Origin of the sequence: Mesorhizobium sp. M1295, from assembly GCF_040318135.1 — a bacterium.
Lineage (GTDB): Bacteria > Pseudomonadota > Alphaproteobacteria > Rhizobiales > Rhizobiaceae > Mesorhizobium.
Map to the genome: position 1 here is coordinate 1 of NZ_JAMYLU010000009.1, position 55805 is coordinate 55805.

General features: G+C 63.3%; 55 protein-coding genes and 1 pseudogene (1 of these 56 running past the window's edge). 23 read left to right on the forward strand and 33 right to left on the reverse strand.

The features are described 5' to 3' along the window. Positions 1–205 precede the first annotated feature (205 nt). A complete protein-coding gene (locus tag NKH29_RS14330) occupies positions 206–628 on the forward strand; it encodes a hypothetical protein (protein WP_352641025.1) in 423 nt (140 codons plus the stop codon). Between the two features lie 144 nt (positions 629–772). On the opposite strand, the gene NKH29_RS14335 is transcribed toward NKH29_RS14330, so the two are convergent. The 6 genes from NKH29_RS14335 to NKH29_RS14360 all read right to left on the reverse strand — a co-directional run bounded on the left by NKH29_RS14335 (position 773) and on the right by NKH29_RS14360 (position 5591). Then, complete coding sequence (locus NKH29_RS14335; RefSeq protein WP_031194468.1) at positions 773–1501, reverse strand: amino acid ABC transporter ATP-binding protein; 729 nt, start codon at positions 1499–1501, stop codon at positions 773–775. Between the two features lie 29 nt (positions 1502–1530). Continuing rightward, positions 1531–2205, reverse strand: coding sequence for an amino acid ABC transporter permease (locus NKH29_RS14340; RefSeq protein WP_023720610.1), 675 nt, complete (start codon positions 2203–2205; stop codon positions 1531–1533). Continuing rightward, positions 2202–2873 carry an amino acid ABC transporter permease gene (locus tag NKH29_RS14345; RefSeq protein ID WP_023720609.1) on the reverse strand — a complete coding sequence of 224 codons (672 nt, stop codon included), beginning with the start codon at positions 2871–2873 and terminating at the stop codon, positions 2202–2204. The genes NKH29_RS14340 and NKH29_RS14345 overlap by 4 nt, the downstream gene beginning before the upstream one ends. Before the next feature lie 155 nt (positions 2874–3028). Beyond that, complete coding sequence (locus NKH29_RS14350) at positions 3029–3817, reverse strand: ABC transporter substrate-binding protein (protein ID WP_023720608.1); 789 nt, start codon at positions 3815–3817, stop codon at positions 3029–3031. 110 nt (positions 3818–3927) lie between these two features. After that, on the reverse strand, positions 3928–5091 hold the full coding sequence (locus NKH29_RS14355) for a saccharopine dehydrogenase family protein (protein WP_352999952.1): 1164 nt from the start codon (positions 5089–5091) through the stop codon (positions 3928–3930). Beyond that, complete coding sequence (locus NKH29_RS14360) at positions 5088–5591, reverse strand: Lrp/AsnC family transcriptional regulator (protein WP_352999953.1); 504 nt, start codon at positions 5589–5591, stop codon at positions 5088–5090. Before NKH29_RS14360 ends, NKH29_RS14355 begins: the two co-directional genes overlap by 4 nt. A 385-nt stretch (positions 5592–5976) precedes the next feature. On the opposite strand from NKH29_RS14360, the gene NKH29_RS14365 reads away from it, so the two are divergent. After that, positions 5977–6831: a hypothetical protein gene (locus tag NKH29_RS14365; protein WP_352816449.1), complete on the forward strand. Its 855-nt coding sequence runs from the start codon at positions 5977–5979 to the stop codon at positions 6829–6831. Between the two features lie 162 nt (positions 6832–6993). Here the strand turns inward: NKH29_RS14365 and NKH29_RS14370 are convergent, their stop codons facing one another. Both NKH29_RS14370 and NKH29_RS14375 read right to left on the reverse strand, forming a co-directional pair. Then, entirely contained in the window at positions 6994–8040 is a 1047-nt protein-coding gene (locus NKH29_RS14370) for an acyltransferase family protein (RefSeq protein WP_352999955.1), read from the reverse strand. 207 nt (positions 8041–8247) lie between these two features. Continuing rightward, the gene (locus tag NKH29_RS14375; protein WP_352481702.1) at positions 8248–8973 is read right to left on the reverse strand and encodes a 3-keto-5-aminohexanoate cleavage protein; all 726 of its coding nucleotides are present in this window, start codon (positions 8971–8973) and stop codon (positions 8248–8250) included. 156 nt (positions 8974–9129) lie between these two features. Here NKH29_RS14375 and NKH29_RS14380 point away from each other — a divergent pair, with 156 nt between their 5' ends. Beyond that, on the forward strand, positions 9130–9873 hold the full coding sequence (locus NKH29_RS14380; protein WP_352481701.1) for a 2OG-Fe(II) oxygenase: 744 nt from the start codon (positions 9130–9132) through the stop codon (positions 9871–9873). 25 nt (positions 9874–9898) lie between these two features. Here NKH29_RS14380 and NKH29_RS14385 read toward each other — a convergent pair whose 3' ends face one another. Both NKH29_RS14385 and NKH29_RS14390 read right to left on the reverse strand, forming a co-directional pair. Continuing rightward, the gene (locus NKH29_RS14385) at positions 9899–11254 is read right to left on the reverse strand and encodes a sigma-54-dependent transcriptional regulator (protein ID WP_352999957.1); all 1356 of its coding nucleotides are present in this window, start codon (positions 11252–11254) and stop codon (positions 9899–9901) included. A 6-nt stretch (positions 11255–11260) separates the two neighbouring features. Beyond that, a complete protein-coding gene (locus NKH29_RS14390; protein WP_352999959.1) occupies positions 11261–13120 on the reverse strand; it encodes a sensor histidine kinase in 1860 nt (619 codons plus the stop codon). A 236-nt stretch (positions 13121–13356) separates the two neighbouring features. On the opposite strand from NKH29_RS14390, the gene NKH29_RS14395 reads away from it, so the two are divergent. Then, positions 13357–14688 (forward strand): dicarboxylate/amino acid:cation symporter, encoded by a 1332-nt coding sequence (locus NKH29_RS14395; protein WP_352999961.1) that lies wholly within the window; start codon positions 13357–13359, stop codon positions 14686–14688. Between the two features lie 466 nt (positions 14689–15154). Then, entirely contained in the window at positions 15155–16222 is a 1068-nt protein-coding gene (locus NKH29_RS14400; protein ID WP_352999963.1) for a glycosyltransferase family 2 protein, read from the forward strand. 106 nt (positions 16223–16328) lie between these two features. On the opposite strand, the gene NKH29_RS14405 is transcribed toward NKH29_RS14400, so the two are convergent. The 6 genes from NKH29_RS14405 to NKH29_RS14430 form a co-directional block, all read right to left on the reverse strand. Further along, a complete protein-coding gene (locus NKH29_RS14405; protein WP_352589581.1) occupies positions 16329–16616 on the reverse strand; it encodes a DUF982 domain-containing protein in 288 nt (95 codons plus the stop codon). 89 nt (positions 16617–16705) lie between these two features. Continuing rightward, positions 16706–17512, reverse strand: a complete 807-nt coding sequence (locus NKH29_RS14410; protein WP_352999964.1) for an ABC transporter permease — start codon at positions 17510–17512, stop codon at positions 16706–16708. Between the two features lie 4 nt (positions 17513–17516). Next, on the reverse strand, positions 17517–18350 hold the full coding sequence (locus NKH29_RS14415) for an ABC transporter permease (RefSeq protein WP_292659757.1): 834 nt from the start codon (positions 18348–18350) through the stop codon (positions 17517–17519). Positions 18351–18367: 17 nt separating this feature from the next. Further along, positions 18368–19483, reverse strand: coding sequence for an ABC transporter substrate-binding protein (locus tag NKH29_RS14420; protein WP_352589588.1), 1116 nt, complete (start codon positions 19481–19483; stop codon positions 18368–18370). Positions 19484–19550: 67 nt separating this feature from the next. Then, positions 19551–20645, reverse strand: coding sequence for an ABC transporter ATP-binding protein (locus tag NKH29_RS14425; protein WP_352589591.1), 1095 nt, complete (start codon positions 20643–20645; stop codon positions 19551–19553). A 124-nt stretch (positions 20646–20769) separates the two neighbouring features. Continuing rightward, positions 20770–21660 (reverse strand): LysR substrate-binding domain-containing protein, encoded by an 891-nt coding sequence (locus NKH29_RS14430; protein ID WP_023720588.1) that lies wholly within the window; start codon positions 21658–21660, stop codon positions 20770–20772. A 75-nt stretch (positions 21661–21735) separates the two neighbouring features. Between NKH29_RS14430 and NKH29_RS14435 the strand changes: the two genes are divergently transcribed. Further along, positions 21736–23328, forward strand: coding sequence for a zinc-binding metallopeptidase family protein (locus NKH29_RS14435; protein WP_353000065.1), 1593 nt, complete (start codon positions 21736–21738; stop codon positions 23326–23328). Positions 23329–23361: 33 nt separating this feature from the next. After that, positions 23362–24294 (forward strand): dimethylarginine dimethylaminohydrolase family protein, encoded by a 933-nt coding sequence (locus NKH29_RS14440; protein WP_023720586.1) that lies wholly within the window; start codon positions 23362–23364, stop codon positions 24292–24294. An 80-nt stretch (positions 24295–24374) separates the two neighbouring features. Here the strand turns inward: NKH29_RS14440 and NKH29_RS14445 are convergent, their stop codons facing one another. Then, positions 24375–25382 (reverse strand): ornithine cyclodeaminase family protein, encoded by a 1008-nt coding sequence (locus NKH29_RS14445; RefSeq protein WP_352999965.1) that lies wholly within the window; start codon positions 25380–25382, stop codon positions 24375–24377. A 158-nt stretch (positions 25383–25540) separates the two neighbouring features. Here NKH29_RS14445 and NKH29_RS14450 point away from each other — a divergent pair, with 158 nt between their 5' ends. Next, positions 25541–26002 (forward strand): Lrp/AsnC family transcriptional regulator, encoded by a 462-nt coding sequence (locus NKH29_RS14450; RefSeq protein ID WP_023720584.1) that lies wholly within the window; start codon positions 25541–25543, stop codon positions 26000–26002. A 106-nt stretch (positions 26003–26108) separates the two neighbouring features. Here NKH29_RS14450 and NKH29_RS14455 read toward each other — a convergent pair whose 3' ends face one another. Continuing rightward, positions 26109–26492 (reverse strand): YybH family protein, encoded by a 384-nt coding sequence (locus NKH29_RS14455; protein ID WP_023722391.1) that lies wholly within the window; start codon positions 26490–26492, stop codon positions 26109–26111. Between the two features lie 160 nt (positions 26493–26652). Next, positions 26653–27402 (reverse strand): SDR family NAD(P)-dependent oxidoreductase, encoded by a 750-nt coding sequence (locus NKH29_RS14460; protein WP_023722390.1) that lies wholly within the window; start codon positions 27400–27402, stop codon positions 26653–26655. A 97-nt stretch (positions 27403–27499) separates the two neighbouring features. On the opposite strand from NKH29_RS14460, the gene NKH29_RS14465 reads away from it, so the two are divergent. Beyond that, complete coding sequence (locus NKH29_RS14465; RefSeq protein WP_023722389.1) at positions 27500–28393, forward strand: LysR family transcriptional regulator; 894 nt, start codon at positions 27500–27502, stop codon at positions 28391–28393. 72 nt (positions 28394–28465) lie between these two features. Here NKH29_RS14465 and NKH29_RS14470 read toward each other — a convergent pair whose 3' ends face one another. Continuing rightward, positions 28466–28888: a VOC family protein gene (locus NKH29_RS14470; RefSeq protein WP_023722388.1), complete on the reverse strand. Its 423-nt coding sequence runs from the start codon at positions 28886–28888 to the stop codon at positions 28466–28468. Between the two features lie 217 nt (positions 28889–29105). Between NKH29_RS14470 and NKH29_RS14475 the strand changes: the two genes are divergently transcribed. Next, complete coding sequence (locus tag NKH29_RS14475; RefSeq protein ID WP_023722387.1) at positions 29106–30308, forward strand: MFS transporter; 1203 nt, start codon at positions 29106–29108, stop codon at positions 30306–30308. An 87-nt stretch (positions 30309–30395) separates the two neighbouring features. Here the strand turns inward: NKH29_RS14475 and NKH29_RS14480 are convergent, their stop codons facing one another. After that, positions 30396–31298: a sigma-70 family RNA polymerase sigma factor gene (locus NKH29_RS14480; protein ID WP_352589597.1), complete on the reverse strand. Its 903-nt coding sequence runs from the start codon at positions 31296–31298 to the stop codon at positions 30396–30398. Positions 31299–31505: 207 nt separating this feature from the next. Here NKH29_RS14480 and NKH29_RS14485 point away from each other — a divergent pair, with 207 nt between their 5' ends. Further along, positions 31506–32912 (forward strand): MFS transporter, encoded by a 1407-nt coding sequence (locus tag NKH29_RS14485; RefSeq protein WP_352481689.1) that lies wholly within the window; start codon positions 31506–31508, stop codon positions 32910–32912. Between the two features lie 56 nt (positions 32913–32968). On the opposite strand, the gene NKH29_RS14490 is transcribed toward NKH29_RS14485, so the two are convergent. After that, positions 32969–33268: a P-loop NTPase family protein gene (locus tag NKH29_RS14490; RefSeq protein WP_352999967.1), complete on the reverse strand. Its 300-nt coding sequence runs from the start codon at positions 33266–33268 to the stop codon at positions 32969–32971. 205 nt (positions 33269–33473) lie between these two features. Here NKH29_RS14490 and NKH29_RS14495 point away from each other — a divergent pair, with 205 nt between their 5' ends. From NKH29_RS14495 to NKH29_RS14520, 6 genes and pseudogenes are all read left to right on the forward strand, one after another. Further along, positions 33474–34667 (forward strand): acyltransferase family protein, encoded by a 1194-nt coding sequence (locus NKH29_RS14495; RefSeq protein WP_352481688.1) that lies wholly within the window; start codon positions 33474–33476, stop codon positions 34665–34667. A 3-nt stretch (positions 34668–34670) separates the two neighbouring features. Then, the gene (locus NKH29_RS14500; protein ID WP_352999969.1) at positions 34671–35774 is read left to right on the forward strand and encodes a glycosyltransferase family 2 protein; all 1104 of its coding nucleotides are present in this window, start codon (positions 34671–34673) and stop codon (positions 35772–35774) included. Positions 35775–35837: 63 nt separating this feature from the next. Continuing rightward, the gene (locus tag NKH29_RS14505) at positions 35838–36809 is read left to right on the forward strand and encodes a glycosyltransferase family 2 protein (RefSeq protein WP_353000067.1); all 972 of its coding nucleotides are present in this window, start codon (positions 35838–35840) and stop codon (positions 36807–36809) included. Positions 36810–36818: 9 nt separating this feature from the next. Then, on the forward strand, positions 36819–38603 hold the full coding sequence (locus NKH29_RS14510; protein ID WP_502907155.1) for an ABC transporter ATP-binding protein: 1785 nt from the start codon (positions 36819–36821) through the stop codon (positions 38601–38603). A gap of 1091 nt (positions 38604–39694) precedes the next feature. Next, positions 39695–39913 (forward strand): hypothetical protein, encoded by a 219-nt coding sequence (locus tag NKH29_RS14515; protein WP_352788161.1) that lies wholly within the window; start codon positions 39695–39697, stop codon positions 39911–39913. A gap of 112 nt (positions 39914–40025) precedes the next feature. After that, positions 40026–40181 (forward strand): annotated as a pseudogene (locus NKH29_RS14520) (SOS response-associated peptidase); the annotation flags it as partial. 326 nt (positions 40182–40507) lie between these two features. Here the strand turns inward: NKH29_RS14520 and NKH29_RS14525 are convergent. The 9 genes from NKH29_RS14525 to NKH29_RS14565 all read right to left on the reverse strand — a co-directional run bounded on the left by NKH29_RS14525 (position 40508) and on the right by NKH29_RS14565 (position 48669). Continuing rightward, positions 40508–40657 carry a hypothetical protein gene (locus NKH29_RS14525; RefSeq protein ID WP_352999971.1) on the reverse strand — a complete coding sequence of 50 codons (150 nt, stop codon included), beginning with the start codon at positions 40655–40657 and terminating at the stop codon, positions 40508–40510. Positions 40658–40660: 3 nt separating this feature from the next. After that, positions 40661–40990: a DUF2934 domain-containing protein gene (locus NKH29_RS14530; RefSeq protein WP_023722375.1), complete on the reverse strand. Its 330-nt coding sequence runs from the start codon at positions 40988–40990 to the stop codon at positions 40661–40663. 149 nt (positions 40991–41139) lie between these two features. Continuing rightward, positions 41140–41769, reverse strand: coding sequence for a BA14K family protein (locus tag NKH29_RS14535; protein ID WP_023722374.1), 630 nt, complete (start codon positions 41767–41769; stop codon positions 41140–41142). A gap of 174 nt (positions 41770–41943) precedes the next feature. Next, positions 41944–42705, reverse strand: a complete 762-nt coding sequence (locus NKH29_RS14540) for an ABC transporter ATP-binding protein (RefSeq protein ID WP_023722373.1) — start codon at positions 42703–42705, stop codon at positions 41944–41946. 32 nt (positions 42706–42737) lie between these two features. Continuing rightward, on the reverse strand, positions 42738–43736 hold the full coding sequence (locus NKH29_RS14545) for an ABC transporter substrate-binding protein (protein WP_352999973.1): 999 nt from the start codon (positions 43734–43736) through the stop codon (positions 42738–42740). A 54-nt stretch (positions 43737–43790) separates the two neighbouring features. Next, positions 43791–44639: an ABC transporter permease gene (locus NKH29_RS14550; RefSeq protein WP_352494426.1), complete on the reverse strand. Its 849-nt coding sequence runs from the start codon at positions 44637–44639 to the stop codon at positions 43791–43793. 40 nt (positions 44640–44679) lie between these two features. Further along, on the reverse strand, positions 44680–46044 hold the full coding sequence (locus NKH29_RS14555; protein ID WP_352999975.1) for an LLM class flavin-dependent oxidoreductase: 1365 nt from the start codon (positions 46042–46044) through the stop codon (positions 44680–44682). 52 nt (positions 46045–46096) lie between these two features. After that, positions 46097–46654, reverse strand: a complete 558-nt coding sequence (gene msuE / locus NKH29_RS14560) for an FMN reductase (RefSeq protein ID WP_023722369.1) — start codon at positions 46652–46654, stop codon at positions 46097–46099. A 722-nt stretch (positions 46655–47376) separates the two neighbouring features. Further along, positions 47377–48669, reverse strand: coding sequence for an Nramp family divalent metal transporter (locus NKH29_RS14565; RefSeq protein WP_352999977.1), 1293 nt, complete (start codon positions 48667–48669; stop codon positions 47377–47379). A 235-nt stretch (positions 48670–48904) separates the two neighbouring features. On the opposite strand from NKH29_RS14565, the gene NKH29_RS14570 reads away from it, so the two are divergent. Together NKH29_RS14570 and NKH29_RS14575 are read left to right on the forward strand one after the other, a co-directional pair. After that, positions 48905–49210 carry a hypothetical protein gene (locus NKH29_RS14570; RefSeq protein ID WP_023722367.1) on the forward strand — a complete coding sequence of 102 codons (306 nt, stop codon included), beginning with the start codon at positions 48905–48907 and terminating at the stop codon, positions 49208–49210. Between the two features lie 324 nt (positions 49211–49534). Then, on the forward strand, positions 49535–51790 hold the full coding sequence (locus tag NKH29_RS14575; RefSeq protein ID WP_352999979.1) for an alpha/beta fold hydrolase: 2256 nt from the start codon (positions 49535–49537) through the stop codon (positions 51788–51790). 120 nt (positions 51791–51910) lie between these two features. On the opposite strand, the gene NKH29_RS14580 is transcribed toward NKH29_RS14575, so the two are convergent. Beyond that, positions 51911–52765, reverse strand: a complete 855-nt coding sequence (locus NKH29_RS14580) for an aldo/keto reductase (protein WP_031195088.1) — start codon at positions 52763–52765, stop codon at positions 51911–51913. Positions 52766–52994: 229 nt separating this feature from the next. Between NKH29_RS14580 and NKH29_RS14585 the strand changes: the two genes are divergently transcribed. The 4 genes from NKH29_RS14585 to NKH29_RS14600 all read left to right on the forward strand — a co-directional run bounded on the left by NKH29_RS14585 (position 52995) and on the right by NKH29_RS14600 (position 55374). After that, positions 52995–53630 carry an ankyrin repeat domain-containing protein gene (locus tag NKH29_RS14585; protein WP_031195087.1) on the forward strand — a complete coding sequence of 212 codons (636 nt, stop codon included), beginning with the start codon at positions 52995–52997 and terminating at the stop codon, positions 53628–53630. A 147-nt stretch (positions 53631–53777) separates the two neighbouring features. Further along, positions 53778–54167 carry an ArsR/SmtB family transcription factor gene (locus NKH29_RS14590; RefSeq protein ID WP_352481715.1) on the forward strand — a complete coding sequence of 130 codons (390 nt, stop codon included), beginning with the start codon at positions 53778–53780 and terminating at the stop codon, positions 54165–54167. Further along, positions 54164–54697 (forward strand): SRPBCC family protein, encoded by a 534-nt coding sequence (locus NKH29_RS14595; RefSeq protein WP_352494420.1) that lies wholly within the window; start codon positions 54164–54166, stop codon positions 54695–54697. The genes NKH29_RS14590 and NKH29_RS14595 overlap by 4 nt, the downstream gene beginning before the upstream one ends. A 101-nt stretch (positions 54698–54798) precedes the next feature. Next, positions 54799–55374, forward strand: coding sequence for a dihydrofolate reductase family protein (locus NKH29_RS14600; protein WP_352999981.1), 576 nt, complete (start codon positions 54799–54801; stop codon positions 55372–55374). Between the two features lie 109 nt (positions 55375–55483). Here NKH29_RS14600 and NKH29_RS14605 read toward each other — a convergent pair whose 3' ends face one another. Continuing rightward, positions 55484–55805 carry the end of a class I SAM-dependent methyltransferase gene (locus NKH29_RS14605; RefSeq protein ID WP_352999983.1) on the reverse strand. Its footprint extends 479 nt past the window's final position, so only the last 322 of its 801 coding nucleotides appear in the window; its start codon lies beyond the right edge, outside the window — the gene reads right to left on this strand; the stop codon is at positions 55484–55486.

The window sequence follows — 55805 nt, forward strand, 5'->3', positions numbered from 1 at the left end:
TCACCACCGTGCCATGGCCGCTCGCCCTTCAGAGCAAGCGCCGTTCTCTCTCCAAAACTTTTTGCAGAACCTTCAGGACACTATCACCTCGCTAGCCGCGAGCGAGACTGAACTAACTCGGAAGGTCAGTTGACTCTTCGCCGCAACGGCCCATCCTTGATTGTTGGCCTACCTTTCCGACCAACTTTTGAACAGGGAGGAAACAATGGAAGCCGTCAATCGTAGATCCACACTTGCACTCGGTCTTACACTGGCCGCAACGCCTCTGATCGCTTGGGGGACACCAGCATCCGCCCAGACTTACGGCCCCGATGAGGGCAAGGAGGTCTCACCCGGCGTCAGAGTTGTAGCGCTTGGTGAGCGCAAGTCGGTCATACCAGCCTATGCAACGGTGAAGCTGCGCGATGTTGTCATTCAGCCCGGAGCGAAGACGGCTGACAACATGATGAAGAACGACATGCTCTGCCACATGACTGAGGGAGAACTTTCGGTCGTTCACAACAAACAAAAGTTCACAGTCAAGAAGGGCGATGTTTGGGCCTGCGCTAATGGCGCTACGACAGAAGGCACCCAGAACACGAGCAGTGCGGTCGCGATCATGCGGGTCATCGATTTGATGCCCGCATAAGGGAAGCGGCCTGGTGGAAGTGCGGCAATGGCCGCCCTAAGAGGAAGCCCGGCGCGCATCTGTCGTATTAGGGAACGTCCAGCGAAGGGCCGCTTTCCATCCATCTCGGCCATCGACGACAGCCAGCTGAGTTGAGTTTGAACTCTAATGCCGCAGGATCTTGCTCAGAAAGGCGCGGCTGCGGTCGGTCTTCGGGTTGGAGAAGAACTCGTCCGGCGTGCCGCTCTCGACGATGGCGCCTGCGTCCATGAACACGACGCGCTGGGCGACCTTGCGGGCAAAGCCCATCTCGTGCGTCACCACCATCATGGTCATGCCTTCCTCGGCCACCGCAACCATGACGTCGAGGACTTCCGAGATCATCTCGGGGTCGAGCGCCGAGGTCGGCTCGTCGAACAGCATGATCTTGGGGCGCATGCCGAGGCAGCGCGCGATCGCCACGCGCTGCTGCTGGCCGCCTGAGAGCTGCGCCGGATAGGCATCGACCTTGTCGGCGAGGCCGACCTTGGCGAGCAGCTCGCGCCCGGCCTTCTCGGCCTCAGTCCGCGGGATCTTGCGGACATGGATCGGCGCCAGGGTGACGTTCTCGAGCGCCGTCTTGTGCGGATAGAGGTTGAACGACTGGAAGACGAAGCCGATCTCGGTGCGCAGTCGCGTCATGTTGGTGGCGGGGTCGCCGAGGCGCTGGCCGTCGACCGTTAGGTCGCCGTCGCGGATCGTCTCCAGCCCGTTGATGCAGCGGATCAAGGTGCTCTTGCCCGAGCCGCTCGGGCCGCAGACGACGACCACTTCGCGCGGCTCGACGCTCAGCGTAATGTCCTTCAGCACGTTGAGCTGGCCGAACCATTTGTTGACGCCGCGAAATTCGATCATGCCGGCACCATTCTTGCTGCTGAGGTTCGTCATAGCTGCACCTCGCCATGGGCTGCGCCCATGCGCTGCTCCAGCCGTCGGGCCAGCATGATCAGGGGGTAGCAGACGATGAAATAACCGACGCCGACGAGGAAGAAGACGAGCAGGCCGTTCGGCACACGCTGCACCACCAGCCACCCGACGCGGGTGAGATCGGTGAGCCCGATGGCCGAAACGACCGAGGAATCCTTGATCAGCAGCACATATTGCCCGACCAGCGGCGGCAGCACGATGCGCATCGCTTGCGGCAGCACCACCTGGCGCATGCGCTGCCAGCGCGACAGGCCGGACGCCAGCGCCGCCTCGACCTGGCCGGTCGGCACCGAGCGGATGCCGGCGACGACGATCTCGCAGATGAAGCAGGCGGCCAGATTGGTCAGCGCGATGATGCCGGCGGTGAAGGCGTCGAGCTCGATGCCGAGTTCCGGCAGGATGAAGAAGATCAGGAAAATCTGCACCAGGAACGGAGTGCCGCGGATCAGGTCGACCCAGCCGCCGATCGCGCTGCTGATCAGCCGGTTGCCGCCTGTGCGCAGGATGCCGAGGCCGAAGCCGAGCAAGGTGCCCAGCACCAGGCTGATCAACGACAGCACCACGGTCATGCCGAGGCCGCGCAAGGCGAGGGGATAGCTGCCGGCGATGCTTTGCAGTTGCTGCCAGATCATGTCCGTGCCCCCGCCAGGCCGAGCCAGCGCCCGGAGAGTGCCGCCAGTCCCTTCAGCCCGTAATAGAGCAGCAGGTAGAAGGCGGCGATGGTGATAAAACCTTCGGCCGGCATGAAGCGGTCGGAAGCGAGCAATTGTCCGGCGCGCGTCAGTTCGGCGACCGAGATCAGCGACAACAGCGCGGAATCCTTGACCAGCACGATCGCCTGGCCGAGCAGCGGCGGGATCGTCACCTTAAACGCCTGCGGCAGGATGACGAGGCGCATGCGCTGGACATAGGTCATGCCCGAAGCGACGCCGGCCTCCACCTGGCCGCGCGGGATCGACAGGATGCCGGCGCGGATGATCTCGGCGACATAGGCGCCGCTGTTCAGCGACAGGGCCAGGATGCCGACGACGAGCTCGGGCAGGACGAAGCCGAGCCGCGGCAGGCCGAAATAGAGGAAATAAAGCTGCGCCAGCAGCGGCGTGGCGCGCACTGCATCGATATAGGCCTTGGCCGGGACGCGGAACAGCCGGCCGCGCTGCAGGTTCATCGCGGCGAGTACGATGCCGACGGCGAGCGCGCCGGCAAAGGAGAGGACAGACAGCCACACGGTCGTGACGAGGCCCTGCCCGAACAGGGGCAGATATTCGACGATGGTGCGGAAGCTGAAGTTTTCGAGCATGGTGAGGCGGTGACTGGTGACTGGTGACTGGTGAATGGCGAGTAGCGAGTAGCGAGTAGCGAGTAGCGAGTAGCGAGTAGCGAGTAGCGAGTAGCGAGTAGCGAGTAGCGAGTAGCGAGTAGCGTTCCCTACTCCCTACTCCCTATTCCCTCTACTCAGTGATCCTTCTTCCAGGCGTCGGAATTGACCCAGTAATCGAGGTTCTTCTGCAGGCGGCCGTCGAGGCTGACCTGGTCGAGGAACAGGTTCATCCAGGTCAGCAGGTCCTGCTCGTCATAGCGCGTGGCGAAGGCCAGTGGCTCCTTCGACAGCATGTCCGGCATGATGATGAAGCTGCCGGCCGGATAAGCGGTTGACTGGCCCTTGACCGCCGAGACGTCGTTGACGCCGCAATCGGCCTGGCCGTTGTTGACGGCGTCGAGCAGCAGCGGGCCGCCGCCCTTGTAGCTCTTGATGTCGGCATCGGGAAAGGCGGCCTTGGCTTCCTTCTCGCCGGTGGCGCCGAGCAGCACCGCGATCTTGGTGCCCTTGGCCTTGCAGTCCTCGGTGGACTTGAAGGCGGTCCCAGCCTTGGTGAAGACGGTGCTGCCCGTGTACATGTAAGGCTTGGTGAAGGCGACCTTCATGCCACGCGCCAGTGTCGGCGTCATGTCGGCAACCAGAAGATCGGCCTTGCCCGACAGCAGCGCCGGGATCAGGCCGTCCCAGTCGAAGTCCAGGAAGGTGATCTTGACGCCCATTTCCTTGGCCATCAGTTCGGCGAGTTCGACCGAACTGCCGGTGCGTTCGCCGGCGGCGCCGACCAGCGAGAAGGGCGGTCCCTGCGTCTGCACGGCGACGCGCAACTCACCGCGCTTGGTAATCTCGTCGAGCGTTCCGGCACTGGCGGCAGCGGTGAGGCCGGCGAGCGCAAGTCCGGCGATGAAAAGCTTGGCAATCTTCATTTGGGCATTCCTCCTTGTTGTCGTTTGTTGTTCCACTTGTTGCTTCACCCCATCGAGGTGCTTTTTGAGCGGCAGCGCCGTTGCCGGCGGCAACCACCGTTCGAAAATCTTCAATCCCAGCTCACCGTTTCGGCAACCTTGATGCCGCGCCTGGCCAGCTCGTCGAGGAAGCGGCCTTCGGGCACATGCAGCAGCGGGTTGAGCAGGCCGGGCATGGCGATCTCACGCCGTGCCAGCATCTGCGCCACGATACTGGCGGGATAGCCGACGCCAAGGCTCATGCCGAACAGGCCGGAGGCGAGGTCGCGTTCGATGACCAGCTCCGAGGTCACCGTCTTGCGGCGGCCGCCTTCGCTGCCGACAAAGACGTTGCGCATCACGCAAAGGTCCTTCTCGTCGGCGCCATATTGCAGTTGCGGACCGAGCAGCCGGCCGAGGAATTCGCGTGGGCTGATGCTGGTGCCGGGCACCTTGTCCTCGGACAGGAAGCCGAGCTGCTTCAGCGGCGCCCAGAACGCCGACCAGCCGGGCCAGCGCAGCGAGTAGCGGCCGGAGCGCTGCAGCCCCTTGGCGGCGGCGAGCATGCCGGCATAATGCGGCGCGTCGCCATTGGGAAAGGCCTCCAGCCTGCCCAGCCCGGCGATTTCGATGTCGTGGATGAAACGATTGTCGTGCTGGCGGGCGGCCGGCACATCGACCCGGTTGCCGTCCTCGACCAGCACGCTGTCGCGGTTCTGGCTGACCAGAACCATGTCGAAATTCCAGCTCACCTTGTAGCGGAGCGGCTCGACCACCGCCTTCGGCTCGGGAATACCGCCGCAATAGGAATCGATCGCGGTGATGGTGTCGAACTGGCTTGCGGCGCGCGCGTAGAGCACAAGGTCGATGCCGGGATCGAGCCCGCATTCGGTGACGATCGAGACGCCGGCCTTTTCGGCCTCGGGCGCGAGATCGGCGATAGCCTTGCCGTAATTGGTGGTGACCAGCGGCGTGCGCGTCGCGATCGCCGCCTGCACCGCCTCGCGCATCAGTGGCTGCGGCAACAGGTCGATGACCGCGTCGACGTCCTTCATCACATCGGCCAGCACCGGACCGATCGCGCCCTCCGGCACGACAAAACGCACCCGGGCAAGGTCGGTCAGGCCGCCAAGCCGCGCCGCGCCGTCGGTTGCGGTGTCGAGGCAGACCACTTGCTCGACGCCGTCGCTGGCAACGAGATCGGCGATCGCTGCCCGGCCTTGCAGGCCGAGGCCGCCGAGAACCGCGATCTTCATGCAATTTCCTTTCGCGTCTCGTCCGACCAGCAGCCTTCCGGCAGGCTGACCCATTTGTTGCAGGACGCCATGACGACGAAGGTTTCGCTGCGCACGACCTCGCCCGGCTCGCCGGCGCCGGGGATCAGCTCGCTGGTGACGCGGTAGAGATCGGCGACATCGCCGGCCACCGTTACGTCGACGATGATGTCGAAGCGTCCGGTGACGACGGCGGCCGAGTTCACGAAAGGCAGTTCGGAGATGCGCTGCGCCAGTTCACGCGCCCGGCCGCGCCCTTGCGCGTTGATGCCGACGATGGCCGAGATCAGCTCGGGGCGTTCGGTCAGGTTAAGCAGTCCGACGATCTTGAGCAGGTTGCGGTCGAGCAGGTTGCGCAGCCGCATGCGCACCGTCGGCACCGAGATCGCCATCTTCTCCGCGAGGCGGTTGACGCCAAGCTGCGCATCCTGCGACAGCAGCTTGACCAGTCGCCGGTCGGTCTGATCGAGATGTTCCCGCAAACGCTCAGGCTTTCATAAAAGGAAATAAACGGTCGAATTTTCTTTCTGATATGAAAATACCTTATGAGAGATTTTTAACAACGGCAAGAGCCACGTCATCCGCGGTGCCCCTGTGCCTGTCGGCAGTTTCGTCGCAGATGCCACATTTTGTTCTTGCTTTGTGCCGGCAGCTATGCTACTAATTTGGGTATGGTGCTAATCGCGCCGCCGACCCGCCCTCCCGAGGCGGGTTTTTTGTTTTCCGGATACCCTTTGAAGGTTCAGCGCCGCCGGCTTGAGTTGGCGGTACAGCGCCGTTCGGGACGCGCTGTGTTCGAGGGTGAAAGAAGCAAGTGACGCAAGAGGTGCCTGGAATCCATAGCTTAGAAAGGAACGGTAGATCGACATGAAGAAGATTTCTCATCTGTTGGTGCTGACGGCAATCTGCACCATTACCGCCGTTATGCCGCCAGTTGGCGCCGCATATGCCCAGAACGCGCCTTACTGGCGAGCGGACTGGGAGGAGGGGCCTTGCACCGGAGCCTCGTGCTATACCGACTGGTCTTTCGTCCAGGCGGAGAATCCGGCGGAAGCCGATCCCAGCCTGAACGCAATTGTCAGCGGCCTGGTCTCGACCGGCGCAGGGAATGTATCCTCGCACGGCGGCAACAGCTTCGGAAAGTTCGAAACGACGCTGGCTGCCATCAATGCCGGGAAGCCCCACTCCAAAGTCTACAAGGAGTGGCTCTTTGCGGGCGGCCTGGCCAAGAACGACGCTTTCGGACGTCCGCTCCAGGCGATGTCGCCGTCAGGGATCGATGGAACTTATGTCGCGTGGTTTTTCATTCCCTCCGATTACCAATACGCGGGAAACGGCTGGACGAATATCTTCCAGTTCAAGGTGACCGAGCAATCGCCTTTCAAGCAGGATCCAACGTGGTGGGTCAACCTGACCGACAATCCGACTGACGATGTGGTGATGCTGCATGTGGAAAATGCGGCGGCCGGAGTCCACAATCCGGCTAACGATGTTCCCGCCCCGAAGGGCCGCTGGTTTCAGCTGCGCGCGGATCTCTATGAAGGGGTAGGCATCGATTGGTATCTGGATGGGGTGTTTTGGCAATCGTCGTCGAACGCAACCTGGCCGGTCGGGCGAGATTCCGACGGATCAGGTACACCTCAGTCATTCGTGTTTGGGGTGGGTCACTATGGTGGAGTTGGCAAACTCTACACTGATGATGCCTACATGATTGCAAAGTAGCCACTGACACATTGCCGAAGTGCATAAAATAACAAGCTGCTTCGGGTCCAACCGGGCGGCTATTTTTGCACCTAGAGCGCGTCGCATTGAACGGATCCTGCGACGCGCTTTAAGTTTTTGTTTTATGCATGTCGCAAAATCGCTGCGAGGCGCAACCTCAACTTATTGTGCCTTCACCTGATAGGCGGAGAGGCTCATCCGAGATATCGCCAAAAGCGGCTTCTCAATAAAACTATAGCTGGCCAGGGAGACGGCGATGCAAGCGGCGACAAGAACCGTGCCTGCGAGCCATGGTGATACATTGGCGCTTGCAACGACAGGAGCGGTCGCAAGCAGCACGATAGGATGTGTCAGATAGAGAGAGTAGGAAGCATCACCCAACCTTGCCAGCACGCGAGGAGCAAGAAGCCGGAAGTAGCTTTCCAGGCTTATGCAAGCCGCGACAAGGATCAACGCCGGGATTCCCTGAGCAAGGGTTCGCGGCAAGTTGAAGCCAAGGCCCATCACCAGCATGGACACGATGGCGAACACGAGTGCCGAGACACCCAGGACGGCAGGCAAACGCGCCAGCCTGCCGACCAGGTGGCCGAGAGCCATGCCGGCAAGGAACTCAAACAGGATTGGCGTGGTATAGAAAAACAGCACAGTATCGGCGGCGGGTTTGAAGATGATGCGCGCCGCTACGGCGATTGCAAAGACAACGCCGACCATGGCCATTTGCGTCAAGGTGCCAAGACCCATAGTCGCCGCGAACAGAATGTAAAACAGGATTTCCAGATTGAGCGTCCAACCCACGCCAAGCACTGGTTGGACATAACCTGTAACAGTGTCGAGATAGGGAATGAAAAGCAGGCTATTGGTGAGCTGCTCAAGAGACACTGCACGACCGGCAAACAACCAAAGTGCGGCGACCATGACGAAGGTCATAACCCAATAGAAGGGAACGACGCGCGTGAAGCGCTGCATCAAAAAAGCACGATGGTCGCGACGTCTGTTCTCCGTCGAGAGAACCATGACAAAACCGCTGATGATGAAAAACAGATCGACACCACTGTTTAGGATGGGAATACCCAGATCGAGCATGCCCAGTGCGGCCGGAAGATGATAGATAACAACCATGAGGGCTGCTAGCCCCCGCAGGATCTGTACCGATGTATACTGTTGAACCCGGCGCGGCGCAGCGTGATCATTCTCTGGAATGATGTTCATCGAAAAATGGTCCCCTGTGCGGGGAGCATTAACACACGGGGTCGTTGATGTGCTGATTAATTGCTGGTTTAATTAATGCGTAAAGTTTTAGATAAGTTTTACTGACACCAGCACGCGGCTATACTTTAGACCCGCCCGACTTTGGCCTGCCTCTCTGTCAAAACCTGGCATCTCCCCAGTGAAGAGGAGATTGGCTGTTTCCCCGCGCTAACGGCTGGTCTCGAAGATAGCGACGGCTGCCGCTGTCAGCGCGGCGTTACCGGGTGCTACTGTTCCATCAGGAAGCTCCTTGCCGTCTTCCAGCCCGACGCGCGTCGACCAACGGCGTTCCGCCGCCCGGTGCACGAAAGGCCAGACCGTGGCGTCGGCACCGTGCAGCAGGATCGCCCGGCGCATCCCGGCGCCGTCGAGCACGGCGGCGATATCGTCACTGACCTCCAGCGCCGCGTCCAGGGGCTGCTCGGAGATTTCGAGCAGGATGCGCAGCACCCGTTTGCCATGGTCGAGGCTCACCAGGCGTTCGGCGTCGGCGACGGAGGCAAGCCCCGCCTCGATGCCGATGCCGCGCTGGCGCAGACTCTCCATGACGGCGGGCGCGGCGTCTTCGCTCAGATTGACCGAGGCATAGTCGGGCAGCTCGCTCCAACCGGCGATCGCGGCCAGCGTCCGCTCGTCGTCGTTTTCGATCCAGGCGCCGGTCGACACGCCGATCAGCGTTCCCGGACAGGCACGGCGGAGCGCCATCACAGTCCGGTCCATAGCCGCAGGCGCGATGCTTTCGCGGCCGTCGAGTCCGCGCGCATGGACATGCAGCTCGGCCGCACCGGCGGCAATCGAGGCCGCACCGTCGCGCGCCATGGCTTCGGGATCAAGCGGCAGTCGCGGGTGGAAATCGGCGCTGCGCGCGCCATTGATGCAGGTCTGGACAATCATTGAGATGGCGGTCCCGTTGAAGTGGAACAAGTTTAGCGCACGACAACGAAATCGGAAATCGGATGATATCCATCCCGCGAAGCTCACCCGGCAAGAAACGGGTGGTCTGCGCGCGCTGTCTCACCCATCTCTGGTCGTAGAGAAGGAGGCGAAGCCATGACCATCCATTCGATAGGCGCGAAAGCGGCGATCAAATCGGCGGAGGCGCGCGTCGCCGCCTATGATTGGCCGAAACTCGCCGGCGAGCTGAGCGGCTATGGCTGCGCGGTGATGGAAAAGCTGCTGACGCCGCAGGAGTGCCGGCAGATCGCCGGGCTCTATCCGGACGAGAGCCATTTCCGCAGCCATGTCCACATGGCGCGGCACGGCTTCGGCAAGGGCGAGTACCGCTATTTCCGCTATCCCTTACCCGACTTGATCGGCGGCTTGCGCACCGCGCTCTTTCCGCGCCTGGCCGCGGTCGCCAACGACTGGAACGCGCGCATGGGTATCGCCCAGCGCTATCCCGACGAACACGCCGCGTTCCTCGAGCAATGCCACGAGCAGGGCCAGACGCGGCCTACGCCGCTGCTGCTGCAATACGTTCCCGGCGACTTCAATTGCCTGCACCAGGATCTCTACGGCGATCTTGCCTTCCCGTTGCAGGTGGCGATCCTGTTGTCCGAACCAGGCAAGGATTTCACCGGCGGCGAGTTCGTGCTGACCGAGCAGCGTCCGCGCATGCAAAGCCGCGTCGAGGTGGTGCCGCTGCGCCAGGGCGATGCGGTCGCCTTTGCGGTCCACAATCGACCGGTCCAGGGCACGCGGGGCAATTACCGCGTCAACCTCAGGCACGGCGTCAGCCGGCTTCGCTCCGGCATGCGCCACACTGTCGGTATCATCTTCCACGACGCCAAATAGCCGAGCCGCTCGGCCCGGCGACGAATTACCTGGAAAAATCGCTGCGCACGATGCCGTGGCGCTGGAGCTTGTCGTAGAAGGTCTTGCGCGGAATCCCCAACGCTTCGATCGTGCGCCTGACATCGCCCTCGTTGCGGCCAAGCGCCTCGCGGATGATGTCGGCCTCGTAGCGCTCCAGCCGCTCCGGCAGCTTCATGGCGGCGTTCGATTCGGTCGGGGCAGGGGGTTGTGCTTCGGCGCCTTCCTCCAATCCAAGCACGAACCGCTCGGCGAAATGTGCCAGTTCGCGCACATTGCCCGGCCAGTCATGGTCGCTCAGACGGCGATGTACCGTGGCCGGCACTGCCGGCACCGGACGATGGAAGCGGGCGGCGGCGCGCTCGGCGAAATAGAAGAACAGCAGGGCGACATCGTCGCGGCGCTCGCGCAGCGGCGGGATCGAGATCGTCACCACGTTGAGCCGGTAGTAAAGGTCCTCACGGAAAGCGCCGCGCTGGCGCGGATCGCCGAGGTCGACCTTGGCGGCGGCGACGACGCGCAGATCCACCGGCCGCACCTCGTTGGTGCCGAGCGGAGTGACCTCGCGCATTTCCAAGACGCGCAGCATCTGCACCTGTGTCGAGACCGGCATGCTTTCGATCTCGTCGAGGAACAGCGTGCCGCCGCTGGCATGCTCGATGCGGCCGATCCGTTTCTTCTGCGCGCCGGTGAAGGCCCCGGCCTCATGGCCGAACAATTCGCTCTCGATGACGGTCTCCGGCAGCGTGCCGCAATTCAGCGCGACGAAATTGCCCTTGGCGCGGCGGCTCCAGCGATGCAGAAGGCTTGCCACCACCTCCTTGCCGGAGCCGGTCTCGCCGGTCACCAGCACGTCGACATCGGTGTCGGCGATCTGGCGCAGTGTGCGGCGCAGCCTGTCCATCGCCGGTGTCTGGCCGATCAGCGGCAGGCCGTCCTGCGCCTCTCCGGCCGCCTCGCGCAAGGCGCGGTTCTCCATCACCAGGCGGCGCTTTTCCGCTGCGCGACGCACGCTCTGCACCAGCCGGTCGGCGGCGAAAGGCTTGGTGATGAAGTCGTAGGCGCCGTCCTTGATCGCCTTGACGGCCATGGCGATGTCGCCATGCCCGGTGACGAGGATGACGGGAATGTCGGCATCCAGCCGCAGGATGCGGTTGAAAAGCTGCAAGCCGTCGATCTGCGGCATGCGGATATCGGACACCACGACGCCGGCAAAATCGGCGTCGAGCCTGGCCAGCGCCTCGGCCGCCACCGCAGAGGCCGAGATCGAGAAGCCGGCAAGCTCCAGCGTCTGCGCGGTGGCCTTGAGGAGATCGCGATCGTCGTCGATCAAGATGACCGGCGCGGCATTGTCGTTCGTCATGATGGCTTACGCTGCTTTCATGAGATGGATGGAGAAGCGGGTGCCGCCGTCGTTGCTTGAAACCTCGATGCGGCCGCCATAATCGGCGACGATGTCCTTCGAGATGACGAGGCCAAGGCCGAGGCCTTTTTCCTTGGAGGTGTTGAACGGCGTGAACAGCGACTTGAGAATCCCGGGCGGAATGCCAGGTCCGTTATCGGACACGCCGACCGTCACGCCGTCCGCGGTCTCCTCGACCGATACCTGCACATAAGCGTCGTCGCGGCCGTCGAGTGCTTCGAGCGCGTTCTGGAAGAGGTTGATCAGCACCTGTTCGAGCCGGACCCGATTGCCCATGACTTTGAGGCTCGGCGGCGGCAGGTCGATGGCCAATGCGTCGAGCCGACCGGCAAAGCGGCTTCTCAACAGCATGACCGCGCCCTCGACAACACCACGTAATTCAACAGGCTCGGCGGCGGTGCGGCCCTTGCGGGCAAATGCCTTCAACTCCTCGGTGATTGAGCCGATGCGTTCGGTAAGTGCTGCAATGGCGCCGAGGTTTTCCTCGGCCGGCCCGGTCTGCTTGCGGTCGAGGAAGGTGCGGGCATTGTCGGCATAGGCGCGGATGGTGGCGACCGGCTGGTTGATCTCATGGGCGACACCGGCGGCGACCTGGCCGAGGATGGCGAGGCGGTTGGCCTGGACCAGATCCTGCTGCACGATTTGGAGCTTGGCTTCGGTGCTGCGGTGGCCTGCTATCTCGGCCTGCAGCCGGTCGCGGGCTTGGCTCAGATCCTCGGTGCGTTCGACGACGCGGCGTTCGAGTTCGGTGCGCGCCGCCTGTTCGGCGGCAATCCGCATCTGCGCCGACTGCCGCCGCCACAACAGATACGCGGCCAGGCCGAGCAGCGGGACGACGGCACCCAGTGCCAGAAGCCGCATTTCGCGGACGGCAGCGGCGATCGGCGCTTCGGCCGGGATCAGATAGTCGAGCTGCCATGGGGTCGAAGGGACCGGCGTGGAAAGGCTGAGATACTCCGCCTCACTGCCGCCGGGCGTCACCGCGTGGACGATCGACACATCCGGGCTGAGCGCCTGCCGGTGCATGATCGGCAGCGGAACCAGCGGCGCGTCGCCGAACTGTTGGCTGTCGCGGATCGCGGCTTGCTCAGGTCCGGCCAGCGGCGCGGTTGTCATGAAGCGCCAGGACGGCACGCTGGTGATCAGCACGACGCCCTTCTCGTCGCTGACATAGGCCGGGCGGTTGGCCTCGCGCCAGTCGGCTTCGAGCTGGTCGAACTCGGCCTTGACGACGACGACGCCGAGCGGTGCGGCGGCATCGCCGACGCGCCGCGAAATGTAGAGGCCGGGACGCTTGCTGACATTGCCGAGCGCAAAATACTCGGCGGTTCCGGCCTGCATCGCGCCGGAGAAATAATCGCGAAAACGGTAGTCATTGCCGACGAAGCTGATCGGCTCGCGCCAGTTGCTGGAGGCGATCGCCAGTCCGTCGGTGCCGACGACATAGAGCACCGAGGCCTTGGTGCCGGAGACCAGCCCCTCGAGCTTGCGGTTCAGAACATCGATTGCCGCGGCATTTTTCTGCGACAGCGCGTCACGCACTTGCTGGTCCGCGGACAAAAGCAGCGGCAGGGCGCGCGGGCTTTCGAGCACGGCGCGCAGCAGCGCGACCTTCAGATTGGCGTCGGTACGCCCCTGTGCCGCCAGGGTCCCGACCTCGGCGGTGCGGCCGTAGAGGCCGGCGCCGTAGAGCGTTGCGGTGAGGATCAGCAGGGCGACGGCCGTAAACAGCAGCCAGGCTCGGCGCGCCCGCCTGGCGAGTTGCTCGGGCGTCGAAGACAAGGCACCGGCGGGGCGTTGCAGCATCGCCCATTTGTGCATGAACTCGCACAAAACACAATTCGACCTATGCGGAGATTCGCACTTGTCTGTGTGTCCAGCAGTGCGGACGTTTGCGAATGCTCAACAAAATCAATGATGAAAAGCTCTTCTGCGTATCTGGCACGGCTGTTGCAAACACGAATTCAGCAGTCGCGAGGCTGCTGGTCAAAACAACTGCCCCGGGGAGTCGAGCTTTCGATCGGGGCGCCATGGAGGACGTCATGCAGACAACAATCGCTGCCGCCGAGCCGCGCGGCAAACTTCCCTTATACCGGCATCTTTATGTGCAGGTGCTGGCGGCGATCGCCGCCGGTGTGCTGCTCGGCCATTTCTATCCGGAAACCGGCGAGGCGATGAAGCCGTTCGGCGATGCCTTCATCAAGCTGGTGAAGATGGTGATCGCGCCGGTGATCTTCCTGACGGTGGCGACCGGCATCGCCGGTGTTTCCGACCTGCAGAAGGTCGGCCGCGTCGCCGGCAAGGCGATGATCTATTTCCTGGTGTTCTCGACGCTGGCGCTTGTCGTCGGCCTGGTCGTCTCCAATGTCGTCCAGCCCGGCGCCGGCATGCACATCAATCCGGCCACGCTCGATACCACCAAGGTGACGGCCTATGCCGAGAAGGCGCACGACACAACCATCGTCGGCTTCCTGATGAACATCATCCCCGACACCATCACCGGCGCCTTCGCGCAGGGCGATATCCTGCAGGTGCTGTTCTTCTCGGTGCTGTTCGGTGTCGCCCTGGCGCTGGTCGGCGATCGCGGCCGTCCGGTCGTCGATTTCCTGCAAGCGCTGACCACGCCGATCTTTCGCCTCGTCGCCATCCTGATGAAGGCCGCACCGATCGGCGCCTTTGGCGCCATGGCCTTCACCATCGGCAAATACGGCATCGGCTCGATCGCCAACCTCGCCATGCTGATCGGCACATTCTACCTGACCGCGCTGCTGTTCGTGCTGGTGGTGCTCGGCGCGGTTGCCCGCTACAATGGCTTCTCGATCCTGGCGCTGATCCGCTACATCAAGGAAGAGCTGCTGCTGGTGCTCGGCACCTCGTCCTCGGAAGCGGCATTGCCGGGCCTCATGGCCAAGATGGAGCGCGCCGGCTGCAACCGCTCGGTGGTCGGCCTGGTCATCCCGACCGGCTATTCCTTCAATCTGGACGGCACCAACATCTACATGACGCTGGCGGCGCTGTTCATCGCGCAGGCGACCGACACGCCACTCACCTACGGCGACCAGATCCTGCTGCTCGCCGTCGCCATGCTGAGCTCCAAGGGTGCCGCCGGCATCACCGGCGCCGGCTTCATCACGCTGGCGGCAACGCTTTCGGTCGTCCCCACCGTGCCGGTCGCCGGCATGGCGCTGATCCTCGGCGTCGACCGCTTCATGTCGGAATGCCGGGCGCTGACCAACTTCATCGGCAATGCGGTGGCGACAGTGGTGGTGGCACGCTGGGAGGGAGAACTCGACCAGACGAAGTTTGCCGCCGCCATGGCCGGCGACTTGCCGGAGGAAGTCGACCTGTCGCTGCCGGGTTTACAGGCCGCCTGACTGTCCAGGCCACATGACTATAAGCCCCGGAGGCGGTTCGCCGGCTCTGGGGCAAAGCACCGGCGGTCGCGGCATGCCGCCTGAAACGCAACCTGAAGTGGCCCTGTTTTCGACGCGGGGCTTGTTCCAGCCGCATTTGAAGGCCAGTATCCGCCATGCCTTCAAGGCACCCGTCCGCTTCGCTCCGACCTGATCGCGAGGCGAGACATTTCCGTCGGGCTCGGTTGCATCTCATCCTTGCCGAATCGTCGGAGCTTTTGCTGCCGCCGACCCTGACCATGGCAGCAGCCTCGAAGGCAATAGCGGCCTCAGTACGAAGTCGCAAAGCGAAACGTGACCGGTCTCCTCGTGGAAAGCGCAGGCTTTCTCCCAGGGAACTCGTTGCGTGCCAAGAGGGGCGCTTGAAGAGGGGGCGGCCCATGAGCGGGCCTTTGCCGAACCAAAGCAAGATGCGAGGTCAAACGCGATGCAGTCTGTCCAAAACAGGATTCCGGTATCCATCATTATCCCGAATTACAACTATGCGCGGTTCCTCAAACGCAGCATCGACAGCGCCCTCGAGCAGGACTACGCGGATGTCGAAGTCATCGTCGTCGACGATGCATCGCAGGACAATTCCACGACAATCATGGAATCGTATCGCGACGAGATCCTCGCATGTCCGCGAGCGCAAAATGGCGGACACGCCGCGGCATTCAACACTGGCTTTGCAGCGAGCTCGGGCAAGATCGTCCTGTTCCTCGACGCCGACGATTATCTTTATCCGACCGCCGTCTCCACCATCGTCGACACCTGGGACGAGGCAACCGCCCAGGTCCAGTCCAGACTGCATATCGTCGACGAAGGGCAACGCATCAAGGATGTCTTTCCGCCGCCCGAACTGCCTTTCGACAGCGGCGATGTCATGCCGAAACTCCTGCACAAGGGCCGCTACCAGACCACCGTGACCAGCGGGCTGGCGTTCGACCGCGCAACGCTGGAGTCGATCATGCCCATACCGGAGCCGGAGTTCCGCCAGGGCGCCGATGGCTATCTTGCCACGCTGGCGCCGATGTACGGGCACGTCCAATCCATCGACGAATGCCTCGGCGCCTACCGGATCCACGGCGCCAACCATTCGGTCTTCGGCGAAAAGCTCGCCGAGCGGGCACGCTGGCGGGTAACCCACGATTTCCGCCGCATGCAGGCACTGTCGGACCAGGCCTCCGGGATCGGCCTGACCATCGTGCCGTCGGATGCCGTCCGCCACGATCCGGTCCACCTGGAAGAGCGGCTGGCGTCGCTCTGCGCCGACAGAGACCGACACCCCGTGGCCGACGATTCCCGGCTGGCGCTCGGGGCGGCCGGCGCCGTCGCCAGCCTCGAAATGACCGCATCCCTGCGGCGGCGCGCAATCCTTGCCGCCTGGTTCCTGTCGGTCGGGGTGTTGCCGCGGAAAATGGCAACGGCGGTGCTGTCGTGGAAGCTCAATGCGTCGTCGAGGCCGGCATTTTTGAGCCGCCTGTCGAAGAGAATCCGCCACGCCATGGGATAGAGATGTCGGCGCATGCTGCCCGAAAAGCAACAAATCCGCCGAACGCCTCTTCTCGGTTCAGACGAGCGCGAAGGCAGGGAACCCTACCGAGGCTCTCACAAATCGATCACGGCCCCGCCTGCCTGGACCGATCCTGCGGCTCAACGGCTCGCTCGACCAGGACATGCGCTTCCCGCGCGGCCTCGACGAACGCGTCCCTGGCGGCTTCGGCCCAGCGGTCGTCGCTCATGGCGCGACGGCATGTGCGCAGTGCCAAGCCGTGTTTGGCGCTGCCGGCGTCACGCCAGTGGGCTTCCAGCAATTCGACAGCCTGCCGTGCGTTGGAAATGTTGCGGATATCTCCCACAATGCCGACCGCAACCGCAACCGGCTTGGAAAACCATCCTTGGTTCATGGCGGAGCCTTCGACGTGTTGAACTACCTATAACGAAAATCGTAGCGCAAGGTTTCATTCGCGCTAGTCACCACGGCGTGAGGCGGCCCTCACTGCGCCGCGCGCAGCTTGACCACGACGCTGCGCGCCACAAGCACCAGCACCGTGATGACGATCAGGATCACCGAGAGTGCGGCGATCGCCGGGTCGATGTTGTCGCGCAGGCCCATCCACATCAAGCGCGGCAGCGTGATGGCGTTGACCGAGGTGATGAACAGGGTGACGCCGATCTCTTCCCAGGAGAGCACGAAGGACAACAACGCCGCGGTGACGATGCCGAACTTGATGTTGGGCATGATGATGCGGGTGGCGCGCTCCCACACGGTGGCGCCGAGACCGCGCGCGGCAAGATCGATGCGGCGGTCGAGCTGGCTGAGCGACACCAGGATCAGCACCGTGGCGAAGGGCACCGTCATCACCGCATGCGCCATGGCGACACCCAGCCAGGTGTCATAGCCGAAGAACGACGAGAAACCCGAGATCGAGGTCAGCAGGAAATAGAGCGTGATTGCCGAGACCACCGGCGGTACCACCATCGGCAGCAGCACGAAGCCGACCAATGCTGCGGTGAAGCGCGGCTGGAACATCCAGACGCCGAGGCTGAAGCAGAGCGCCAGCACCGTGGAAAAGGCGCTGCTGACGACGCCGATCCTGATCGAGAGCAGGATCGAGTTGATCCAGCGCGGATCCTCGATCAACGCCCGGTAATGGCGCAGCGACAATTCGCCCGACGGCATCGCCAGCATGCGGCTCGGCGTCAGCGACACCGGAATGACGGCGAGCAGCGGCAGCAGCAGGAACAGCGCGACCAGGGCGGCGAGGATCAGCGAGACGGGACCGGGGCGATAGGTCGGCATCGCGCTACACCAGTTGCTTTGGTCTGACATAGCGGAACAGCAGCGCCATCAGCGCGCCGACGAACAGTACCAGCACCACGCTGATCGCTGCACCCAGGCCCCAGTCAGGGCTCTGGAAGATACGGAGGTAGATCAACTCGGCGATCATCACGCTGCGGCCGCCGCCGAGGATCGCCGGCGTCACGAAGAAGCCGAGCGAAAAGACGAAGACGATCAGCGCCGAGCCGATGATGCCGGAGCGGGTCATCGGCACGAACACCGACCAGAAGGTGCGCATGCGGCTGGAGCCGAGGCCGCGCGCCGCCAGCAGCACGCGGTCGTCGAGACTGCGCATCGAAGAGGCCAGCGGAAACACGGCGAAGGGGATGAGGAAATGCGTCATGCCGACGATGACGCCGAACTCGTTGCGCACCAGCGCCAGCGGCTCCGAGATGAAGCCGACCGCCTGCAGCCAAGTGTTGATCAGGCCGCGATTGGACAAAAGCGCCACCCAGCCGAAGGCGCGCGTCAGCACCGAGATCCAGAACGGCACCAGGATGCAGAACTCGGCCACGACGCGCTGCACCGGTGTGCCGCGCACCCAGACAACGGTGATGGCGTAGGCGGCGGCAACCGAAACGATCGTCACGATCGCCGCGATACGCAGCGTGCGGATGAAGACCGACTGCACCAACTGATCCGTGAGCAGCGCATTGTACTGCCCCAGCCCCGGCGTGGGCAGGGTAAAACTCCATTTGACCACGCCGAGGAATGGCCAGGCATAAGCCAGCACAAGAAAGAGGAGCAGCGGCGCCATCAACAGCGCCGCGCCCATCCTGTCGGAGAGGTATGCTCTCATCCGGTTATCCCGGCTTGTCAGGCGGAGATGATCTTCGTGTATTCGTCGAGTGCCGCCCCGTAGTTCTTGGCGTACCAATCCATGTCGAGCGGGATCTGCTTTTTCATGTTCTCGGGATCGACGGGGTTGATGCGCTTCTTGTCGGCGGGGATCAGCGCGTCGGCGGCCGGGTTGGCCGGACCCTGGCCGAGCTTGTCGAACATGATGAGTTCCTTCTCCGGGTCCTGGGTGCTGGCAATGAACTTCATCGCCGCGTCCTTGCCGCCGGGATTGCCCTTGAGCACGGCGAGCGCGCCGGGCGAGATCAGACCCTGGTCCCAGATGAACTTGATCTTGCCGCCGGAATCCTGCTCGATCAGCGAAGCCCGGGTCGACCAGACGATCGCCATCGAGGCCTCGCCATTGAGCAGCACGCTTTGGCTTTCGGCGCCGCCACCCCAATAGGCGACGACGTTCTCCTTGAAGGCGGCGATCTTGTCATGCGCGCGCTTGAGGTCGAGCGGATAGAGCGATGCCGGTGCGATGCCGTCGGCAAGCAGTGCCGCTTCCCAGCTCGACACGCCCCATTTGTAGAGCGAGCGCTTGCCGGGGAATTTTGCCACGTCGAAGAAGTCGGCCATGCCGGTCGGTGCCTGGCTGCCGTATTTCTCGGCATCGTAGGCGATGACATAGGAGAAGAAATAGGTCGAGGCGGCGTGTTCCCAACCGAACCCCTCGCGCATCTTCTTCTTGTCGACGATCGTATAGTCGATCGGCTCGAGCATGCCCTGCGCGCCGAGCGTGATGGCCGAGAACGGATCGACGTCGACCAGGTCCCAGGTCGGGGCGCCGCTCTTGAACTGCGCCGCGATTGCGCCTTCGGTCGGGCCGGAGCCATCCATCTTGACGACGATGCCGGTCTCCTTGGTGAAGGCCTGGCCGTAAGCCGCGTCATAGGCGGTGATGGCGTCGCCGCCCCAGTTGACCAGCACCAGTTCCTTCGCCGCGGCAAAGGCGCCGGTCGAGCGCAGCAGCATCGGCGTGCCGGCCAGCACCAGCGCGGCCAGCTGCGTGAACTGCCGGCGCGAGATCTCTCCGCGCACGGCCCTGGCGGACAGCGCCTCGATGGAATGTTTCTTGGTTTGGTTTGTCATGTCAGTTCCCCTTTTTTGTCGTTGGTATTTCCTGAAAGTCAGCGTGGCGAATTCGCCTCACCGATCGTCATTGTCCTCCGTCCGGAAGGAGGAAGCCTTTCTCCGCCGGCCAGGTCAGCCACACGGAATTGCCCTTGCTGAGCGCGGAAGCGGCAACCTCGTTCGGTACCGAGACCGTCACCTTGGCGCCTTGGCGCGTCGTCAGATCGAGCCGCGTCGCAGCGCCGAGATAGGTCGAGGCGACGGCAGTCGCGGCAATACCGTTTTCGCCAACGGCGGCTTCGCGGGCGATCGACATGTATTCTGGCCGGATCGCCAGGATGGCGTCTCCACGGACCTTCTCGGCCTTGCAGCGCATGCTGATCGCGCGGTCTTCGCAGAGGCCCGTCGAGCCATTGTCGGCCGGGCGCACGCCCTTCAGCGGCAGCATGTTGATCTCGCCCAGGAACTCGGCGACGAAGCGGTTGTCCGGCCGGTCGTAGACCTCGTCCGGTGCGCCGACCTGCAGCAGTTTGCCATGATTGAAGATGGCGACGCGCGACGACAACGCCAGCGCCTCGCTCTGGTCATGGGTGACGAAGACGAAGGTGGTGCCGGTCTCCTGGTGCAGCCGCTTCATCTCGGCCTGCATCTGGCCGCGCAGGCCCTTGTCGAGCGCCGAAAACGGCTCGTCGAGCAAAAGCACGCCCGGCTCGAACACCAGCGCACGCGCCAGCGCCACGCGCTGCTGCTGGCCGCCGGACAATTGCGACGGTAGTTTCTTCTCGTGGCCCTTGAGCCCGACGCGCTCGATCATTTCGCCGACGTGGCGTTTGATCTCGGCCGCCGGTTTCTTGCGCACCTTGAGCGGGAAGGCGATGTTGGCCTCGACGCTCATATGCGGGAACAGTGCGTAGCCTTGGAAAACCATGCCGGCGGCGCGCTGCTCGGCCGGCCGCTCTGTGATGTCGACGCCGTCGCTGTAAAGTCGGCCGTCGGTCGGCTGAACGAAGCCGGCAAGGATCATCAGGAAGGTGGTCTTGCCGGAACCGGAGGGGCCGAGCAGGGTGAGGAACTCGCCACGGCCGATATCGAGCGTCAGATCGTCCAGCGCACGGAACGAGCCGAAGCTCTTGCCGATCCCGATTGCCTTGATCTCTGCGGCCCGGCCGGGTTGCTGCATCCTGCCCTTTCCTTAGCGTAGGCGAAATCGTAGGCAGGGCGGCGGCTCACCGCAACCGAATAGTTTTCGCCTGATCGGCAAATTTGATTCATCTATGCACCAATCTCCTCCTCGAGGGGGGAGATTAGCGCTCCTTGTTCTCGGACAGCTTCGACCTCAGCCATCTCCCAAACGCCTCCAGCACCGGATGCGCTGCCTTGGCGTGCTCGGAGACCAGAAAATACGAGCGCGGCGAATTGATCGCTATGTCGAAGGGGCGGACCAGCCGGCCTTCGCTCAGCGCCCGGCGACTGGTCAGCTCGTCGCCCATGGCGATGCCCTGGCCGGCAATCGCCGCCGAAAAGACCAGGTTCATGTCGGAAAAGAAGATGCCGCCTTCCGGATCGGGGTTCTCGACCTTGGACAGGGCCAGCCAGCGCGCCCAGTCCTCGGTTTCACCGAGATGCAGGAGATTGGCGCGCAGCACGTCTGCCGGCTTGGAGAAGCCGCCGATCTTGTTGAGCAGCGTGGGGCTGCACAGCGGCGTGAAGGAGATTTCGCACAATGGTTCGACCACGCGGTTCGGCCAGTTGCCGACGCCGAAGGCGATGAAGGCGTCGGCCTCGGCATTGCTGACGTCGTCGAGGCGCCGCGGCGTCAGGATGCGCAGTGCGACATCGGGGTACATCTGCCGGAACTCGCCGATATGGGTGCACAGGAACAGCGAGGCGAAACCCGGCGTACAACTGACACTGAACGAGCCGCCGATGCCGGTGCCGGCATGGCGTGTCACCGCGTCGCCTAGCACCGTCAGCGCCTTGCGCACGTCGCTGGCATAGCGTTGGCCGCGTGGCGTCAGCGCCACGCCCTTGCCGATGCGCGCGAGCAGGTCGAAGCCGAGATCGCGTTCGAGCAGGCGCAATTGATGACTGACCGCACTGCGGGTCAGATGCAGTTCGTCAGCGGCGCGCCAGACGCTGCCGTGGCGGGCAAAACTGTCGAGCGCGCGCAGCGCCTGCGTCGAGGGAATTCTCAAGAGGTGAACCGAATTTGCATGAGCCGGGAAAACATATCACTTTTTGGCGAGGCGCTTCACTGCTTTCTTTCCGCCATGGAGAAACCGGTGACCTCGGCGCAAGCGACCGCGCTTGCCTGTCTGGACGACATCCAGCCGTCGCTGTCGGCGTGGACGCGGACCATCTTCGACTTCGGCGAGACCGCCTGGCGCGAATACCAGTCGGCCGCCTGGTATGTCGAGCGCCTGAAGCACGAAGGCTTTACCGTTGAAGAGGGCTCTGGCGGCATGCCGACCGCCTTCTGCGCCCACTGGACCAACGGGACCGGCCCGACAATCGGCATGTATGCCGAGTACGACGCGGTGCCTGGCAATTGCCAGGATGCGGCGACGGTGAAGCGACCGCGTCCGGGCCTCGGCGAACAGGCCGGCGGCCACACCGATCCGCATTCCGGGCTCGGCATTGCCAGCCTCGGCGGGCTGCTGGCGACCAAGGCGGCGATGCAGCGCCACGGCATATCGGGCACGCTGCGCTTCACCGGAGAGCCGGCGGAGAAGGTGAGGGGATCGAAGCCGATCCATGCCGCGAAGGGCTATTACGATGGGCTGGCGGGCATGATCTCCTTCCATCCTTTTTACATGCTGCCGCTGTGCAACACGGCGCGCTGGGACACGCATTGCGGTGCGGCCTATGCGATGATCTACCGCTTCATCTGCGACGAGCCGGAACATTGGGCGAGGGCGGCAGGCAACGCGGCGCCGATCCCGCAGGCGCATTCGGCGGTCCGGGCGCCGGGCGCCAACGACGCGCTCATGATGATGTACATGGCCTCGAAGGCGCTACGCGATTCCATGCTGCCGCATCAGGGCGGCTGGTCGATCAGCGAGGCGATCCTGACGGCGGGGCAGGCGACCGCCGACAATCTGCCGGCCGGGCTGGCCGAGATCCAGTACATGATCCGCGTGCCGACGCTGGCGATGGCCGAGCAGGTCACCGCCGTGCTTGACCGCAATGCGGAAGCCGTCGCGGTGATGGGCGGCTGCCGCTATGAGCGGCACTGGGTGTCGAAGTCGCGGCCGGGGCTCGCCAATCAGGTAATGGCTGGCATTGCCTTCGACGCGCTGGCGGCGGTCGGGCCGCCGCGCTGGGACGAGACGGCTAAGGCGATCGCCCGCGAAATCCAGATCAATGCCGGCGGGGTGGCGAGCGAGGAACCATTCATCGACGAATTGGAGCGGCTGATTGCACCACAGGCGGCCGAGGCGGTGCTGCGCCGCGACCTGCCGCCGTCGCAGCTCAATTCGACCTCAGACGATTACACCGACATGTCGTGGCATACGCCGACGGCGCGGTTCTATGTCGCTCGCCCGGCATTGCGCTCGGAGAACGGTCACGCCTTTCCGTCCTGGGCGATGAATGCGCTGGGCGGCATTTCTGCCACCATCGACCCGATGGTCATCTGCGCCGCAAAGACGGTCGCGCTGGCAGCACTTCGCCTGTTGGAAGACGAGGCCGCGCGCGACGCGGCGATGGACGAATTCGTCGCCCGCACCGGTGGCGGCATCGGCGGCTCGAACTGGATCGCGCCGCTCTGCGACTACGAGCCGCCAATTGGATTTCGCTGGCCGGAATACATCACCACCCCGCGCGGACGGGACTGGTGGATACCGAGCAACCAAGCCGCATGACTCAACCAAGCCGCCCCTTCACGAGGAGAACCCATGACCGTCCATGACCGCATCGTCACCGAGCCGTTTTCGCTGCAGCGCCGCAACCCGGCCGGCGGCACCAAGAAGCTGACCGCCTGGGGCTTCGCCAACGAGACCGACGTGCTGACCGACGTGCTGCTCGGCTCGCCCAATTTCCTGCGCCATCTCTCGACCAGCTCGCTATCGCGAAAACATCTGCGCGAGGCGCCTTGCAATGTCCAGATCGCGCAGGCGCAGCACAAGGACCTTGTCGCCGCCTATGAGCATTTCGGCGTCAACATCCACTGGCATGAGCCGACGCCGGAACTGCCGATGCAGGTCTATTCACGCGATTCCAGCGTGATGACGCCATATGGCGTCATCATCACCGCGATGGCCAACTGGTGGCGGCGCGGCGAGAACTACGCGGCGATCCGCACCTATGAGAAGCTCGGCATCCCGATCTATGACATGGTCACCGCCGGCACATTCGAAGGCGGCGACTTCAACGTCATCGAGGACGGCGTGGTGCTGATCGGGTGCGGCGGCGCCCGCACGCAGGAGGAGGGCGCCCGCCAGGTGCAGGCCTGGTTCGACAAGGAGGGCTGGGAGACCCGCATCGCGTTCATCGACGAATATTACGTCCATATCGACCTGATGGTGGTGCCGATCGCCGAGAAGCTGACCGCCGTCTGCCTCGCCTGCACGGAGCCGGGCATCGTCGACTGGCTGAAGGGCAAGGGCCACGAGATTATCGACGTGCCGTTCCAGGACACGATGGCGCTCGGCTGCAACTTCATGTCGCTGGGCAAGGACAGGGTGATCGCGCCGACGTCCAGCCAGGCGCTGATCGGCCAGCTCAAGGCACGCGGCTTCGAGGTCGCGGCCATCGATATGAGCGAGATCTCGAAGACCGGCGGCGGCATCCACTGCATGGCACAGGCGCTGAAGCGCGAGCCGGCCTGAGGGGCCGGCCTTTAACCCCAACGCTCCCACGAAAGCGCCATTGTCAGCAACGTCGAACCCGCCTGGCTCGCGGCACGCGCCTACAGCACGATGAGCTTTCCCTTGCGCAGACGCTTGGCGCAACGATAGGCGAGGTCGGCGGCGACCATGTCTTCCATCGCAATGCCCATCGCCTTGTAGGTGGTGATCTGTTGATTCGAAACGCGACCCGGCGCGCGGTCGAGCAGCATGGCGCCAAGCTCGGTGCCGAAATCCGGGTCGAAGCCGGCAAGCTCGCAAGAACCGACCGGGGTCGGTTTGAACGCATCCTTGGTTTCGACAAAAAGACTGGATTTGCCGATGAGCTCGATCGGCATTTCTCCGCCGGGCGGCGCCACTCCGACCGACGAGACATGCGTGCCCGGCCGAACCCAGCCTGCGTCGATCACCGGCTCATAGGAATGGGTCGCCAGGCACACCACGTCGGAACTGCGCACGGCTGCCTCGAGGTCGGCGACCGCCACCACAGACGGATGCAGCCGGGCAAGCGCTGCCGCATCGTCGAAGCTCTTCGAGCTGACGCGGATTTCGGCAAAGTCGCGTACTAGCGGCAACAGATGCAGGTGCTGGTTGGCCTGCACGCCGGCGCCGACCACCGTCGCTATCCTGGCGTCCCGGCGGGCAAGCGCGCGCACCGACAGCACGGCGGAGCCGGAGGTTCGCACCGCGGTTATGAAGGTGCCGTCCATGATGCAGACCGGCAGGCCGGACAACGGATCGAACAGGCTGATGGTAGCGAGATGGCTGGGCAGGTTCTTGGCCAGGTTGCCTTCGAAGACATTGACGATCTTGACGGTCAGGTTCATGTCCTCCATCCAGGCCGGCATGGCGAGGCTGTAGCCGGCTCCGGGGATGTCGAGCTGTGGTCGGGGTGGATTGACGACCTTACCTTGTGACAGCGCCTTGAAGCCGTCTTCCAGAACGTCGAGAAGCTGGCTGAGGTCGATGCACGCCATCACGTCGGCTTCGCTCAGCACCAGGATCTCGGTCGCTCCCTTGCTGATTTCCGCCGCACTCTTGCCGGCTGGGCTGCACGCTTCCTTGGTCATCCTGCACTCCTGTGTTCGTCGAAATCGGCTCACCACATCTGCTTTGAGTGGGTGAGGGAAGCGCAGGCTATTGCGAGGTTTTATGTGATGAAATACGTTGATTTTGGCATCTGTGCGTGAATTAAGCACACAAATCCCTGAGATAGAGTGGATTGTGAATGGACGATCTCGACCAGATAGACCGCAGCCTGCTCCGGCTGCTGCAGGAGGATGGGCGCCGGACGACGCTTGATCTTGCCGGGCGTGTCGGGCTGTCGCCGACCGGAACCAGCCAGCGGGTGAAGCGCCTGTTCCGCGACGGGTTCATCACCGCGGTCAGGGCTATGCTCGATCCGCGCAAGGTCGGCAGGGGAACGCTGGTGTTCATCGAGGTCAGGCTTGACCACACGGCGCCGCATGTCTTTGACCGCTTCGCCGAAGCCGTGGCGAAAGCTCCGGAGGTTCTGGAGTGCCATATGGTGGTTGGCGGTTTCGATTATCTGGTCAAGGCGCGGATCGCTGAAATGGCGGTGTTCCAGGATTTCCTGCAGCGGGTCATCCTGCCTCTGCCCGGCGTGCGCGAAACGCACACTTTCGCCTCCATCGCCGATGTCAAGCCGAACGCCCTCTTGCCGGTGTAATCAGATGGAGGAGGGGAATGCTGTTCAGGGCGACGTTGAACGCATCTTCGCCACCTTGTCGCTCCCCCTAGCGCGCCTCCTGGTGCAGAGATGCCGGAGACCGGCTCTAGCCTTGCAGGGTCAGCAGGTTAGCGTCGCGCGCGAGCCGCCACTCACCATCTGGCTCCTTACGCAGGAGCGTCAGCGCATATCCCGATCGATGGACCGGCTCGCCATTCGGCGGGGTCGCGGTCATGTCGATGCGGCTGCGGATGAAGGCCCAATTGCCGAGAAGCTGTAGTTCCACGATATCGCTCGTGCCGTCGATATGAACGCCGGCCGTCTCCTGCGCGGCCGCCGCGAAGATCTCCTTGTCGAAGGGTTCCCGGCCGGGAACCATGAAGATCGCATCGTCCGTCATCAAGCTGAGGACAGTCGCGATGTCTCCACGCTTACTCGCATCCATCCACGTCTCGACCAGCTTTCGGATTGCTGTTTCGTCGCCCGTCATCCGTTACCTCCCTGGCATCTCGCCGTCATCGATAGCGCACGGCGCTTCCCCCTCGCTGAAACATAGGGCTTAGATCGCTGTCGTCATCGATTGCGGTGGTCCTCGACGTCGCGCGGCGTGGGGCATGGTCCGTGAAACGGCAGGTCCGCGCCCTCCATGCCTATCGCCAGCCGCCCGAGGCGGTGATGCGCTCGCCGGTCAGCCATGACGCCTCGTCGGAGGCGAGGAACACCGCGACGCGGGCGACGTCATCGGGCAGGCCGAAGCGACCGAGCGGGGTCATGGCGATAATCTGCTTCTCGAATTCGCTGCCGACGATGCCGATGCGCGCGAGGCCTTCGGTATCGATGCCGCCGGGCGCGATCGCGTTGACGCGGATGTTGCGTGCGCCGAGCTCCCGCGACATCGACAGCGTGATCGTGTCCACCGCTCCCTTGGTGGCGGCGTAGACGAGCGAGTTCGGCTGCGGATTGCGGCTGGCAACCGAGCTTATGTTGATGATGCTGCCGCCGCCCGGGCCAAAATGGCTCACTGCTGCTTGCGTGGTCAGAATGATGCCCAACACATTGGTGTCGAACTCACGGTGGAACTCGGCCTCGGTAACCGCTTCCAGCGGCTCGAACGCGAAGACGCCGGCATTGTTGACCAGGATGTCGAGCCCGCCAAACTCCGATTTCGCCGCCTCGAACAGGCGGCGCACGTCGGCCGCTTGCGACACGTCGCCCTGGACGGTGACGGCGCGGCCGCCACGGTCCTCGATCTCGGCGACAACGCGGTCGGCGCCTTCCTGTGACGAGGCGTAGTTGACGACCACCGCGGCGCCGGCCGTGGCAAGACCCTTGGCGATGGCAGCGCCGATACCCTTGGAGGCGCCGGTGACGATGGCGACCTTGCCGTTCAGCTTGCTCATCAAATCTCTCCTTTGTCGATGATGAGCGGTATTTAATGATGATCAAAAATCGTATTAGGATCATCATGATCCATTCTTTCGTGCCTGGAATTCCGGAATGACCACCATCCTCGAAAAGACCGCCGGTCTCGTCGCCTTCGTCCGCACGGTCGATGCCGGCTCGTTCCATGCCGCCAGCCGGCTGGTCGGCTCCAGCCCATCGGCGGTGTCGAAAAGCGTGGCGCGGCTCGAGCGGCGGCTGGGCGTCAGGCTGATCAAGCGCTCGACGCGCCGGCTCGGGCTGACCAGTGAAGGCATCGCTTATTACGAGCGCGTGGCGCCGCTGCTCAGGGCGCTGGACGATGCCGAAGACATCGTCCAGCTGGCCGATACAGCGCGCGGCCTGCTGCGCGTCACAGCGCCGGTCGAACTCGGCCGCGGCCTGATCGCGGCATGGGCGCAGGCGTTCCTTTCGCGGCATGGCGCAGTCAAACTAGAGCTCAGCGTCACCGACCGCCACGCCGACCTGATCCGCGAAGGCTATGACGTTGCGGTGCGCATGGGGCAGCTCTCGGACACCGGGCTCATCGCGCGCAAGATCGCCAATCTGCCGATCGTGCTGGTGGCCTCACCGGCCTATGTCGAGCGGCGCGGCCGTCCGGCATCGGTCGAGGATTTACCGAACCACGAATTCGTCCGCTACCAGATGGCCGGCCGGCCCTATCCCGTCACTTTTGCCGACGGTACGATGATCGTGCCGGATGGGCGGCTCGATACCGATGATGGTGGTGCCATCCGCAATGCGGCACTTGCCGGCGCCGGCATCGCGCATCTGATGCGGTTTGCCGTGCAGGACGATCTCGACACGGGCCGCCTGGTCCGCATCCTGCCCGAGGTGGCGATGCCGACCATGCCGGTGTACATCGTCCATGCGTATGGGCGACAGCTACCCGTCCGGGCGCGGCTGTTCGTCGACTTCCTGGCGGGCCAGATGGCGGCGCTGATGCGATAGCGCAGCGCGGAATGACCTCCGCAGCCGATCCGACGCCGTCGCAAGCAAGATTCTTGCCCCATCACCCGATCTTCAGAACGCAATCTTCACTGACTCGGCGCTGCGGTTGGCCGGGCCGTGGTGGACGGCCTCGATATTGTTGCCGTCGGGATCGAGCAGGAAGGCGGCGTAGTAGCCGGGATGGTAGTGCTGCCGCTCGCCCGGTGCGCCATTGTCCGTGCCGCCGCCATCGAGGCCGGCCCTGTAGAAGGCGTCGACCATGGCGCGGTCCTTTGCCTGGAAGGCAAGGTGGTGGCGCCCCGTCAGCTTTCCCTGGGCTGCCGGGCTGTCGGGGCTGGAGATGAACAGCTCGTCGGCCCAGAAATAATCCTCGGCGCTGCCGCCGATCGGAATATCGAGCACCTTGAAAACCGCCTCGTAAAAGCGCCGGCTGGCCTTGAGATCCCTGACCACCAACTGGATGTGGTCGATGAGACGGCCGCGATGAAGTTCCATACCTGATAGCTCCTGATCGCCAGGCTGGAAATCTAGCTCAGCACTGTGCACGGTCAATGCAATGGAGCAATTGAGCGGCGCAATTTCTTGACTGGATAAAAAATGCAACCGGATTGTCGGATTCAAAACGTCTCCAACGTCCTTCGGACGCAAGCGGCTCGGCGAAGCTCGAAAAGGTCGTGCCGTATCAACGCTTCCGGCATGGGAGAAAAGTGAAATGAGCCTTCCCTATCGTTGGGTTATCGTCGCGGCTGGCGCGCTGATGACCTGTGTCGCCCTCGGGGCGATGTTCTCGCTGGCGATCTTCCTCGAACCGATGGCGCTCGACACACAATGGTCGCGCGCCGGCATATCGAGTGCGATGACGCTGAACTTCCTGGTAATGGGCCTCGGCGGCTTCGCCTGGGGCGCCATTTACGACCGCTTCGGCGCTCGCATCGTCGTCATGACCGGCGCCGTATTGCTTGGCCTGGCGCTGGTCCTGGCCAGCCGCACCGGCTCGCTGCTCGTTTTCCAGCTGACCTATGGCGTGCTCGTCGGCCTCGCGGCAAGCGCCTTCTTCGCGCCGATGATCGCGCTGACCTCCGCCTGGTTCGACACGAACCGCAGCCTCGCGGTCTCGCTGGTCTCGGCCGGCATGGGCGTAGCGCCAATGACCATCTCGCCCTTCGCGCGCTGGCTGATTTCGGCCTATGACTGGCGCACGGCGATGTTCGATATCGGCATAACCGCGTGGGTGCTGCTACTGCCGGCCGCGCTTCTGGTGCGCCAGCCGCCCCAGCCCGCTGCCGACGGCGCTGCCCCAACCGTTGCCGCCGAGGGTGCCGGCATGACGGTTCCGCAGGCGCTGCGCTCGCCGCAATTCATCGTGTTGGGACTGACCTTCTTTGCCTGCTGCGCAGCGCATTCGGGGCCGATCTTCCATATGGTGAGCTATGCGATGCTGTGCGGCATAGCGCCGATGGCGGCGGTCAGCATCTACAGCATCGAGGGCCTGGCAGGGCTGGGTGGCCGGCTGCTTTACGGCGTGCTTGCCGATCGGCTGGGCGTCAAGCCGGTGCTGATCACCGGGCTGGCCATACAGGCGGTGGTCATCGCCGCCTATCTGGCGGTCAGCGAGCTTGGTCAATTCTACACGCTCGCCGTCATCTTCGGCGCCACCTATGGCGGTGTCATGCCGCTCTATGCGGTGCTGGCGCGCGAATATTTCGGCCAGCGCATCCTCGGCACGGTGTTCGGTGCCGTAACCATGCTGTCCAGCCTCGGCATGGCTTTCGGCCCGCTCGCCGGCGGCATGGTGTTCGATGCCTATGCCAGCTATTCCTGGCTGTTCATCGGCTCGGCCCTTGTCGGGCTTGGCGCGATGGCGATTGCGATCGCCTTCCCGCCGCTGCCGCGCCGGGAGTTGCAACCGGCTTAAAGCCGGATCAGCAGAAAAGGGCGGCCGCTTGGATGGCAAGCGGCCGCGATCTGGCAGTGCTTGTTCGGCATTATGAAAAGCGAATTGCTATGCTCGCAGAGGCACCACCTCGGCGCCATCAAGCGTGTAGCGCGCATAGCGGAAATCGCGAATTCTCGCCAATCTGTCGCCCGTCCATTCCAGCAGGATAAAGTATCTTGGCCCTCCGGCCGAGTCATCCGGATCGATGACAAGTATGGCTGGGTGCCGATCCACCAGGCCTGGAAGCAGCCGCCAATCGTGGATACCCGCGTAATTGTGGAAGTACCGGCCCACTTTCGTGCGGCCGCTCGCCCGGAGCCGGTTGACGAGGTCAAGCCGCACGTCCTCGGCCAGCATGTCGCGGATCGTATCGAAGTCGCGGGCGTTGAACCGCTCCACATAGGCTGCCAGACGCGCCCGCTCGGGCTCGGCCAACACCGGCACAGGCCGATCGTCAGGCTCGCCGGCGACTTCGCGCAGGCGCAGACGGCCGCGATGCAGTGCGGCTTTCACCGCCGGAACGCTGCTGTCAATAATGTTGCCGATCTCTTCGATCGTATAGCCGAGCACATCCATGAGGATGACGCTGCTACGCTGCGCCGCGGGGAGGCGCATGAAGGTCTGCAGGCTTGCGGCTGCAGTGTGTCGACCCTCGGCCGACATGCCGGGGTCAGGTATCATGTCGATATCCTCGATGGCATGCGCGGCATCCACCCTGGCGCGACGGCGCAGGTGGTCGAGCGCTGCATTGTGCGCGATGCGGAACAGCCAGCCCTCGACATTGGCTATCGGTCCGGTCCCTGGGAACGCCTCGAGCGCCTTGACCGTAGCTTCCTGGACGACATCCTCGGCATCGATCACCGAACCGGTCATGCGGGCACAATAGCGGTGCAGTTTCGGCCGCAATTCGCCGAGCAGCCGGTCAAATGGCTCCCGTCCTTCTGGCGTGCCGGATGCGGATCCGGTCATCGCACAAGGATCGATTTCATTGCGTATCTCCCAGGGCAGGCGCGCCCGCCATCAGGCGCAGCGTCTTATAGACGCTCGACGATGGCAAAAGGATTCGGTCGAAAAAAACTTTCTTTAGCTGGAATCCTTTGGTGGTGCCTCCGCGTCTCTGGATCATGGGACCGCGAGACTGGTGGGCCATCTGTTCAAGCCGGAGGCGCCATAATCATGAGCAAGCAAAGTGCGGGATCAACGAAGGTCTGGGTTCTCGCCCTCACGTCGATAGGCTCCTTGATGGTCGTTCTCGATGCGATGGTCGTGGCGACCGCATTGAGCACGATGCGGGTCGAACTCGATGCCTCGCTGGAGACGCTGCAATGGACGATGAACGCCTATAATTTGAGCTTTGCCGTCCTGCTCATGACCGGGGCTGCGCTCGGTGACCGGTTCGGCCGCCGCCGTACGCTCGTTGCCGGATTGGCGTTGTTCATCGCAGCGTCGGTTGCCTGCGCGCTCGCTGGAAATGCCGGATTGCTGATTGCGGCCCGTGCGGTTCAGGGCGCGGGTGCCGCAATGGTCATGCCGCTGGCCATGGCGCTGCTGAGCGTCGCTTTTCCCCCGGAGGAACGAGGCAAGGCGCTGGGCATCTTTAGCAGCATCACCGGCCTGGCCCTGATCATCGGTCCGATGGCGGGCGGGGCGATCTCCGAAGGCCTCTCCTGGCACTGGATCTTCTGGCTCAATGTTCCGGTCGGCATCGTTCTCATCCCGCTGGTGATGCGTCGGATTCCGGAGAGTCACGGGCCGGGTACGGCAATCGATGTCCTCGGCGTCGCCCTGGTGACTGCGGCGGCATTTGGAGTGGTCTGGGGTCTGATGCGCGGCAACATCGTGGGCTGGAGCAGCTCTGAAGTGCTGTCGGCGCTGACGGCCGGGCTGCTTCTGGCCATCGCATTCGTCCTTTGGCAGCTGCGTACCCGTGAGCCCATGCTGCCTTTGCGGTTCTTTCAGGCGCGCGCATTCTCCTCGGGCGTCGGCGCGAATTTCCTGCTTTGCGCCGCCATGTACGGCCTCGTATTCCTGCTGCCGCAGTTTCTGCAGTTTGCCCAGAGCCGTGGGCCGCTCGGCGCCGGCATGGGTTTGCTGCCCTGGACCGCCACGCTTTTCGTGGTCGCACCGATCGCCGGCAGCCTGATCAACCGCGTCGGCGAGCGCTGGCTTGTCGTGGCCGGATTGATCCTGCAAGCGGCTGGAATGGCCTGGCTGGCGCAGATCGCAGCACCTGATCTGCCCTACATCCAGCTAGTCGCGCCCCTGATCATTACCGGTGCCGGCGTGTCGATGGCCATGCCTGCCGCGCAGAATGCGGTCCTCAATGCGGTCGCGCGGCCGGAGGTCGGCAAGGCTGCCGGCACGTTCAATACATTCCGCTTTCTGGGCGGCGTATCCGGGATCGCGATCGCCGGTGCGGTGTTCGCCGGCACTGGAAGCTTCTCGTCCACCGACGCGTTCAGCGATGGCTTCACCGCGGCAATCGACGTCTCCGCGCTGCTCTCGCTCGCCGGCGCGCTCGTCGGAATGGGGCTTCCGGAGCGTCGCACAGTGGCGCTCGCGAATGCCGGCAAGGAGGCGTAATTGTCGCTCGGAGGCGGGAAGCTCGCGCGAAGCGGGTCCCCGCTTCAAAACGCCTTCTACTGCCCGGCGGATGCGAGGGTGCCGCGCGCCATGAGGCCCCACAACTGGTCGGCGCTCAAGTGCCTGGCGGATCCGTCATAGGCCACGCGTCCGAGGCTGAGAACCACGATCCTGTCGGCCAGCGCCCGCACCGTGGCGAGATCGTGTGTGACGAGGCTGACGCCAGTGCCGCTGGCGGCGATCGAACGGATCAGCTTCACGCGTTCCGTGATGGCGGCGAACATGCTGCATCGCAGCACCCTGCCGCCGATATCGGCGGGCCAAGGCAGCGCGCGAAAATCGTCAAAAATGGACAATTCGGGCTGGTTCCCGCTGTTTTTTGGCTTTTATTAGCCGCGCCTCACGTTCCTGTTTCAAATATGTCAACTTTTTGTGTTGCGTTGCACAATGGTGGCGCCTTATCCTGCGTGAGGGGGGCGCTTCCGATTGGAAATGCGCCGTGAACGACGCCGCTATGTTGACCGATTGGCAGTTTCGCCGTCCCGCCGGCGCACGCCGCTAATGGGAAATGCGCGCGACACCCAATTGGACGCGCTGAGGGCCATCGCCGTGACGATGGTGCTGTACGCACACTTCTTCGCGGCCGGAGGATCCTCGTTCTGGGGCCATATCGGCGTACGTCTGTTCTTCGTGCTGAGCGGCTTTCTGATTACCCGCCTGCTGCTCGAAGCCCGCTCGGCCGCCGAATTCGAAACCGGACCGGCGCTGAGATCCTTCTATATCAGGCGGGCGCTGCGGATATTCCCGCCCTATTTCGCCGTGCTGGGTTTCGTCTGGCTTACGGACATGGAGCAGTCGAGAGGATCGCTGGCCTGGCACGCGCTCTATCTGTCGAATTTCTGGTACGCAGCGCAGAATGAATGGACGCCCTGGCTGCTCTGCCATTTCTGGAGCCTGAGCATCGAGGAGCAGTTCTATATCGCCTGGCCGTTGATCGTGCTGCTGGCGCCGCGCCGGCGCCTCGAAGCGATCTGTATCGCCGTTATCGGGCTGTCGCTGGCCTACCGGTTTTATTGGCCGATCGCGGGAACACCCGGTTTGTCGCGCGACCTGCTGCCGCCGGCGTCGATGGATGCATTGGCGTCAGGGGCGCTGCTTGCCGCTTACCGGTCAAGATCCGCTGGCCTGCCGCAATGGCTTCGAGCTGGCTGGCCGTGGCTCGCCGCGGCGTTTTTCGTTCTGCAGTGGTTTGCGCCGGCGCCGGCAAATCCGCTGCAGGAATGGGGCCTCTGGCTGCTGTTGCAGATCCTGCCTCTCGTGCCGCTGGTGGTCATCGTTGCAAGCTGTTCGACAGGCGTTGGTGGCTATATCGGAAAAGGTCTCGAATTGCCGCCGCTGCTTGGCCTTGGCCGCATCAGCTACGGCGTTTATCTCTACCATCCGATAGTGCTGTCGCTCGTCGTCAAATCGCAGCCCTGGATTCCGCTCAACGTCTCGGAACAAGGGCCGGGACGGTTCCTGGTGGCGGGAACGGTGACGCTCATGCTGGCGTCGGTTTCATGGCTGCTTTTCGAGAAGCCGCTCAACAGCCTAAAGCGCCACTTCCCCTATGTTGCCCGGAGAGGCCGAGCCGGCTTCCCGACAGGCATCGATACGACCAACAGCGGTTGGCTCGCGGCAGGAGCATATCCGAGCAGGCCGCTTGATGGCGCATCGCGCTTGCCACGCAAGTTGCAACGAAGCGGTCGGGGCTGACCAATGGCTGCTCCCTTAGTCTCCGTTCTGCTGCCGACCTACAATGCGGGACCTTATCTTGCCGCTGCGCTGGGTAGCATCCTGCGCCAGGATTACGATCGTCTGGAGGTCATCGCCATCGATGATGGCTCGACCGACAACTCACTGCAGATCCTACAGAAATACCGCCAGGCCGACAATCGCATCTCGATCATCTCACGCGAAAACCGTGGCCTGATTGCAACTTTGAACGAAGGCCTGGCCATGGCCCGCGGCGATCTGGTCGCCAGGATGGACGCCGACGATGTCGCCTATCCCCGGCGCCTGTCGCGACAGGTCGCGCTGTTCAACCAGCAGCCTGACCTCGCGCTGTGCGGCGCGGGTTTCGACACCTTGCTCGGCAACCGCATCGTCAGGGGTTCGCCCGATCCGATATTCCAGGACAATAGCCTGCGCATCTTGTCGATGTTCTTCACGATCTGCATGCATTCCACGGTCGTCTACAACAGGAAGGTCATCGAAGAGAGCGTTCTATTTTATAACGAAGGGTACAAGCACGCCGAAGACTTCGACCTGTTCAGGCGGCTGACCGACCGCTACCCGGCGGCCATGATCCCCGAAAGCCTGATCGCCTATCGTATCCATGACGACAGCGTGACCAACAGGCACAAGCGCGAAATGCGCAGGACGCATTTGAAGATCGTCGCCGAGAACCTCGAGCGCGAGGGGCTCGCGGAAGAGACGCAAGACCTCCGCGACATCGGTGAGGTCCTGTCGATGGGCACGGTTCGCCGTGCCGCCGAGTGGATCCTTGCGCTGGAAGAAAGGATTGCCGCGCTGCCGGCCGAGGCGAGGCCGAGCTACCAGGCCGGCACGCTGAACCTGTTCTACTTCCTCTATCAGCTCATATCGGGAGAAAGACAGCCGTTGCTGATGCACGAATTCCTGACGCGGACCGCGAAATGGAAGCTCATCCGGCGCCGCGAGCAGTACGTGTTTCGCACCGGTGCCTTCGCGCCGCGCTTCAGTCTCGCCTCGATGTCGGTCACCAGGCAGGTGGATGCCCTGTCGCGGTATCTGCAATCCGTGCCGGCCGCGGCGGTTTTGCCTTCGAACCAGTTGAGCTAGCAACGCATGTTCGTCAAATCGCACCAGCTCCAGCAGCGCGGCCACTCGACGGTGCCGGCGGCCATGTCGCCGCGGCCGCAGCATGGACCGGCGCCGGCGGTCAGCTTCATCGTCTGCACACGCGACCGCGTCGCCGTGCTCGAGCCCTGTATCTGGTCGATCCAGGCCGCGTGTCGTGCCCATGCCGACTTTGCCGCCGAGCTGGTGGTTGTCGACAACGGCTCGACCGACAGCACCGCCAAACGGCTGGCCAGCATCGCCGAACTGTCGGACATCCCGTTCACCGCTATTCGCGAACCACGACCTGGACTGGCGGCCGCGCGCAACGCCGGGCTGGAGCGGGCGCGGGGCCGCGTGCTGGTCTTCGTCGACGACGATTGCGCAGTCCACAAGGATTATCTGCACGATCTGCAACGGCACTATTCGGCCGGCGAACGGGTCATCCGTGGTGGCCGCGTCGAGATTGGCGATCCCCGCGACCTGCCGTTCACCATCAAGCGGTCGCCGGTGCGCGCGCGGCTTACGCCGGATGTCCATCCCGGTGGCTTCGTGCTTGGCTGCAACATGACGATGCACCGCGATGTTGCCGCCCGCATCGGCCGTTTCGACGAACGGTTCGGCGCCGGCGGCCCGCTGCGCTCCGCCGAGGATACGGACTATCTCGTGCGGGCGGTGCTGCTTGGGATTCCGGTCGAATATGTGCCCGACATGACCATCTATCACCATCACGGCCGACGCGACCGCAAAGCCATCGAAAAGCTGCATCGCGACTACAGCATGGGCAATGGCGGGCTTTGCCTGAAACATATCCGCCACGCGCCGTGGCTGCTTCGCCATTTCTACTGGTCGATGAGGGCGGCTTTGCGCGAACTGAGGAAAGGCCCTCTGTTCGACCGTGAACTCAAGCTGTCGCACTGGCCGATCATCGGCATGAACTTGCTCGGCGCGGCCAAGTTCGCGGTGCTTTCGCTGGTGAAATCGCCGCAGCCGGCGCAAATGCGACAGGAGCAACAGGCAAATGCCGAGGCGAGGTGATCCGCAATCATGCGCCTGATGCCGCCCAGCCTGCCGATGCTGCGCCGCGCGCTCGGGCAAAAGCAGTTGCGCCTGCTTCCGGCCGTGGTGGTGCTCGGGCTGCTCAGTGCGGCGCTTGAGGGGTTCGGCATCGGCCTGATCATCCCGTTGCTGAACATAATCATGGGGCAGGGGCAGACCGGCATGGCCGGCTTCTCCGCCGTCTTCCAGCATGTCGGATCGAGCCTGAGCGAGCGCGACCGGCTGATCGTCATATCGGTCGCCATCCTCGGCTCGATCGTGCTGAAGAACCTGTTCGCCTACGCCAACACGCTGCTGACCACCTTCATCTATGGCAAGGCGAGCCATTCGATCCGCAGCGCGCTGTCGGAGCAGCTGCTGCGGGTGGGCTACCCGTTCTTCCTGCAGCAAAGCCCCGGACGGCTGCTCAACATCATCTCCAACGAATCCTGGCGGGCCTCGGATGCCATCCAGATTACGCTGGGGGCAATCGTCAACGCGTCGGCCGCAATCATCCTCCTGACCTTCCTGCTGCTTTTGTCGTGGCAGATGACGCTGCTGGTCACGCTGGGACTGGCGCTGGTCCAGGTCGCGCACGCCATGCTGTCCGCCAATCTGAAGGCGCCGAGCCGCAGCGTCGCCTCCCGCAACAGCCAACTCGCATCGCAGATGCTGCATCTGGTGCATGCCGGGCGGCTGATCCGCATCTTCGGCCAGGAGCAACGAGAGAAGGCGGCATTCGACCAGGCATCGGATGCGGTGCGCCGGGCGGCGTTCGTGCTTTTGACACGTCAGGGAGCGTTGCCGCCGCTGACCGAGGTTCTGCACGCCATGCTGTTCCTGGCGGTGGTGATCGGCGCCTGGTTGGCGAATGTCAGCTTCCCGCTGATCGTCGCCTTCGTCATCCTGCTCTACAGGCTGCAGCCCTATATGCGGTCGCTGCAAATGGCCTGGAGCCAGCTGCAGGGCCTGAGCGGATCGCTTGAAGAGGTGGCGTGGATGCTGGACTCGTCCGATAAGCCCCAGCCGCCGCAGGGAAATGCAGCGTTCCCCGGTCTCAGCCACGGCATCAAGTTCGAAGACGTCACCTTTACCTATTCCGGTTCGGAACAGCGCGCGGTGGTGCTGCATGCGGCGAGTTTCGACCTGCGCAGCGGCCGCTCGACCGCGCTGATCGGCCGGTCGGGCGCCGGCAAGACGACGATCGTCAATCTCCTGTGCCGCTTCGTCGAACCGGATAGCGGCAGGATACTCGTCGATGGATTGCCGCTCGACCGTATCGACCCCAGCCAATGGCGAAAGCACATCGCGCTCGCCAGCCAGGAGCTGGAACTGGTCGACGGCACGATTTTCGACAACATTATCTACGGCCAGGACGCGGCCTCGGCCGATGACGCCGAGCGCGCGGCAAAACTGGCCGAAGCGCATGGCTTCATCGAGCAACTGCCGCAAGGCTACAGGACCGTCGTCGGCTACCGCGGCGTCAACCTCTCGGCGGGACAGCGGCAGCGGATCGCGCTGGCCAGAGCCCTGGTGCGCGATCCCGATATCCTCATCCTCGACGAAGCCACCAATGCGGTGGACGGGCTGTCGGAAGCGGCGATCGTCGAGACGCTGAAGTCGCGCGCCGGCCGCCGCACCACCATCGTCATCAGCCACCATCGCAGCACCATCTCGTTCTGCGACGACGTGGTGATCCTGAGCCACGGCCGCGTGAAAAAGCAGGCGCCCTTCGCGGCGCTCGCGACGCTCAGCATGGACGAGCTTTACCAGCACGAGGCGCTGGAGGGCTGAGGGCGCCCCCCGCTGCGTGCGCGCGCTGGGAGGTCGTCTCGGATGTCAAGCCAGGTCAAGCATCTCAGGGCGAGGAGCCCTCCGCCATGCCTCTCTGCAGGATTTCTGGGATGATGAGTGATCCCGAGCTTACCCGCTTTCGATCTGGAGCGTACAGAACCAAGGGTCCGCCTGCCAAATCCATCAATGGCAGGCGGACCCTAATCAGCGCTGAAGGGACTGATTCTGCGCCGATCTCTCCTCGAGGAGGTGACGCCATCAACTGAAGACGGGCGCAGTTGTTCCCGGCGCCGGCCGTACACGAGACCATTGCGCAGGCAGGTCAGACTTAGGTCCTATAAACGCGCATCGCTGGCTGTGAGTGAACATCGGATCGGCTCGGCGGTAGCGAAACTTCGGCCGGAGGTCGACGCAGTCATTGGTTCCGGGGGCATGACCTGCTCGGCGCTGATCATGGGCGGTGATCGCTCCCCGCACGACTGATGCGGAGGGGCGCTTGCATTCCTGCGGAATGCACAACCAATCCGGCGCCAAGTGAAGTTGTCCAAGCGGTACGGGGCTCAGCGGTCGTCAAGGTGTTGCTAATATACAGCACAGACAGCGCTCTATGAACGGCGTCGCTTGGAACCGCTACCTCCGACCAACCGTTAGTGTCACAATGACGAAACCAAAAAGTGAGGCTGACGATGGACCCGCTGCAAAACAACACGTTGGAAATGTGGTGTCTTGCGGCCGTTCCGCTGTCACTGCTCCTTACGGTGTTGTTAGCCGGATTTATTCTTTAGCCGAACCCAACGAGGCCGGCTTTGCGGACCGGGCCTGGAAGATGAAAATGACGGCCATTAGGCACGGTAGGCGTCGCGGACACCCCCGGTAGCACCAGGCCGTGGCAGCCTTTTCCAACGTTCCCCCCATAATCGGCTCTTTCGACCGGTCCGGTCGCGGTGATTGCTCGCGGCCCGTTGAGAGGGCGAGCATCCGAGCTCGTACGTTTTTTACACAATCTCTGATTGGTGGACTCGCCCGACGCCATCGACGTTAATTTTGCGTTAGCGACAGGAGGGGGGAAGATCGCTAACGGGAGGAAGAAAATGAGAGAAAACTACGATCTGACGATCGACTACGACGACCAGCCTTACGACAACAAGCCTTACGATCTAGCCACATTCGCAAGGAAGCACGGGCTCAACATTCGAGCCGCCGAGCTTCTTCTTTTCGCCAAAGGCCCGTCTCGAGCGGCCTGCGATGCCGCGGCGAGGGCTTTTCTGGCGGCAGTCGCCGCACAAGCTATGAGACAATCGGCGCGGTAGGTCTCACAAAGCCATTGCTGACACGGCCTGCCGTGTCAGCAACCTAACGGACAGCGCTGGAAATTCCGGGCCGTTTCCAACAAGATGCCTAAGCATCCGGGAACGGCCTGAAATGTGCAATCTTTACAATATCACGACCAGCCAGGAGGCCATTCGCCAGTGGACCCGCGCCTTGCGCGATATCCTCGGCAATCTCGAACCCTCCATCGACATCTATCCCAACCAGCCAGGCCCTGTGGTGCGCAACACGCCGGACGGCGAACGCGAATTCAATTCGCCCGTGACATTTTTGTTCCCGTTTTGTTCAATTTGACCAGAAACTAGTGGAGGCATCGCCCACATTGCAAGCGAACGCTTCGTCACTGAAAGGTTTATGCCGCTTGCGCGAGGTGCATCAGGTACGGTTCTGAACAATTTGCATACCGTGCTAAAATCCGCGGGCGACCGCGATGGGCGTCGTTACCTGCTTCTGGACGCACCATGTTCTCGTAAACTGTCCGGCGCAGAGATGCGTGGCCGCCGTCTTCGCAGGCTCAGGTTCCGTCAGGCATCCGGCGCGGCTGCCTGGCAAGCGACAACACGCCCAACGCCGCCTCAATGCTTCTTGAAATACTGCACCTCACGTTCGTGCTTCTCCGCAGCCTTGCGGCTGTCAAACGTCCCGAGATTGCGGCGCTTGCCGGTCTTTTCGTCCTTCTTGCGCGAATAGAGGCGGTATTTTCCGTCTTTGAGTTTTCTGATCATCTGTCACTCCCCGAGCCGCTGCTTCCCTTTGAGGTTGCGCGCGGCTTGTTCGATCGCCGCCCGGTCGTTGCCCAGCCTGTCGATCAGCTCCTGTGCCTGTTCGCCCGATATGCCGGTGCGCACCGCCAGGGCCTCCACCGTCAAGACGTCGGAACTCGCGAACTCGCGGGTTTCCGGCAGGGCATCGCCTGCCGTCAGCGGCAGGGCTGCCTCCCTGTCGATCTCGGCCTCAGCCCGGTGCCAGTGCCGCTCGGGATCGCCATGGATCCCGCCTTCGCGTTCCCAGATCTGGTATGCGCGCTCACGAATCTTGTCGTCCCGTTCGTCGCCCATCTTAATTCCTCCTTTGCCTGTCGGATGAACGCCGCGCCGATCCGAACGATCCAAAAAAATTTGCGTGATCGTTGGTTAGCCGCTCGAGGGTGGGATCGCACAAGACACCATGCCCTTCGGTCCGCTAGCCCGCCATCCGGCGCGCCAGCCTACTCGCACTGCCGACGTGGCCCGCCGGAATACGGTTGATAGCTGTTGTCCTCCGGCCGGTACGAGCGGTAGCGGCTGAAGCAGTATTGGACGTGGTCGGATGAGAACTCGGCGCCGCCGGGTTCATCCGGTGGCGGGTAGCCCTCCACTGACGACGTATCGCTCGCCTCGACGTAGCTGCCGTCATCGGCGGCGTCGAGATAGGGCGATATGCAGGGGCGCTGTTGGCCGCTGTAGGATGTGTAGCGGTTGTCGCCTGGCCTGTAGGAGCGGTAGCGGCTGGCGCACCATTCGACATGGGCGGCGGGCAGCGTCTGCTGCTCTTCCACCGCCGGCTTGATGGAGCCGGTGGTGTCGGGTGTCGAAGCTGCGGCGGTGTCGGCGGGTTTCGAGCTGCGATCAACTTCCGAGGTGCGAACGGGAACCGGGCGGGCCGGGAGGCGCTCGAGGCGCTGCGAGGCCGGGTTTACCGGGCGCGGATCCTTGGCCCACAGTTCGGCGACGCTGGAGACCGGGGCGGGCGGCCGCACCGGCTTGGCTATCAATAGCCAGGTGGCGAATGCGAGGCCGCTGGCGAATACGGCGAGCGTCAGGACGAAGCCGCCAAAGATTGCGAACAAAGCTTTCATGCCGCGCTCCTTCGCCTCCCGGTTAAGGAAATGCGGGGGCGGGGAATCCGGTTCCAGGAAAGAGCGCGGGGGGAGAGGATTTCAAAAAAGGAAGACCCCTCTCCGTCTCGGCATCGCCGAGCCACCTCTCCCCGCTTTGCGGGGCGAGGAACCCAAGATCGCGTAGGGGGCCTTTCAGTGCAGGCCGAATTCGCGCAGCAGTTCTTCGCGGTAGCGTACGAAGCGGCTTTCGCTGCGCTCGCGCGGGCGGGGCAGGTCGATGTCGATCAGCCGCGCCGCGCCGCCTTTCTCCTTGGGCAGGATCAGCACCCTGTCGGCCAGGTAGATCGCTTCCTCGAGGTCGTGCGTCACCATCACCATGGTGACGTTCTCCTCGCTCCAAATGCGCGCCAGTTCCTCCTGCATGCCGATCTTGGTCATCGCGTCAAGCGCGCCCAGCGGCTCGTCGAGCAGCAGGATTTCGGGCTGCACGGTCAAGGCGCGGGCGATGCCGACGCGCTGCGCCATGCCGCCCGACAGCTGCCTCGGGAAAGCATCGCCGAATTCGGCGAGGCCGACGAGCGCGATATAGAAGCGCGCCCGTTCCTCGGCCTCGGCCTTCGGCACGCCGCGCACTTCGAGGCCGAAGGCGACATTGCCGAGCACGGTCAGCCAGGGCAGCAGGCGCGGTTCCTGGAAGATCACCGCGCGCTCGGCGCCGACGCCGTGCACCGGCTTGCCGTCGATGGCGACGCCGCCGCTGTCGGCGGCCTCCAGCCCGGCAAGAATGCGCAGCAGCGTGGTCTTGCCAGATCCGCTGGCGCCGACGATGACCAGGCATTCGCCCGAGCGGATGTCGAGGTTGAGGGTCCTCAGCACGGCAAGCGAGCGCCCGCCGATGCTGAACGATTTGGACAGGTCGCGTATGCTGACCTCACCGCCGCTTGTGCTGCTCATCGCGCTCGTCTCCCAGCTGCCGGTTGGCCTTGTCAGTTGGTCTTGGTTTCGCCGGGCCGGTAGAGGATGTCTGTTGCCTTCAGCTTACCCTTTGGCAGGCGACCGTCGCGCTCGAGCACGCTGACCCAGAAGTCGATGTCGCGGTCCGTCGCCTTGGCCCCCTGGCGCAGCCCGAAGCCGGTCCAGTAGCGCGCCAGCTCGCCGTTTTCGCCGCGCTTGTCGAGGATTGTCGCGAGCACCTTGCGCGCTTCGTCGGGGTTCTGCAGCGACCAGTCGGAGGCGCGCGCCGAGTGCTCGACGAAATTGCGGGCGGCGTCGGGATGCGCGGCGATGAAGTCGCGCCTGAGCACGACGAAGCCGCCGGCCAGTTCGCCCAGCACGTCGGTGTCGTTGAACACGCCACGCACGCCGCCATTGTCGACCAGCGCGCCGGCAAAGGTCGCCTGCCAGTAGCCGAGCGCCGCGATGTCGACCTGGCGGGAGCGCAAGGTCTGTTCGAGTTGCGGTCCGGGCACGACGACGAGATTGGCGGCGTCCGGCGACAGGCCGACGCTGTGCAGCGCCTCGCGCACGGTGTAGTCGAGATGGGCGCCGAGCGTGTTGACGGCGATTGTCTTGCCGGCAATGTCGGCGATCGATTTGATCGGGCTGTCGTCGAGCACGTAGAAGACGCTTCGCACCTTGCCGTTGATGCCGTTGCTCGGATAGGCGGCGACGAAGTCGTTGCCGCCGGAGATCGAATTGATCACGGCGGCGGTTGCGGCCGAGCCGATATCGACGCTCCCGGAGGCGAGCGCAAACAATGATTCCGGGCCGCCGCCGGAATAGCCGACATTCTCGACCTCGATACCGAGGCCTTTGAAATAGCCGAGCTCGCCGGCCAGTTCATGCGGAGAGATGCTGCCGCGGCTGGCGAGGGAGCGGAACTTGACGGGTGCGGCTTCGGCAAAGGCGAAGCGCGGCAGGCCGGCGGCGAGAAGGCCGGCGGCGAAGGGTGCGCCGGCAAGCAGGGAACGGCGAGTGACTTTCATGGTGGTCTTTCCTGGTTGGCTTGGCTTGGGTCTGGTCGATGGCGAAAGGGGAGGTCAGTCGACGGCATTGTTCCAGCGGCAGAGCCGCCGCTGCAGGCTGACCAGCGCCTGGTTGGCGATCAGGCCGAGGCCGGCGAGGATGACGATTGCCGCAAACATCAGCGGGATCTGGAAGTTGTACTGCGCGTTCATCACCTGAAAGCCGATGCCCTTGTTGGCGCCGATCATTTCGGAGGCGATCAACAGCAGCAGCGCCGTGGTGGCGCTGAGCCTCAGCCCAACGAAGATCGAGGGCACGGCGCCGGGCAGCACGACGCGGCGGAAGACGGTGAGCTGCCTGGCGCCATAGACGCGGGCCATCTCCAGCAGTTTCGGATCGACCTGCTTGACGCCGCCGATGGTGTTGAGCAGCAGCGGGAACAGCGTCGCCCAGAAGATGACGAACACCTTGGAGGCTTCGCCGAGCCCAAGCAGCAGGATGAATACGGGATAGAGCGCCAGCGCCGAGGTCTGGCGGAAGACCTGCAGGATGGGATCGAGCGCGGTCTCGACCGCGCGCACCTGGCCCATGAACAGGCCAAGCGGGATGGCGACCAGCACGGCGGCCGCGAAGGCGAGACCGGCGCGCTGCAGGCTGATGGCGATGTCACCGAGCAGAGTGCCGCCGGCCAACCCCTTCCAAAGTGCCGCGACAATCGTATCGATCGGCGGCAGCACGGCCGTGTTGACCCACCCTGCGCTACTCGACACTTGCCAGATTGCGAGGAAGGCAATGAGGGCGCCGTAGCGCGACAGGAAGCGGATGCCTGCCCGGCCGCCGAGGCGCAGGAAGTCCGTGCCCAGGCTTGTCGTGCCGTCACGCGTGCCGAGGCTGGCGGCCTGTTCGATGTGCTGCAAGGTCATCGTCTTGCCTCTCGCTTCGAGGGTAGTGGGCTTCTCGGGATTATTCGGCGGCCAGCACGGCCGAGCGGGCGGCGGTCCACGGGTTTTCAGGCCGCCTGAGGCCGAGGTTCTCGCGCAGCGTCCTGCCTTCATAGGCGGTGCGGAACAGGCCGCGGCGCTGCAGTTCGGGCATCACCAGCTCGACGAAGTCGTCGAGCCCGCCGGGCAGCCAGGGCGGCAGGATGTTGAAGCCGTCGGCGGCTTCGTTGCCGAACCATTCCTCCAACTGGTCGGCGACCTGCACTGCGCTGCCGATGACGGTGTAATGGCCGCGGGCCGTCGCCACCCATTGGTAGAGCTGGCGGATGGTGAAGTTGTGCTCGTCGGCAATCTGGCGGATCAGCGCCTGGCGGCTCTTCATGCCTTCGGTTTCCTTGCTCGGCGGCAGCGGGCCGTCGAGCGGATAGCCCCTGATGTCGAGCGTCTGGCCTGCCAGCCCGTTGAGCAGGGCGACGCCGTCTTCGGGCAGGATGAGATCGTTCAGCTGCTGGTATTTGGCGCGCGCTTCTTCTTCGGTACGGCCGACGAAGGGTGCTACGCCGGGCATGATCAGCACCTGCTCGGGATCGCGGCCGACGGCCGCCACGCGGGCCTTGATGTCGCGGTAGAATTCCTGCGCCGACGCCAGGTTCTGATGGGCGGTGAAGATGACTTCCGCCGAGTGGGCGGCGAGCTTGCGGCCGTCCTCCGATTGCCCCGCCTGCACCACCACCGGGTGCCCCTGCACAGGGCGCGGCACGTTGAGCGGACCCTTGACGCTGAAATGCGCGCCCTTGTGGTCGATGTCGTGGAGCTTGTCCTTGTCGTAGAAGCGCCCCGATTTCTGGTCGCGGATGAAGGCATCGTCCTCCCAGCTGTCCCACAGCGCCTTGACCGTCTCGACATGCTCATGCGCGCGGGTATAGCGCTCGGCGTGGGCAGGCTGGGTATCACGATTGAAATTGCGCGCGGTTTCGTCGCCGGCCGAGGTGACGACGTTCCAGCCGGCGCGGCCATTCGACAGATGATCGAGCGAGGCGAATTTGCGGGCGAGCGTGTAGGGCTCCTCGTAGGTGGTCGAGGCGGTGGCGATGAAGCCGAGATGCGTGGTGAGCGGCGCCAGCGCTGCAAACAGCGTCACTGGCTCGAAGCCGGCGATCTTGGCATTGCCGCCTTCGCGGGCGCCGAGCCCGACCGTCAGATTGTCGGCGAGGAAATAGGCGTCGAACAGGCCGCGCTCGGCGGTCAGGGCAAGCTGCTTGTGGAACTCGAAATTGGTGGCACCGTCGGCCGGCGCCTCGGGGTGACGCCAGGCGGCGATATGCTGTCCGCCGCCGGGCAGGAAAGCGCCCAGTTTGATCTGCCTGGATTTCTTGGATCTGGTCATCGCGGCGTGCTCCTGGATTGGTCGGGGAGGGGATCTCGGGTCAGTAGTGCGTTCAGGCGGCAAGGCCGACGCGATAGGGCACTCCGGTTACCCGGCATGCCTCGGCGACCGCCTGCCGGGCGCGGGCATGGATCGCGTCCGACACCAGCACGCCATTGGCAAAGTCCTTGTCGGAGGCGTAGATCGCGGTCGGCACGGTCAGCGCCTCGAAGAAGCCGAACAGCGGCCGCAGCTGGTGCTCGACGATCAGCGAATGGCGCTCGCCGCCGCCGGTCGCGGCGAGGATGACGGGCTTGCCCCTCAGCGATGACGGATCGAGCAGGTCGAAGAAATGCTTGAAAAGCCCGGTATAGCTGCCTTTGAAAGTCGGCGAGCCGGCCACCAGGATGTCGGCGCCTAGCAGCCGTTCGACGATGTTGCGCGCCGCCGGGTCGAGGTCGCCGAGGCGCCTCGCCTGCGGCAGGGACGCGCCGAGATCCTCGATGTCGAAGACGGCCGAGGCCGCGCCAATGCTTTCGGCGGCCTGTCCGACAATGTGGCTGACGAACGCCTTGGTCTTCGATGGCCGGGTCAAATTGCCCGACAGCCCCACCACGAGCTTTTTCGACATTCCTAGCTCCCTCTCAAGCGCTCCACTTCAAGCGATCTATGTTAAGTCTAGAGAGTTTGTAGAATTAAAAGAGCGAGAAAATTTCAAAAGCAGGACGGTGAGCGAACTGAGTTTGCGGCACATCGCCGGCAATTGGTTCATTCAACGCGCCGTACCGCGCTGAAAGATCGCTGCAGCGCCTGCAGCCGCGATAGCGCAGCGCGTCGGACAGAGCGCATGAACAGCTGGCCGGACATATCAGGCAAGTCGCCCTCGGGCGCTCCGGCGCGACGTCGGGGAACCATGTCCTGATGCCACGATCCTGGATGGCCTAGCGGCCCTCGGAGAGGACGCGGCGCGGGCACAGGCCAAGGTGCTGGCGTGGGGTCCGCGGCATGTGGCGAGTCAGGCCAATTTGATTCAAATCCGGCTGTGGATATTTGCTTTTGGGTAAATCGAGGCGGTCATCTTGCCGGCCGGCGGGCAACAGGGAGAAGCCTATGACAAGCGACTTTGCCGCCGCACACCTCCACCTCGAACGAGCCTGCCATTATTTGAGCGGCGAGGACGAGACGAGCCGCACGGCTCGTGCGGCTCTGGATCTCCTGATCGATGCAATTGTCGCGGCGCAATACAAGCGGCCCACGGGCGACGTTGTGGAATTTCCAAGACCGGCAAAGCTGGGACAATCCGCAAGCGGGAACGGGTAATCCAACCGGCGGCGTCGCTTTGCTTCCGCCGGATCACATGAACCAGGTTGCCACCAGGCCGATCGTCGCCGAGAAAATGGCGGAGGTCGTTGCCCAACCGAGTATGTTGGTGCTGCGGCTGTTCACCTGGTCGCCCATGATCCTGCGGTTGTTCGTCATCAGCATGATGAGCAGCAGCAAGGGCGGTGTCGAGAAGCCTTGAACGATGCCGGACCAGACCAGTGCCTTCATCGGATTGAAGCCGAGAAAGTTCAGGCCAGCGGCGATCGCGGTAAAAAATCCGATGGCGAGATAAAATTTGGGCGCCTCTCGAGCCCGGGCGTGCAGGCTGTTTTTCCAGCCGATGGCTTGCGCCACATCATAGGCAGCGCCGGTGGTCATGACAGGAACCGCGAGGAAACCGACGCCAATCACGCCTGCGGCGAACAGAACGCTTGCGGCCTGGCCGGCGAGCGGCCGCAGCGCCTCCGCCGCCTGCGCGGCCGTGTCGATATCGTGGTGGCCCGCCTTGTAGAGCGTAGCACCCGTCGACAGGATGATGAAATACATGATGAGATTTGAAAACATCATGCCGATGAGGATGTCCCGGCGAGAGCGACGGAGTTCGCTGTCGGTGGCGCCCTTCCTTTCCCTGAGCGTTGTCCGCCCCTGGGCAATCTCCTCCTCGACCTCCTCATTGGACTGCCACGTGTAGAGATAGGCGGACAGCGTGGTGCCGATGATGGCGACCAGGATCGACAGGAACTCACGGTTGAATTCGATCCTGGGGAGCAGCGTCCCGCGCAGCACCGCCGCGGCGTCCGGCTTGGCCAGAATGGCGGCACCGACATAGGCGAGCAGCGCCAGCGCCAGCCAGCGAAAGATGTTGCGGATCAAAGTATAGGAGCCAAAAACCTGGAGGGCGAAGATGAGGGCGGCGACGAACAGCACGATCAGCGGGATGGGAAGCGGCACGAATATGTTGATCGCGGCCGCCATTCCACCAAGATCCGCCGCTGCCTCGATGGTGTTGCCGACGAGCACACCCAAGAGCACCGACCAGAGCAGCCACCGCGGGTAGAAGTCCTTGATGACGTGGAACAATCCGCGCCCCGACACCTGGCCGAGCTTCGACGACAGGTAGACGACCGCGTACATCATCGGCAAGGTCACCGGAGCCGTCCAAAGCAGGTCGGGTCCGAAACGGGCGCCGGCGCTGGCATAGGTGCCTATTGCAGAACAATCGTCGTCGGCCGCCCCTGTTATCAGGCCGAGGCCGAGCGCTCGTCCTATGCCGCCTTTGCTCTCCTCCGGTGGGGTGGAACGATCGGAACCGGCCTGCCTCATTGCGATCGGACCGGGTGGGGAACGAAAGGCGCGGCCTGCCATGCAACAATGCTAAGGATCGGTCGGGGCGCTGGTCTCATTTTGCCTCCTTCAACAACTTGCCCAAACCCGGCGTGCCATGACTTGTTCCGCAACGACGGGGCAGGGTTTTGCCCCAGGCAAAAAAGTTCGGGTTGACCGCTTCCGAACGCGAAGCGACTATCCGGGCGAGGCGAAGATCGCAGGAGGAAGTGCAATGGACGAGCCCGATCAGTGGCGCCACATGTCGAGCGCGCCAAGGGACGGCAGCAGAATCCTTGTCACAGTTCGGCCTTCCGAACAGGGGCCGGCCGAGGTCGACATGGCCTACTGGGCCCGCGCCGATCAGTTCGGCAGCGAAGGCTGGCGCGCTTCCGATTCGTCTCCAGGACGCATCGTCGAATATGCCGAACCCGAACTGAAGTGCTGGATGCCGCTGCCGTCGGCCAATCTCAGCAAGGGATCGATGCCGAGCCCGTGGGAAGGCGAAGATGTGCCGCTGGTGGATGGCTCGGGGATATGAAAGGGCCGAATGCCCAGGACCTCTAAGAGCCGATATCCACGGCTACCCGCATTCGCCAAAAGTGCGCGCAAGCTGACCGCGGCGGCCCGGAAATCGAACCCCTGGATCATTGACGCCCGGCGGGCCCGCTGGTTCTCAAGATAGCGCGCGAGCGCAATGTCGTGGCGCAGTGGCCCGCCGCGCGGCTGCGGGTCCTGCCTTGAATCATCATGCCAGATGGGCCATTCCGTCGGGGGTAGCGTAGCGTCCTCCTGAGATACCGGTCTCCCGACACTTGTCTTCCCTGCGTCGTGAGAAACGCGGTGGAGCCAGCGTGAAGGATTCGTGAAAAACACCAGGCCGGGCGAAATGACGGTTGAAATAGAGGCAAGTACAGGAAAGGATCGCAAAGAAGCTGTGGCTGTGGCGGATCCGATGGCGCACCCTCATCTCTGTCTGTTAGGCGGCTTTGACTTTGCCGGAGGAGCGGTGGCCCCGGTTTTCAGCCGCAAGGCTCGCGCCATGCTGGCTTATCTCGCCCTGCAATCCGGACACTCCCAATCGCGCGAGAAGCTCGCCGCGCTTTTGTGGGGCGGCAACAGCCAAACCCAGGCCCGAATGAACCTTCGACAGGCCCTATCCGCCATAAGGAAAGGAATGGGCGCATCCGATGGCGAAAGGTTTCTGAGCGACGGCGACAGCATTACGCTCAATCTCGACGATCTTGATTTCGACGTCGCGCGGTTCGAGTCGCTGGCCGCCGGCTCCGACCCGGAGCAACTCGAGCAAGCGCTCGTCGTCTATCGTGGCGACCTCCTGGACGGGTTCGGCCTGAAGGAGGAGCCGTTCGAAGATTGGCTCAGAGTGGAGCGCGAGCGATTGAGGGCAATCGCAACCATCGTGCTGGAGAAGCTCGTCGCGCACTATTCGGCAACGAATGATCTTCCATCATGCCTGCGGGCGGCGGTGCGCCTGCTGGATTTGGAGCCCTTACGGGAGGATATCCACCGAGCCCTGATGCGGACCTATGCCGCCCAGGGCCGCTTTAACCTCGCGCTGAAACAGTATGAGCGCTGCCGTGATGTGCTGCAACTGCAGCTCCGCTTGCAGCCCGAGCCGGAGACCCGGCAACTCTATGATGACCTGCGGACGCGCCGCGTGACGCCGCAAGCCACTACCCGGATAGCCGCCTCGGTGTCGCCTTCCCAGACACCGCCAACGTCGGCAGCCCGAACAGGTGAGCGGCCGGCGTCCCGGGCCGAGCCGATGCGCCCCGCGACCCACTATGTCAAATCGGCCGGAATCAACATCGCCTATCAGGTAACCGGCGACGGGCCGGTCGACCTGATCTATGTGCCTGGGTGGGTCTCCAACCTCGACCTTGCCTGGTCATCGCCGCGGCTGGCGCATATGCTCCAGCGTCTCGGTTCCTTTGCCCGCCTGATCCGTATGGACAAGCGAGGCACCGGACTGTCCGATCGCAATGTTGGTTTGCCAACGCTGGAAGAGCGGATGGAAGACATGCGAGCGGTGTTGGATGCGGTCGGATCAAAGCGAACGGTTCTGTTCGGCAGCTCCGAAGGGGGGCCTATGTGCATGCTTTTCGCGGCGACCTATCCCGAACGAACAGCGGCTCTCGTGCTCAACGGAACCTATGCCAGCGGCCGATGGTCGCCGGATTATCCATGGGCAAGGACAAGCGAGCAGGTAGAAGAAGATCTGACCGCCGTCGAGAGACAGTGGGGGGAGCCGGCGGACATGAGCAACGCCGCACCCAGCCTGATGAACGACAGTTTCGAGAGAGAATGGTTCGCCGCGTATCTTAGGAATTCAGCCTCACCTGCCGACGCGGTCGCGCTCTGGCGCTGGGGCACTGAAATCGATGTTCGCGCCCTTCTCCCAACCGTTCACGTCCCGACACTGATCGTGCAGACGGCGGGCGACCGCTGGGTAAAACCGGAAGAGGGGCGCTACCTGGCAACGCATATCGAAGGCGCCAGATACATTGAGCTTGCCGGCCGTGATCACGTAATCTGGGGGGAGAATTCCGATCGTTTGGTCGACGAGATCCAGGCTTTTGTCACCGGCTCGCTGCCGGCAACGTCGAGCGAGCGCGTGCTTGTGACGGTGCTGCACATGGAAATCGTCGGGTTGCCGCCGGCTCCCGTCAACGCTGGCGACCGGGCGCGGCGCGATCTGATGCAGCGACACGACGACGAGATACGCAACGAATTGCATCTTGCTAACGGTCAAGAAATCAGCCGCACCGGAAACGGGTTTCTCGCGGTATTTCTGCGACCAACGCGGGCGATCCAATGTGCAATCGCGGTCCGTCGTCGAATGAAGAGGTTAGACCTTCAGGTTCGCGCGGCAGTCCATATTGGCGAATGCGAAAGGCGCGGAGACGACTTCACCGGTGTTGCAATTCAACTGGCATCACATCTGCTCGACGTTGCCGGACCGGGCGAGATCATCGCGTCGCGCACGGTTCGTGATCTCGCGGCCGGTTCCGGCCTGGCTTTTGAAGAGCATGGCGAGATGGAGCTTGTAGGTGTTCCCGGCAGCCTGCAGCTTTTTTCCGTCAGTGAACCGGCTGCCTGAGGTCCCGCTGGGTTGGGATATGAGCCGGAGAGTTCAATAGGCCGGCGGGACAGCGCCCCCCTCTGTCCTGCCGGACATCTCCCCACAAGGGGGGGAGATCGGCAGCTTCACTGTCGGCCCTCAGAACAGGAATGCGGCCGTAGCGGGGTTCGGGCCGGAGCGGCCGTCGGGCGAATCCATGCCCCGAATGAGCTCGAGGTCCTTCGCTTCCAGCTCGAAATCGAAGACATCGAAATTGGCGGCGATGCGGTCCTGGTGGATCGACTTTGGAATAACGATCAGCCCTTCCTGAAGATGCCACCTGACGATCGTCTGCGCCAGCGACTTGCCGTGTTTCCTGGCAATGCTTTCAAGCGTCGGATCGTTCAACAGCCGGCCGCTGCCCAGCGGGCTCCAGCTTTCGATGCGGATGTTGTGCCTGTCATGAAATTCGCGTTTGTCACGCTGCTGGAAGCGGGGGTGGAGCTCGATCTGGTTGACGGTCGGCGTGACACCGGTCTCGCCGATGATCCGTTCGAGATGGTCCTGGTTGAAGTTCGAAACGCCGATCGACTTGATCCGGCCTGATTGCCTGAGTTCGACCAGCGTCTTCCAGGCTTCGACATATCTGTCCTGGCTGGGCACCGGCCAGTGGATCAGGAACAGGTCGATCTGCTCGATGCCGAGCTTGCTCATCGTCTCGTCGAAGGCGCGCAAGGCGGCGTCGCGCTGATGCGCGCCGTTGCGCAGTTTCGAGGTGATGAACAACTCGCTTCTCGGCACGCCGGCCGAGCGGATTGCCTGCCCGACACCTTCCTCGTTCTGATAGCCTTCGGCGGTGTCGATCAGTCTGTAGCCGGCCTCGATTCCCCAGCGCACTACCTTGGCGGTGATGGCTGGATCGACCTGCCACACGCCGAGGCCGATTTGCGGAATGGCGGAGCCGTCGTTCAATCTGATCTGTTCAGGTCTATTCAGGGTAATCTGTTCAGGCATGTTCAGGTCCTTCTGCATCGTTCCGCCCGGCGCAGGCTCTATCTAGTCCGGATGGCCGGCAAAGCCAGTCGATATCAGGAGAATGTGAGGAGACGGACGTGAAGCGCTGATCTCGATGTCCGTTCGGGCCGACAGCGTTCCAGCTTTTGACCCATTGGACTCGAGTACAGGAGCCGCCACTATTGCCGATAATGTGGTATTCTGCCGACTATCCGAGGAGGCGACTGCGTTGACCAACAGCTTGGAAGCCGAAGGGGCAAGAGACTGGTCTCACCTGCTGATCGCGGCAGAAAAAGGCGATGCGGAGGCGGTTCGATCGGAATTGGCGGCTGGCGCCGATATCAATCAGTCGGACGACGGCGGCTGGTCTGCACTTCACCTTTCAGCCCTCAATGACCGCACAGCTGTGGTGGAGGCGCTGATCGAAGACCCGGAAATCGACGTGAATTCCAGAAACAAGTGGAAGAGCACGCCCTTGAGTCTTGCGTCGGCCAAGGGACATTACGCGTGTATCTCAGTCCTCGTGAGACACCCCCAAATAGAGATCAACGCGCGAGCTGACTACTACGGCAGAACGGCTCTTATCGAGGCGGCGAAGAACGGGCATCTGGAAGTCGTCAAGTTGCTCGTGCAGAATGGCGCGGAAGTAAATCTGACCGACAAGACGGGGAGAAACAACGCGCTCATCGAGGCGATCAAAGGGCGGCACTACGAGATCGCGGAATACCTGCTGGATTCTGGGAAGGTGAGCTTTATCAACAAGGAGATGAGGCTGAACGCCCTGATCTGGGCTGGCAGCTGCCACAACCCTCAGCTTATCGAAAAGCTGGAAACCGCGATCCACACTTTCTTCGACGGCAAGTAAGAGCCTGCGCTCCACTGCTCCCGAGCGCGCGTCCGCATCCCCTGTCACCTCGACGTCCTCGGTGAGCGCAAACGGCCCGCAGCGCTTCACATAAATTATTCAACCAAACGGTTGACTATCTCAAAGCGCGCGTCTATATTCAACTAAATGGTTGAATTAGAGACATCTCAGATGGACGCGGTTTTTCACGCCCTTGGCGACGCCACCCGCCGGCACATGCTTCGCGATCTCGCCGATGGCGAGAAAACGGTAAGCCAGCTGGCGGAACCCTTCGTGATGTCGCTCGCGGCCGCCTCCAAGCACATCAAGGCGCTGGAGAACGCAGGGCTTATTCGTCGAGAGGTGAGGGGCCGCACGCATCTGTGCCGACTAGCCCCTGGACCGCTGGCCAGCGCCCATCAGTGGCTCAGCTTCTACGAGCGCTTCTGGACCGGTCGTCTCGATGTTCTCGAACGCCTTCTTCGCGAAGAGGACGCACGCAAAGCCCAGGATGAGCCCAGGAAATCGCCCAATCCGAAAGAAGGAGACGAGCAATGAACCAGATGAGAACCATCGGCGCCTATGGCGAGCTGACCGAGCCCGCCACGTTCACCATCCAGCGCCTTTTGCCCGGCCCCATCGAGCGCGTCTGGGCCTATCTCACCGAGAGTGACTTGCGACGGCAATGGATGGCCGCAGGCCAGATGGAAATGAAGGCCGGCAGCTCGTTCGAGTTCGTCTGGCGTAACGACGAGCTGACCGACCCGCCTGGCCAGCGCCCCGCGGGCTTCCCCGAAGAGCATCGGATGGAGGGCCGGATCACCGAACTCGATCCGCCGCGCAAGCTTTCCATCACCTGGGGAAATACCGGCGGCGTCTCCTTCCTGCTGGAGGCGAAGGGTAGCGATGTGCTGCTCACCGTCGTCCATCGGCGCCTGCCGGAACGTGCAATCCAGCTCAACATCACCGCCGGCTGGCACGTGCACCTCGACCTGCTGGCCGCCCGCCTGGCGGGTAAGACACCGACCTCGTTCTGGGACGGCTGGAGCCGCCTGCGGGACGAATACGACCGCCGCCTGCCGGCCTGATGTAACTCGCGGCGGCCATCCCTGAGGTCGCCGCCAGCCACACGAAGCAACGATGATCCGACGAAACGTGCTTGCATCCCGCAAGCCTGATGGAGGAAGTCATGCGTAAATTGATCACTGGAATGAAAATTTCCGTCGACGGCAAGATGGAGGGACCCGAGGGTTACGCTGATTGGGTCGATGCGTGGTCTGAGGAATACGGCCTGACGCCGCAAATCGATGCCTGCCTGCTTGGCGGCGTCATGTATGCTGGCTACGAGCGCTACTGGAGCGCCATCCAGAACGAGCCCGACAAGCCGCTGCCGATGACCGGCAAATTGCCGAAGCCGGCCGAGCTCGAATGGGCCCGCTTCGCCGCGCAGACGCCGCATTATGTGCTGTCGAACACAATGACTTCGGCGGCCTGGCCAAAGACGCGCTTCGTGCGGAATTTCGAGGATATCGCTGCGCTGAAACAGCAGCCCGGCAAGGACATCTACCTTATGGGCGGCGCCCGAATTACCGCGAGCCTTATCGATGCCGGGCTGGTGGATGAACTCAGGCTGATCATCTATCCGCTGCTCGCCGGTGAAGGAAAGGCGCTGTTTGGAACGGCGAAGAATCATCGTGGGCTCGAACTGCGCAAGGTTGAGCAGCTGTCGGACGGCCGCGTCGGGCTGGTCTATGGGATTGGCTAAAGCGCGTCGCGTTCGATCGGCCTCATGCGACGCGCTTTAGGTTCTTTGTTATGCATGTCGTTATCGCAAACCGATACACACTTTTGCGCGACATGCATTAGCGCCAACGTCAGGCAACGACACCGCGGCAGGCCCAGGCGACATTGGCAAAGGACCTCGGGCCGTCGGGCCGGCCGGCCTCATAGGCGTCGCGCATGGCGGCGTCGGTGCGCGCCCGCTCTTCTGGATCGAGCGTGGCCACATACTTGCCGAGCGGCCCTTCGCCGGCGGCAATCGGCGCCCAGTAATCGTCGAAGTTTTGGTAGTCCATGCGGATCATCAGCTCGGTCTCCGTAACGTCGCGGAGACCCTGCTCGACAAAGGTCCGTTTCATTTCGCCCGGCTGCATCATCGGCTGGGTGCAATAGCGGGCGCGCAGCTGGCGTCCGCCT

Bases quoted from the DNA above. Each gene is read 5' to 3' on its own strand.
- NKH29_RS14330 (WP_352641025.1), top strand. From the start codon at position 206: ATGGAAGCCGTCAATCGTAGATCCACACTTGCACTCGGTCTTACACTG.
- NKH29_RS14335 (WP_031194468.1), bottom strand. From the start codon at position 1,501: ATGATCGAATTTCGCGGCGTCAACAAATGGTTCGGCCAGCTCAACGTG.
- NKH29_RS14340 (WP_023720610.1), bottom strand. From the start codon at position 2,205: ATGATCTGGCAGCAACTGCAAAGCATCGCCGGCAGCTATCCCCTCGCC.
- NKH29_RS14345 (WP_023720609.1), bottom strand. From the start codon at position 2,873: ATGCTCGAAAACTTCAGCTTCCGCACCATCGTCGAATATCTGCCCCTG.
- NKH29_RS14350 (WP_023720608.1), bottom strand. From the start codon at position 3,817: ATGAAGATTGCCAAGCTTTTCATCGCCGGACTTGCGCTCGCCGGCCTC.
- NKH29_RS14355 (WP_352999952.1), bottom strand. From the start codon at position 5,091: ATGAAGATCGCGGTTCTCGGCGGCCTCGGCCTGCAAGGCCGGGCAGCG.
- NKH29_RS14365 (WP_352816449.1), top strand. From the start codon at position 5,977: ATGAAGAAGATTTCTCATCTGTTGGTGCTGACGGCAATCTGCACCATT.
- NKH29_RS14370 (WP_352999955.1), bottom strand. From the start codon at position 8,040: ATGAACATCATTCCAGAGAATGATCACGCTGCGCCGCGCCGGGTTCAA.
- NKH29_RS14375 (WP_352481702.1), bottom strand. From the start codon at position 8,973: ATGATTGTCCAGACCTGCATCAATGGCGCGCGCAGCGCCGATTTCCAC.
- NKH29_RS14380 (WP_352481701.1), top strand. From the start codon at position 9,130: ATGACCATCCATTCGATAGGCGCGAAAGCGGCGATCAAATCGGCGGAG.
- NKH29_RS14385 (WP_352999957.1), bottom strand. From the start codon at position 11,254: ATGACGAACGACAATGCCGCGCCGGTCATCTTGATCGACGACGATCGC.
- NKH29_RS14390 (WP_352999959.1), bottom strand. From the start codon at position 13,120: ATGCTGCAACGCCCCGCCGGTGCCTTGTCTTCGACGCCCGAGCAACTC.
- NKH29_RS14395 (WP_352999961.1), top strand. From the start codon at position 13,357: ATGCAGACAACAATCGCTGCCGCCGAGCCGCGCGGCAAACTTCCCTTA.
- NKH29_RS14400 (WP_352999963.1), top strand. From the start codon at position 15,155: ATGCAGTCTGTCCAAAACAGGATTCCGGTATCCATCATTATCCCGAAT.
- NKH29_RS14405 (WP_352589581.1), bottom strand. From the start codon at position 16,616: ATGAACCAAGGATGGTTTTCCAAGCCGGTTGCGGTTGCGGTCGGCATT.
- NKH29_RS14410 (WP_352999964.1), bottom strand. From the start codon at position 17,512: ATGCCGACCTATCGCCCCGGTCCCGTCTCGCTGATCCTCGCCGCCCTG.
- NKH29_RS14415 (WP_292659757.1), bottom strand. From the start codon at position 18,350: ATGAGAGCATACCTCTCCGACAGGATGGGCGCGGCGCTGTTGATGGCG.
- NKH29_RS14420 (WP_352589588.1), bottom strand. From the start codon at position 19,483: ATGACAAACCAAACCAAGAAACATTCCATCGAGGCGCTGTCCGCCAGG.
- NKH29_RS14425 (WP_352589591.1), bottom strand. From the start codon at position 20,645: ATGCAGCAACCCGGCCGGGCCGCAGAGATCAAGGCAATCGGGATCGGC.
- NKH29_RS14435 (WP_353000065.1), top strand. From the start codon at position 21,736: ATGGAGAAACCGGTGACCTCGGCGCAAGCGACCGCGCTTGCCTGTCTG.
- NKH29_RS14440 (WP_023720586.1), top strand. From the start codon at position 23,362: ATGACCGTCCATGACCGCATCGTCACCGAGCCGTTTTCGCTGCAGCGC.
- NKH29_RS14445 (WP_352999965.1), bottom strand. From the start codon at position 25,382: ATGACCAAGGAAGCGTGCAGCCCAGCCGGCAAGAGTGCGGCGGAAATC.
- NKH29_RS14450 (WP_023720584.1), top strand. From the start codon at position 25,541: ATGGACGATCTCGACCAGATAGACCGCAGCCTGCTCCGGCTGCTGCAG.
- NKH29_RS14455 (WP_023722391.1), bottom strand. From the start codon at position 26,492: ATGACGGGCGACGAAACAGCAATCCGAAAGCTGGTCGAGACGTGGATG.
- NKH29_RS14460 (WP_023722390.1), bottom strand. From the start codon at position 27,402: ATGAGCAAGCTGAACGGCAAGGTCGCCATCGTCACCGGCGCCTCCAAG.
- NKH29_RS14465 (WP_023722389.1), top strand. From the start codon at position 27,500: ATGACCACCATCCTCGAAAAGACCGCCGGTCTCGTCGCCTTCGTCCGC.
- NKH29_RS14470 (WP_023722388.1), bottom strand. From the start codon at position 28,888: ATGGAACTTCATCGCGGCCGTCTCATCGACCACATCCAGTTGGTGGTC.
- NKH29_RS14475 (WP_023722387.1), top strand. From the start codon at position 29,106: ATGAGCCTTCCCTATCGTTGGGTTATCGTCGCGGCTGGCGCGCTGATG.
- NKH29_RS14480 (WP_352589597.1), bottom strand. From the start codon at position 31,298: ATGACCGGATCCGCATCCGGCACGCCAGAAGGACGGGAGCCATTTGAC.
- NKH29_RS14485 (WP_352481689.1), top strand. From the start codon at position 31,506: ATGAGCAAGCAAAGTGCGGGATCAACGAAGGTCTGGGTTCTCGCCCTC.
- NKH29_RS14495 (WP_352481688.1), top strand. From the start codon at position 33,474: ATGGGAAATGCGCGCGACACCCAATTGGACGCGCTGAGGGCCATCGCC.
- NKH29_RS14500 (WP_352999969.1), top strand. From the start codon at position 34,671: ATGGCTGCTCCCTTAGTCTCCGTTCTGCTGCCGACCTACAATGCGGGA.
- NKH29_RS14505 (WP_353000067.1), top strand. From the start codon at position 35,838: ATGTCGCCGCGGCCGCAGCATGGACCGGCGCCGGCGGTCAGCTTCATC.
- NKH29_RS14510 (WP_502907155.1), top strand. From the start codon at position 36,819: ATGCGCCTGATGCCGCCCAGCCTGCCGATGCTGCGCCGCGCGCTCGGG.
- NKH29_RS14515 (WP_352788161.1), top strand. From the start codon at position 39,695: ATGAGAGAAAACTACGATCTGACGATCGACTACGACGACCAGCCTTAC.
- NKH29_RS14525 (WP_352999971.1), bottom strand. From the start codon at position 40,657: ATGATCAGAAAACTCAAAGACGGAAAATACCGCCTCTATTCGCGCAAG.
- NKH29_RS14530 (WP_023722375.1), bottom strand. From the start codon at position 40,990: ATGGGCGACGAACGGGACGACAAGATTCGTGAGCGCGCATACCAGATC.
- NKH29_RS14535 (WP_023722374.1), bottom strand. From the start codon at position 41,769: ATGAAAGCTTTGTTCGCAATCTTTGGCGGCTTCGTCCTGACGCTCGCC.
- NKH29_RS14540 (WP_023722373.1), bottom strand. From the start codon at position 42,705: ATGAGCAGCACAAGCGGCGGTGAGGTCAGCATACGCGACCTGTCCAAA.
- NKH29_RS14545 (WP_352999973.1), bottom strand. From the start codon at position 43,736: ATGAAAGTCACTCGCCGTTCCCTGCTTGCCGGCGCACCCTTCGCCGCC.
- NKH29_RS14550 (WP_352494426.1), bottom strand. From the start codon at position 44,639: ATGACCTTGCAGCACATCGAACAGGCCGCCAGCCTCGGCACGCGTGAC.
- NKH29_RS14555 (WP_352999975.1), bottom strand. From the start codon at position 46,044: ATGACCAGATCCAAGAAATCCAGGCAGATCAAACTGGGCGCTTTCCTG.
- msuE (WP_023722369.1), bottom strand. From the start codon at position 46,654: ATGTCGAAAAAGCTCGTGGTGGGGCTGTCGGGCAATTTGACCCGGCCA.
- NKH29_RS14565 (WP_352999977.1), bottom strand. From the start codon at position 48,669: ATGAGGCAGGCCGGTTCCGATCGTTCCACCCCACCGGAGGAGAGCAAA.
- NKH29_RS14570 (WP_023722367.1), top strand. From the start codon at position 48,905: ATGGACGAGCCCGATCAGTGGCGCCACATGTCGAGCGCGCCAAGGGAC.
- NKH29_RS14580 (WP_031195088.1), bottom strand. From the start codon at position 52,765: ATGCCTGAACAGATTACCCTGAATAGACCTGAACAGATCAGATTGAAC.
- NKH29_RS14590 (WP_352481715.1), top strand. From the start codon at position 53,778: ATGGTTGAATTAGAGACATCTCAGATGGACGCGGTTTTTCACGCCCTT.
- NKH29_RS14595 (WP_352494420.1), top strand. From the start codon at position 54,164: ATGAACCAGATGAGAACCATCGGCGCCTATGGCGAGCTGACCGAGCCC.
- NKH29_RS14600 (WP_352999981.1), top strand. From the start codon at position 54,799: ATGCGTAAATTGATCACTGGAATGAAAATTTCCGTCGACGGCAAGATG.